The sequence below is a fragment of the Alteribacillus sp. YIM 98480 genome (assembly GCF_009765375.1).
Lineage (GTDB): Bacteria > Bacillota > Bacilli > Bacillales > Marinococcaceae > Alteribacillus.
This window is the reverse complement of the sequence record NZ_VTOK01000019.1, coordinates 387-58,057: the sequence shown is the minus strand read 5'-3', so window position 1 is coordinate 58,057 and position 57,671 is coordinate 387. Positions and strand designations below refer to the sequence as shown.

The 57,671-nt window shown below is 40.4% G+C and carries 50 protein-coding genes (1 of these 50 only partly in view); 37 read left to right on the top strand and 13 right to left on the bottom strand.

Annotated features, from left to right (window positions below; genetic code table 11):
• The 3 genes from FZF09_RS19525 to FZF09_RS19515 form a co-directional block, all read left to right on the top strand.
• On the top strand, positions 1–579 hold the 3' portion of the coding sequence (locus tag FZF09_RS19525) for a hypothetical protein (RefSeq protein WP_158738264.1). 63 nt of this gene lie to the left of the window's left edge; 579 of the gene's 642 nt are visible here — the last part of the coding sequence; its start codon lies beyond the left edge, outside the window; it ends in the stop codon at positions 577–579.
• 375 nt (positions 580–954) lie between these two features.
• Positions 955–1,638 (top strand): response regulator transcription factor, encoded by a 684-nt coding sequence (locus FZF09_RS19520; RefSeq protein ID WP_158738263.1) that lies wholly within the window; start codon positions 955–957, stop codon positions 1,636–1,638.
• Positions 1,631–3,058 (top strand): sensor histidine kinase, encoded by a 1,428-nt coding sequence (locus FZF09_RS19515; RefSeq protein ID WP_158738292.1) that lies wholly within the window; start codon positions 1,631–1,633, stop codon positions 3,056–3,058. Before FZF09_RS19520 ends, FZF09_RS19515 begins: the two co-directional genes overlap by 8 nt.
• Before the next feature lie 18 nt (positions 3,059–3,076).
• Here the strand turns inward: FZF09_RS19515 and cobT are convergent, their stop codons facing one another.
• Positions 3,077–4,120, bottom strand: a complete 1,044-nt coding sequence (cobT, locus tag FZF09_RS19510) for a nicotinate-nucleotide--dimethylbenzimidazole phosphoribosyltransferase (protein ID WP_158738262.1) — start codon at positions 4,118–4,120, stop codon at positions 3,077–3,079.
• A 373-nt stretch (positions 4,121–4,493) separates the two neighbouring features.
• Between cobT and FZF09_RS19505 the strand changes: the two genes are divergently transcribed.
• On the top strand, positions 4,494–5,408 hold the full coding sequence (locus FZF09_RS19505; RefSeq protein WP_158738261.1) for a TIGR01777 family oxidoreductase: 915 nt from the start codon (positions 4,494–4,496) through the stop codon (positions 5,406–5,408).
• A 689-nt stretch (positions 5,409–6,097) separates the two neighbouring features.
• On the top strand, positions 6,098–6,667 hold the full coding sequence (locus tag FZF09_RS19500; RefSeq protein ID WP_158738260.1) for an FAD-dependent oxidoreductase: 570 nt from the start codon (positions 6,098–6,100) through the stop codon (positions 6,665–6,667).
• A gap of 327 nt (positions 6,668–6,994) precedes the next feature.
• Here the strand turns inward: FZF09_RS19500 and FZF09_RS19495 are convergent, their stop codons facing one another.
• Entirely contained in the window at positions 6,995–7,840 is an 846-nt protein-coding gene (locus FZF09_RS19495) for an HAD family hydrolase (protein ID WP_158738259.1), read from the bottom strand.
• Positions 7,841–8,015: 175 nt separating this feature from the next.
• Between FZF09_RS19495 and FZF09_RS19490 the strand changes: the two genes are divergently transcribed.
• The 5 genes from FZF09_RS19490 (at position 8,016) to phnE (FZF09_RS19470) (ending at position 14,441) form a co-directional block, all read left to right on the top strand.
• A complete protein-coding gene (locus FZF09_RS19490) occupies positions 8,016–10,610 on the top strand; it encodes an endonuclease (protein ID WP_233269573.1) in 2,595 nt (864 codons plus the stop codon).
• A gap of 114 nt (positions 10,611–10,724) precedes the next feature.
• A complete protein-coding gene (locus tag FZF09_RS19485) occupies positions 10,725–11,753 on the top strand; it encodes a phosphate/phosphite/phosphonate ABC transporter substrate-binding protein (RefSeq protein ID WP_158738258.1) in 1,029 nt (342 codons plus the stop codon).
• Between the two features lie 335 nt (positions 11,754–12,088).
• Positions 12,089–12,859: a phosphonate ABC transporter ATP-binding protein gene (gene phnC / locus FZF09_RS19480; RefSeq protein ID WP_158738257.1), complete on the top strand. Its 771-nt coding sequence runs from the start codon at positions 12,089–12,091 to the stop codon at positions 12,857–12,859.
• Positions 12,856–13,659, top strand: a complete 804-nt coding sequence (gene phnE, locus FZF09_RS19475) for a phosphonate ABC transporter, permease protein PhnE (RefSeq protein ID WP_233269572.1) — start codon at positions 12,856–12,858, stop codon at positions 13,657–13,659. Before phnC ends, phnE (FZF09_RS19475) begins: the two co-directional genes overlap by 4 nt.
• Entirely contained in the window at positions 13,656–14,441 is a 786-nt protein-coding gene (gene phnE, locus FZF09_RS19470) for a phosphonate ABC transporter, permease protein PhnE (RefSeq protein WP_158738256.1), read from the top strand. The genes phnE (FZF09_RS19475) and phnE (FZF09_RS19470) overlap by 4 nt, the downstream gene beginning before the upstream one ends.
• Before the next feature lie 398 nt (positions 14,442–14,839).
• Here the strand turns inward: phnE (FZF09_RS19470) and asnB are convergent, their stop codons facing one another.
• Positions 14,840–16,726 (bottom strand): asparagine synthase (glutamine-hydrolyzing), encoded by a 1,887-nt coding sequence (gene asnB / locus FZF09_RS19465; protein WP_158738255.1) that lies wholly within the window; start codon positions 16,724–16,726, stop codon positions 14,840–14,842.
• Between the two features lie 198 nt (positions 16,727–16,924).
• Between asnB and FZF09_RS19460 the strand changes: the two genes are divergently transcribed.
• The 17 genes from FZF09_RS19460 (at position 16,925) to FZF09_RS19380 (ending at position 36,708) form a co-directional block, all read left to right on the top strand.
• On the top strand, positions 16,925–17,932 hold the full coding sequence (locus tag FZF09_RS19460) for a LacI family DNA-binding transcriptional regulator (RefSeq protein WP_158738254.1): 1,008 nt from the start codon (positions 16,925–16,927) through the stop codon (positions 17,930–17,932).
• Positions 17,933–18,144: 212 nt separating this feature from the next.
• Complete coding sequence (locus FZF09_RS19455; protein ID WP_158738253.1) at positions 18,145–19,833, top strand: glycoside hydrolase family 13 protein; 1,689 nt, start codon at positions 18,145–18,147, stop codon at positions 19,831–19,833.
• A 194-nt stretch (positions 19,834–20,027) separates the two neighbouring features.
• On the top strand, positions 20,028–21,038 hold the full coding sequence (locus FZF09_RS19450; RefSeq protein ID WP_158738252.1) for a LacI family DNA-binding transcriptional regulator: 1,011 nt from the start codon (positions 20,028–20,030) through the stop codon (positions 21,036–21,038).
• Between the two features lie 166 nt (positions 21,039–21,204).
• Positions 21,205–22,497 (top strand): ABC transporter substrate-binding protein, encoded by a 1,293-nt coding sequence (locus tag FZF09_RS19445; protein WP_158738251.1) that lies wholly within the window; start codon positions 21,205–21,207, stop codon positions 22,495–22,497.
• A gap of 91 nt (positions 22,498–22,588) precedes the next feature.
• A complete protein-coding gene (locus FZF09_RS19440; protein ID WP_158738250.1) occupies positions 22,589–23,473 on the top strand; it encodes a carbohydrate ABC transporter permease in 885 nt (294 codons plus the stop codon).
• Positions 23,474–23,492: 19 nt separating this feature from the next.
• Positions 23,493–24,329: a carbohydrate ABC transporter permease gene (locus FZF09_RS19435; protein ID WP_158738249.1), complete on the top strand. Its 837-nt coding sequence runs from the start codon at positions 23,493–23,495 to the stop codon at positions 24,327–24,329.
• 17 nt (positions 24,330–24,346) lie between these two features.
• Complete coding sequence (locus tag FZF09_RS19430; RefSeq protein WP_158738248.1) at positions 24,347–25,924, top strand: FAD-dependent oxidoreductase; 1,578 nt, start codon at positions 24,347–24,349, stop codon at positions 25,922–25,924.
• Between the two features lie 24 nt (positions 25,925–25,948).
• Positions 25,949–26,575 (top strand): YesL family protein, encoded by a 627-nt coding sequence (locus tag FZF09_RS19425; RefSeq protein WP_158738247.1) that lies wholly within the window; start codon positions 25,949–25,951, stop codon positions 26,573–26,575.
• Positions 26,576–26,627: 52 nt separating this feature from the next.
• The gene (locus tag FZF09_RS19420; RefSeq protein ID WP_158738246.1) at positions 26,628–28,286 is read left to right on the top strand and encodes an alpha-glucosidase; all 1,659 of its coding nucleotides are present in this window, start codon (positions 26,628–26,630) and stop codon (positions 28,284–28,286) included.
• Positions 28,287–28,426: 140 nt separating this feature from the next.
• Positions 28,427–29,608 carry a thiolase family protein gene (locus FZF09_RS19415; RefSeq protein ID WP_158738245.1) on the top strand — a complete coding sequence of 394 codons (1,182 nt, stop codon included), beginning with the start codon at positions 28,427–28,429 and terminating at the stop codon, positions 29,606–29,608.
• A 783-nt stretch (positions 29,609–30,391) separates the two neighbouring features.
• Positions 30,392–30,976: a TetR/AcrR family transcriptional regulator gene (locus tag FZF09_RS19410; protein WP_158738244.1), complete on the top strand. Its 585-nt coding sequence runs from the start codon at positions 30,392–30,394 to the stop codon at positions 30,974–30,976.
• 57 nt (positions 30,977–31,033) lie between these two features.
• Positions 31,034–32,008 carry an NAD(P)H-dependent flavin oxidoreductase gene (locus tag FZF09_RS19405; RefSeq protein WP_233269571.1) on the top strand — a complete coding sequence of 325 codons (975 nt, stop codon included), beginning with the start codon at positions 31,034–31,036 and terminating at the stop codon, positions 32,006–32,008.
• Between the two features lie 16 nt (positions 32,009–32,024).
• Positions 32,025–33,005: an NADPH:quinone oxidoreductase family protein gene (locus FZF09_RS19400; protein ID WP_158738243.1), complete on the top strand. Its 981-nt coding sequence runs from the start codon at positions 32,025–32,027 to the stop codon at positions 33,003–33,005.
• A gap of 21 nt (positions 33,006–33,026) precedes the next feature.
• A complete protein-coding gene (locus FZF09_RS19395) occupies positions 33,027–33,803 on the top strand; it encodes an enoyl-CoA hydratase/isomerase family protein (protein ID WP_158738242.1) in 777 nt (258 codons plus the stop codon).
• 175 nt (positions 33,804–33,978) lie between these two features.
• Positions 33,979–34,749, top strand: a complete 771-nt coding sequence (locus tag FZF09_RS19390; RefSeq protein WP_158738241.1) for an enoyl-CoA hydratase/isomerase family protein — start codon at positions 33,979–33,981, stop codon at positions 34,747–34,749.
• Positions 34,750–34,767: 18 nt separating this feature from the next.
• Positions 34,768–35,613 (top strand): 3-hydroxybutyryl-CoA dehydrogenase, encoded by an 846-nt coding sequence (locus FZF09_RS19385; protein ID WP_158738240.1) that lies wholly within the window; start codon positions 34,768–34,770, stop codon positions 35,611–35,613.
• A 42-nt stretch (positions 35,614–35,655) separates the two neighbouring features.
• Positions 35,656–36,708 carry a phosphotransferase family protein gene (locus FZF09_RS19380; protein WP_233269570.1) on the top strand — a complete coding sequence of 351 codons (1,053 nt, stop codon included), beginning with the start codon at positions 35,656–35,658 and terminating at the stop codon, positions 36,706–36,708.
• 44 nt (positions 36,709–36,752) lie between these two features.
• Here the strand turns inward: FZF09_RS19380 and FZF09_RS19375 are convergent, their stop codons facing one another.
• Positions 36,753–37,754: an LLM class flavin-dependent oxidoreductase gene (locus tag FZF09_RS19375; protein ID WP_158738239.1), complete on the bottom strand. Its 1,002-nt coding sequence runs from the start codon at positions 37,752–37,754 to the stop codon at positions 36,753–36,755.
• 482 nt (positions 37,755–38,236) lie between these two features.
• On the opposite strand from FZF09_RS19375, the gene galE reads away from it, so the two are divergent.
• Both galE and FZF09_RS19365 read left to right on the top strand, forming a co-directional pair.
• Positions 38,237–39,235, top strand: coding sequence for a UDP-glucose 4-epimerase GalE (gene galE, locus FZF09_RS19370; protein ID WP_158738238.1), 999 nt, complete (start codon positions 38,237–38,239; stop codon positions 39,233–39,235).
• 193 nt (positions 39,236–39,428) lie between these two features.
• Positions 39,429–40,382: an agmatinase family protein gene (locus FZF09_RS19365; protein WP_158738237.1), complete on the top strand. Its 954-nt coding sequence runs from the start codon at positions 39,429–39,431 to the stop codon at positions 40,380–40,382.
• Positions 40,383–40,496: 114 nt separating this feature from the next.
• Here the strand turns inward: FZF09_RS19365 and FZF09_RS19360 are convergent, their stop codons facing one another.
• From FZF09_RS19360 to FZF09_RS19350, 3 genes are all read right to left on the bottom strand, one after another.
• On the bottom strand, positions 40,497–42,392 hold the full coding sequence (locus FZF09_RS19360; RefSeq protein WP_158738236.1) for a 5'-nucleotidase C-terminal domain-containing protein: 1,896 nt from the start codon (positions 42,390–42,392) through the stop codon (positions 40,497–40,499).
• A 495-nt stretch (positions 42,393–42,887) separates the two neighbouring features.
• On the bottom strand, positions 42,888–43,415 hold the full coding sequence (locus FZF09_RS19355) for a nitroreductase family protein (protein WP_158738235.1): 528 nt from the start codon (positions 43,413–43,415) through the stop codon (positions 42,888–42,890).
• Between the two features lie 46 nt (positions 43,416–43,461).
• Positions 43,462–44,013 carry a GbsR/MarR family transcriptional regulator gene (locus tag FZF09_RS19350; RefSeq protein ID WP_158738234.1) on the bottom strand — a complete coding sequence of 184 codons (552 nt, stop codon included), beginning with the start codon at positions 44,011–44,013 and terminating at the stop codon, positions 43,462–43,464.
• A gap of 268 nt (positions 44,014–44,281) precedes the next feature.
• On the opposite strand from FZF09_RS19350, the gene FZF09_RS19345 reads away from it, so the two are divergent.
• The 3 genes from FZF09_RS19345 to FZF09_RS19335 all read left to right on the top strand — a co-directional run bounded on the left by FZF09_RS19345 (position 44,282) and on the right by FZF09_RS19335 (position 47,334).
• Positions 44,282–45,484 (top strand): quaternary amine ABC transporter ATP-binding protein, encoded by a 1,203-nt coding sequence (locus tag FZF09_RS19345; RefSeq protein ID WP_304503073.1) that lies wholly within the window; start codon positions 44,282–44,284, stop codon positions 45,482–45,484.
• Positions 45,468–46,301, top strand: a complete 834-nt coding sequence (locus FZF09_RS19340; protein WP_158738233.1) for an ABC transporter permease — start codon at positions 45,468–45,470, stop codon at positions 46,299–46,301. Before FZF09_RS19345 ends, FZF09_RS19340 begins: the two co-directional genes overlap by 17 nt.
• Before the next feature lie 73 nt (positions 46,302–46,374).
• Positions 46,375–47,334, top strand: a complete 960-nt coding sequence (locus FZF09_RS19335) for a glycine betaine ABC transporter substrate-binding protein (protein WP_158738232.1) — start codon at positions 46,375–46,377, stop codon at positions 47,332–47,334.
• 330 nt (positions 47,335–47,664) lie between these two features.
• On the opposite strand, the gene moaD is transcribed toward FZF09_RS19335, so the two are convergent.
• From moaD to moaA, 6 genes are read right to left on the bottom strand one after another with little or no spacing between them, the layout of a single operon-like run.
• Positions 47,665–47,898, bottom strand: coding sequence for a molybdopterin converting factor subunit 1 (moaD, locus tag FZF09_RS19330; protein WP_158738286.1), 234 nt, complete (start codon positions 47,896–47,898; stop codon positions 47,665–47,667).
• Positions 47,891–48,367 (bottom strand): molybdenum cofactor biosynthesis protein MoaE, encoded by a 477-nt coding sequence (locus FZF09_RS19325; RefSeq protein ID WP_158738231.1) that lies wholly within the window; start codon positions 48,365–48,367, stop codon positions 47,891–47,893. The genes moaD and FZF09_RS19325 overlap by 8 nt, the downstream gene beginning before the upstream one ends.
• Complete coding sequence (gene mobB, locus FZF09_RS19320; RefSeq protein WP_233269569.1) at positions 48,360–48,887, bottom strand: molybdopterin-guanine dinucleotide biosynthesis protein B; 528 nt, start codon at positions 48,885–48,887, stop codon at positions 48,360–48,362. The genes FZF09_RS19325 and mobB overlap by 8 nt, the downstream gene beginning before the upstream one ends.
• Positions 48,857–50,146: a molybdopterin molybdotransferase MoeA gene (locus FZF09_RS19315; RefSeq protein ID WP_158738229.1), complete on the bottom strand. Its 1,290-nt coding sequence runs from the start codon at positions 50,144–50,146 to the stop codon at positions 48,857–48,859. Before FZF09_RS19315 ends, mobB begins: the two co-directional genes overlap by 31 nt.
• Before the next feature lie 5 nt (positions 50,147–50,151).
• Entirely contained in the window at positions 50,152–51,180 is a 1,029-nt protein-coding gene (locus tag FZF09_RS19310) for a MoeB/ThiF family adenylyltransferase (protein ID WP_158738228.1), read from the bottom strand.
• Positions 51,181–51,202: 22 nt separating this feature from the next.
• A complete protein-coding gene (gene moaA, locus FZF09_RS19305) occupies positions 51,203–52,219 on the bottom strand; it encodes a GTP 3',8-cyclase MoaA (RefSeq protein ID WP_158738227.1) in 1,017 nt (338 codons plus the stop codon).
• 769 nt (positions 52,220–52,988) lie between these two features.
• On the opposite strand from moaA, the gene FZF09_RS19300 reads away from it, so the two are divergent.
• From FZF09_RS19300 to FZF09_RS22695, 5 genes are all read left to right on the top strand, one after another.
• Complete coding sequence (locus FZF09_RS19300) at positions 52,989–53,549, top strand: UbiX family flavin prenyltransferase (protein ID WP_158738226.1); 561 nt, start codon at positions 52,989–52,991, stop codon at positions 53,547–53,549.
• A 223-nt stretch (positions 53,550–53,772) separates the two neighbouring features.
• Entirely contained in the window at positions 53,773–54,828 is a 1,056-nt protein-coding gene (locus tag FZF09_RS19295; protein WP_233269575.1) for a Bug family tripartite tricarboxylate transporter substrate binding protein, read from the top strand.
• An 80-nt stretch (positions 54,829–54,908) separates the two neighbouring features.
• Positions 54,909–55,379 (top strand): tripartite tricarboxylate transporter TctB family protein, encoded by a 471-nt coding sequence (locus tag FZF09_RS19290; protein ID WP_158738224.1) that lies wholly within the window; start codon positions 54,909–54,911, stop codon positions 55,377–55,379.
• A 35-nt stretch (positions 55,380–55,414) separates the two neighbouring features.
• Entirely contained in the window at positions 55,415–56,920 is a 1,506-nt protein-coding gene (locus FZF09_RS19285; RefSeq protein WP_158738223.1) for a tripartite tricarboxylate transporter permease, read from the top strand.
• A gap of 143 nt (positions 56,921–57,063) precedes the next feature.
• The coding region (locus tag FZF09_RS22695) for a UbiD family decarboxylase (protein WP_199256829.1) at positions 57,064–57,671 on the top strand (608 nt) is incomplete at its 3' end.

Genomic DNA, 57,671 nt, shown 5'->3' with positions numbered 1-57,671 from the left:
ACCACACCAGGTCTAGCAGGTGCCGCCCAGCAATCCACAGACAGCATAGCTGCCAAAAAAGCAGTAAATCAGAACGAAATAAGCTTTTCTCCCAACAAAGCAGCTAGTAATTTTAATCAAAAACGCAGTAAGGAAATGAGGATAAAAACTTTAAATAAAGATGCAGCAGCCACCAAACCATATATTAATCAATTAGGAATAGGTTCAAATAAAAAAGAGAATGAAACGTTGTCTGAAAAAGGGAGAGAAGAAGCTTTAAAGAAAAAAGCAGCAGACTATGGTATCGAGGCAAACGGAAAAGATGTAAATGAGTTAGTGAAAGAAGTGAGCCTTGCAGAACTAAAAAAAGAAGCAGCAGAACTAAACATTGACCCCCATGGTAAAGAAGTACAGCAGATTATGGTAGAAATAAAAGCAAAACAAGTTCAGATGGCAGCAGACGAGATCGGAATTGAAACTGCCGGAAAAAGTTCAGAAGAAATACTGGACGAAATTGTAAATCAACATGAGGAAGAAGCAAAACATTTAGACATCTTCCCTGCCGGAAAGCATGATGTTGACCCCTTAATGTATGAATAAACAATGCAGCGCTGTCCCCCAGCAGCCTGCATATAAAGAACCCCTTGCTGTAAAGCAGCACACAATAAGCGATCAAAAAGCTATCTTTTTCATTGACCCCCTTTTGATAGATATATGGAAATCCCTGATGCATAAATCGGGGGTTTCCTTTTGTACTGTTTGGAAAGTAATATTTTTTATGAAAATTGGAAGTGGACTCATATTTCTCTTATACTTTAAGAAAGTTTAATTTCCTAGTTATCAAAAGTATAAGTAAAGCTAAAACTTGTCATTTAATTTTGTCGGTAAGCTGTGTTTTTCAAAGTACTATCAGAACGTAATAATTCTATCTTCATGTCCCTTTTTGAAAGGGAAAGTGAAGGAGTGAGCGTATAAATGACCAAAATATTAATTATAGAAGATGAAGCAGCGATCAGCAAAGTGCTGCAAGCATATATGCAAAAAGAAGGATATGAAGTGAAAGCAGTTTTTCATGGAGATGAAGCTATGCCAGCTTTTCGTAGTATGCAGCCAGACCTGGCTCTTGTTGATGTCATGCTACCAGGAAAAGATGGATGGAGTATTTTAGATCTAATCCGTGAAGAAAGCGCATGTGCTGTTATCATGCTGACAGCGCTCGGGGATGTGGATTATCGTTTGAAAGGGTTAAATAGCGGGGCGGATGATTACATCGCAAAACCATTCGATGCGAGTGAGGTAGTTGCTAGAGTGAAAGCGGTGCTGCGCAGAACAGGCCAAACGCTGCAAGAAGAGGAAGTTAAACACTATGGCAGTTTAACACTTAACGAAAGAGCCCATAGTGTTAAACTAAATGGTGTGGATGTGCCGTTAACACCGAGGGATTTGTCTTTGTTATTTTTTCTTGCCAGACACCCGAATCAAACATTTGATAGAGAACAATTAATTGAACATGTCTGGGGAATAGATTACGAAGGCAGTGACCGGGCGGTGGACTTATCCATCAAACGTATTAGAAAGTCACTCCAGAACTGGCCGGAGACAGAAGGTGAAATAAAAACGCTGCGAGGATTGGGGTATCAATTTTGTGTATATGAATAACAACAACAAGAAAATTTCATTACTTCGTTATTGGACCACACGATATTTTATTACGTTGATTATTGGTCTCATTGTCGTGGCGATCGTGTCTGTAATATGGATTCGTCATACAAATCTTGAACATCGTTTAAATGTTACGAAATATTTAGCTCAAGAAATTGCTGATCGGTTTGTAGAGGAACAAGCAGGAGAAACAGTTCCTAGAGAAGGCGTACTGGAGTATATTCAAGAACGCCAGAATATCATTGATACGCAGCTAGATCCGATTATATATATTGTCAATGCAAATGGAAGAGTATTGTCTAATCCATTTGAAAGAGAACCTTTTACATCAGAAAGGTTCCCACTAAGAATTCTACAAGCTGAAAGTGAAGTGCAGCGTCTCAAATTAGATAATGGAGCCCATTCTTATATCGTAAAACGACCCATACAAGCAGATGGGGTAACTGCTGGCTGGGTAGTTATTATTCAGTCTGCCAATCAGCTCACACAGATGAATGAAGAGTACCGGCTGCTTGCGATAATGCTTTTCTCCCTGGCACTAATTGGCTGGGCCACTATTTATTTTCTTTCAAGAAAGTTGTCAAAGCCGATACAAGATGTAGCTGTTGCTGCCAAACATGTCCAAGAACAGAATTATAACTTCACACTTCCAGAGAATATGAAAGAGCAAGAAGTACACGAACTCGTTCATTCATTTAAAGAAATGTCAAGCCGGCTCGAGCAGCTAGAAGCTCTTCGTTCTGAACTGCTTGCAGGGGTGACACACGAATTGAAAACACCCATCACGTCTATGACAGGGCTTATTCAAGCAGTTCGGGATGATGTAGTGCATGGGGAGGAAGCGAAAGATTTTCTGAATGTCTCATTAAATGAAGCAAACCGTATGAAAACAATGGTAGCTGATTTACTTGAATTTAACTCCTTTGCGGCACATGCCATACCGATTACAAAAGAAAAATATGAAGTAAATAAATTAATAAAAGAAATTCTTCATCAATGGCAGGTAGCTAATGATGAAGAAGGTCTAAAAATAAACAAAAATCTGCCAAAAGACGATATATACGCAAAGGTGGATTCCATCCGGATTCAGCAAATAATGATAAACCTACTGAACAACGCAAAACAAGCCGTTAAAAGAAATGGGATTCTTTCTATTTCGATAAAAAAAGAAAGGCCCGGTTGGATCGAAATAAATGTAGAAGATAATGGACCGGGCATTAAAGAAGAGGAAAAAGATTTTATTTTTGAACGGTTTTACCGAGGTGAAAATAAAAAATACGACACTCACGGTTTAGGGCTTGGACTGCCATTTAGTAAAATGATTGCCCAAAGCATGGAGGGTGACCTTTTCTTAAAAGAAAGTAGTCCTGGAAGTACGGTATTTACGCTTAAACTTCCAATAGAAGGAAAACGATAAAGTGAAGCGGCTGCTCTTTTAATAGTTGGCTAAGTCTTCAAAGGTAGCCATTTCACGAACCATCGCACAAGCTGAACGCAAAATAGGAAAAGCAAGAGCTGCTCCGCTGCCTTCGCCAAGTCTCATCTGAAGATCAAGCAAAGGTTTCTTGTCCAGTATTTCTATGGCAATAGCATGTCCTGGTTCAGTCGAATAATGGCCGACGAACATATAATCTGCAGCAAGCGGTGAAAGGGCTTGAGCAGTAACGGCAGCGGCAGCACTAATAAAGCCATCAACCAAAATGGGCACCCGATGAGACGCAGCGGCCAGCATGGCACCGGTGATGCCGGCTATTTCCAATCCACCTACTTTTGCTAGCACATCAAGTGGATCATGGTTATTTATGTTTCTGTTTTGCAGTGCAGTTTGAAGAATATGCTGTTTATGAAGCATGCGCTCTTTCGTGAGACCAGTACCAGGACCTGTGACGCTAGCTGGATTTTTATTGGTGAACGCAGATATCATTGCACTGCTTGCCGTCGTATTGCCAATACCCATTTCGCCTAAAATCAGGCATTTAATCCCTTTTTGGGTAATCATTTTTTCGGCTTCTTCAAAACCGGCTTCCATCGCCTGAACGGCTTCATCTCTTGACATCGCGTCTTCTTTGCAAAAGTTGGCCGTTCCTGCTTTTATTTTTCTCGAAATAATTCCGTCTTCGTTTACTTCTTTGGCCATTCCAATATCAATCAGCTGGAAATCGGCATTGATTTGATTAGAAAACACATTGATAGCAGCGCCTTTTTTTAAGAAGTTTTTGGCCATCTGCACCGTTATTTCTTGAGGAAAAGCAGACACACCTTCTGCAGTGATGCCGTGATCAGCCGCGAACACAAGCACGCCCGCTGGTGTGACATCTGGAAAAGGATTGCCAGTCATGGCGGCTAATTTGGCTGCGATGGTTTCAAGACGGCCGAGACTTCCCGGTGGTTTCGTTAAATTATCTATGTATGCTGCTGCTTTATCGCCTGCTTCCTTATCCAGGGAAGGTATACGGGACATCCATTGATCAATTTTCATTTCGCCTGTCTCCTTTACTGATCTGTTTATATTATTGTCATGATACTTTAGGAAAGTTTAACTTTGTTAACGGAATAAATTATAAGCAAAACTATGAGTTACGCCATAGGTGTTGGCGGTAAGTCAAGTTTTTCTAATACTTTAGAAATGATTAACTTTTTTAAAATGAACAAAGTATAAGTAAAACTATGACTTCCTCCATAGGGATTGGAGGTAAGTCAAGTTTTTCTAATATTTCATCAGCATCCAGCGGTTGCTTCCTATAGTAATCATACACCTTTTACCAATAATTTTAAAAGGAAACGTATAAGTCTGAAAATATGGTATGGTTAGAAAGATACTAGTTTTTGCGCTTTTGAAGGAAGGGATATATATGAATAAAAAAATTGTACTTCCGGGCGGTTCTGGTTTTCTCGGTCAATCGTTAGCCTTGTTTCTTTTAAATAAAGGATACGACGTAACAATTCTAACTAGAGGACATTCTCGAGTGGAGAATAGTATCCGTTATGTCCATTGGGATGGCAGAACGATGGGAGAATGGGCAAAAGAGCTGGACGGATGTTATGCCGTCGTAAACTTCACCGGAAAAAGTGTGAACTGCATCTATACCGAAGAAAATAAAAAAGAAATCATTCGTTCTCGTTATTACTCTGTGAGAATCCTGCAAAAAGCGATTCAAACATGCGAGCAGCCGCCTCAAGCATTTGTTCAAGCAGGTTCTCTTGCTATCTTTGGAAATACAAGAGATGTATGCACCGAAAACTCTCCACATGGAGAAGGCTTTTCGGTCAAAGTCTGCCAGCTTTGGGAAAAAGCCTTTTTTGCAGCATCCCTTCCCCATACAAGGCAAGCAATGCTTAGAATAGGTTTTGCTCTTGGGCGTGATGGCGGTGCATTAGAACCGTTAAAAAAATTGGTTAAATACAATCTCGGCGGTAAAGTTGGTCCCGGCAATCAGTATATAAGCTGGCTGCATATTGATGATTTAAATAGTATGTTTCTAAAAGCGATAGAAGATAAATCAATGGGCGGCATTTATAATGCAACCGGACCGCAGCCAGTAACGAATAAAGAATTCATGAAAACGCTACGCAAAGTGTTGAATAAAGGCTGGGCTCCGCCTGCTCCAACGCCGCTCGTTTGGGCAGGAGCTTACGTGGTGATGGGGACAGAGCCAAGCCTTGCTTTAACAGGCCGCAATGCTTTGCCGCAAAAATTAATAGATGAAGGGTTCACTTTTCAATATAATAATCTTAAAACCGCACTGTCTGATTTATTGTCGGGATAAACAGAAAAGAACAGCGTATTACTAAAAAATTGTTATCCTGACATTTTGCTGACATAAAACAAGCGTACAGTATGAATTGTAAAGGATAGATAGCAAACACTCTCATCTATCCCAACTCCCCCTTTTTAATATAAGGAGGCCCATGCCAGCATCTAAAAAGTAAAAAAATGTGGTAAGGACGATTTCTTCAGGCGATCATGATAATTCCTCCTTTAAATAATTGGCTGATTGATGAGAGGTCAGCTTACCCTTTTCGCTATGAAATCATTCCATCCGCAAGCTTTTAAGCCTCCTTATACTTTTTCGAATCCCCGAGCGCAGCAATCGGGGATTTATTTTTTGGATTTTGGTGATATTTAATTGTGTTAAAGGATGAAGTTATAAGGATAATTACGACTTCCGACATAAGGACTTACTAAATCCAAAATTTCCATTTGGGATTAATAGAGTTTAGCTGATAATTAGGTTCGAAGCTCTGAAACCAAATGCGAAGCGCTTGATAACAAAAGAGAATCGCTGAATCGGATGCAAATAGAGTCAAAAAAAGAAGAGCTGAATGAGGAATAAAAATGAATAGAATCTGTGTGTGCTAATAAATTTTGCAAGCGTTTTCTTTGACCTCTTTAATCTAATAGATTTAAACTGTTAGTGGTTAGAAAAAAGCAAATAATAAATAGGAGGAGTTACACATGTATGACGTAATTATTGTCGGAGCAGGACCTGCCGGCGCAAGTGCTGCATTATTTACTGCAAAAGCAGGTAAGAAAACTCTCGTCCTTGATAACGATCAAAGCATGACCAAAGCAGCTTGGGTAGAAAACCACTACGGTGTTCCGGAAATCGAAGGACCTGAGCTTTTGCAAACAGGAAAAGAACAAGCGCAAAAGTTCGGAGCGGAAATGGTAAAAACCCAGGTCAATACCGTAAAAAATGAAAAAGATCAGCGCGTAATAGTCGAGACAGATGACGGCAGCTATGAAGCCAAACACGTTATTATGACAACTGGAGGAAACACCAAGCTTGCAGAAACATCAGGTATAAAAACAGCGGAAGGAAAGGAACCGCGTATTAAAACAATCATAGACACAGATGATGCTGGCAAAACAAGCGTACAAGGCGTATGGGCAGCAGGGACCGTTGCTGGTGTGAGTGTACACACGATTATTACTGCAGGTGACGGAGCAAAAGTAGCGATAAATGTACTTACGGAATTAAATGGTGAACGTTATGTAGACCATGACGTTTTAAAATCAAAGTAGAGTTTTTTCCCAAGCGTTAGATATGAAAACGGAAGCTGTATGAAAGAAAAAGGCTCTAGTGTATTCTGGAAGTAATGCAGCGACCAGAGATCCGTATCGGTATAACAACGTAGCTTTAGCCATACCACTAGAGCCATTTCCCTAAGTAATGAGATTTTTCCGGTTACAGATAAATACTTCCATATTAAGTTTGCGTACCTTCGCCTGTCAAGACTGCTAATTGGCGAGTTTACCTTAATACTTTTAAAATATTTAACTTTGTTAAACGATCAAAGCATAAGCAAAACTAGCTTTCGACATTCGTACTTGGCAGAAAGCCCAGTTTTTCTAAAAGGAAGTGTGCTGTAATTTCTTAATGGTTGGAAATAAGTCTGTCAGTGATTGAACACACTCTGTATGTCCGCGTGTCGTTGTACAGCCTTGTGGGTCGATAAGGACAGCGTTCATTCCAAGATTTTCTGCTGGAACGATATCATTTAAATAGTTATCACCAAGCGAGACCGCTTCATTTGGCAGTATCTCTTCTGTTTCTATTATTTTTTTGAAGTGCTCTTCAGTGTGTACAGGCTTTTTGGCATTAGCAATCACTTCATGAAAAATACCGTTTAAATCTAAAGTATCAAGCAGCCGTTTTACATCATCTGCTTGAGAATTCGTGATAAGAATAAGTTTCATATGATCTCTAAGCTGCTTAAGCGCTTTTCGCCGTTCGGGCTGTTCAGTAAATTGAAAGGCTTCTGTTTGCATAAATTCCTTAGTTTTATGGTAAGCATCATAAGTACTTTGCACACCATAGTGCTTTGCTGCTGCTACAGGGAGCCACCAACCATCTCCAATCGCAATCATTGAATCAAAATCAAAAGTAATCGGCTCTTTATATTCCTCTTCTTTTGTAACGGGTTTTCCTTCCCAATCCCATGTGTTTATAACTCGGTTTGTTTCCGGATCTACTTCTAACACACGGTCGCGGACTGCATCATATACACGGCCGACAGCCACCGGATGCTTTCCTTTCAGCATGTTTTCATAATCTTTTCTAAAAGAATTCCGATCGTTCTTATCTAGCTTTTCTTCTAGTAATGCTGCATAGTACTCAAAATGATGAGTATCTTCATACAATGTTCCATCCAAATCAAATATCGCTGTTTTTATTTCATTCCACTGAATTGGCAATGTGACCTTCCTTCCCCTGTCTTTTATTGTTTCATTAGTATACCAAAGAGAAAAAGAAAAAATAGGAAAATAATACAAGTATTATAAAATATTTACACTATTTTAAAAGTGCGTACATAAAGGATCTTTATACTTAGCGGTGATAATAAATAATTGTAAAAAGGAGGAAATAAAAGTGAAATTACGTCATGTCACGTTTTTATCTGTGGTTGTCCTCGCAGTGTGTTTATGGATCCCGGGAACGGTAGCAGCATTTGGTCCACAAGACCCTGCGCCAGTTATCGAGCCTGAAGAGGCAAATGGAAAACAAGTATTATTTGATAATACGCACGGGCAGACAGCTGGACAAGCTGACTGGGTGATTGATGGGGCATTTTCTGATTTTGCAGAAGGAATTGCTGATAAAGGTTATTACGTAGAGGAGCTTCGGCAAACAACCCCAATACAAGTCGAGGATTTAGAACCGTATGACGTGTTTATCATTCCGGAGGCTAATATCCCTTTTCAAAAAGAAGAGCAAGAAGCACTAATTGAATATACCGAAAACGGAGGCAGTGTTTTCTTTATATCTGATCACTACAACGCAGATCGCAATAAAAATCGCTGGGATTCATCAGAAATTATGAATGGCTACCGCCGCGGTGCTTACGATAATCCAGCAAAAGACATGGATGATAATGAAAAAGAAGCAATAGAAGGAGTAGAAAGTTCAGATTGGTTAGCTGATCATTTTGGTATTCGCTTTCGATATAACGCTCCTGGTACAGTGATGGCCGATGATATTGTTTCACCTGACGAAACGTTTGGTATTACGGAAGGAGTGAATGAAGTTGCGATGCATGCCGGCTCCACGTTAGCGATCACAGATCCAGATAAAGCAAAGGGGATTGTTTATTTACCTGAAAATTTAAATGAAAGTGATAAATGGGGACCGGCTGTAGATGAAGGAATCTACTTTGGAGGCGGAGAAGAAGAAGGTCCTTATGCTGCTATTTCTAAACTGCAAGCCGGTAAGGCTGCTTTTATCGGAGACTCTTCTCCTGTTGAAGACGCTACTCCTAAATATCGCAATGAAGAAACAGGAGATAGTAAAACGACATATGACGGGTTTCAAGAAGCAGACGATTCCGTTTTACTTTTAAATATGGTGGATTGGTTAGCAGAAGAAGAATCCTATAAAAGCTTTTCTGAAAAAGATATACCGTTGGATAACGTCTCGCCGCTTTTAGATAAAGAAATCCCTGAACAATCTACAGAACCAGAAACAGAGCCCTGGTCAGAGCCTGAAGCAGGTTATGAGTGGTACAACCCGGATACATTTGCTCCAGGATCTTATGGATCATATGAGGAAGCAGAAAAGGATCCTTCTTATCAATTTCAGCATCAAGACCCGCTTCCAAACAACGAATCTTTCACTTTGGAATTAATCATAGAAGGGCTGCAAGCTGGAGAAACAGTAACAGGATATAACGCTGGTATGTATCTTGATGGAGGAGAGCAAATAGCCCAAGTACAAAACGAAGATGGAAGCTGGCCCTCTTCTTACGGATACAGCGAGGAGTTTTCGGTAACAGCGGATGAAGAAGGAATGGCTGTAAAAGAATTAACCGTTAAGGTAAAAGAAGGAACGGATGGAGCAGCTAACCTGCGCTTAAGACAAGGTGGAAGCAACCTTTATACGACAACAGTTGCATTGGCTGATGAAACATCCGATAATCCGGGAGAAGAAGAGCCCGAACTTATGACAATTGCTGAAGTTCGTCAGCAAACAGGAGGGACAACTGTCCAAGTAGAGGGCGTGATTACTTCCACACCAGGGATATTTGGAGCTCAAGGCTTTTATGTGCAAGATGATACAGGAGGAGTATATATTTATCAGCATGACAGGGGTTTTGAAAAAGGTGAGCACGTAACAATAACAGGATCGACAGCGTCTTTTCAAAATCAAATCGAGCTGACAGACATTGAATCGATAGAAAAGAATGGAACAACAGAATTACCGCCGTATTATACAGTGGACGAAGTAAATGATCAGCACCAAGGAGAGCGTGTAGAAATATCTTCTGGTACTGTCAAAAATATAGAAAGTTATTATAATGCATTTGAATTTGATATCACTAAAAATGGTAAAACAACGAGAGTGCGGGTGGACAATCGAACAGGAATCTCCTTAGAATCATTTCAATCTCAATTCCAAGAAGGAGATATTGTAACGATTGCCGGAATTGCTTCTATTTATCAGAACACTTATCAGCTTATGCTTTTAAATTTGGAAGATATCAATAAAGAAACACACCCGCCGGTCATTAAGAATATTGATTTTTCTACGTTTGATATAACAAAAGAATACTCCGTACCTCTTACGGTAACGGATAAAGATAATGATATTGCTGAAGTGACAGCCTCTCTTAACGGGGAAACATGGGAAGATCAAGTGAAAATTTCGCCTTTACAGGTTACTCCTGGTGAATATGAAATAAACATCAAAGCAGCGGATGAGGAAGGAAATAGTACAGAACGTACTTTTACAGTAGAGGCAGTGCTTGACTTATCACAATTAGACGATTTGATTGCAGAAGGAAAACACCAAGGGTTTATTAAAAATGATAAAGTGGCGGAACGCTTGCTGAAAAAAGCAGAGAATGTCCAGCAGGCAAAAAATGAACCATCCCGGCAAGGGAAATGGAATGCATTGCAGCATCAGATGAAAGCACAATCTGGTAAAAAAATAGAAGAAGAATACTTGCAATACTGGCAATACCCCCAATAATTTACAAAAAATAAACAAAATTAATTATTTCAACAAGGAAGAAAAATATTCCTTTTACACAAGTTTGCTAGAGTGTAGTGAGAAATACTTACTAAGACTTTAGGGGGTAAAAACATGAAGAAATTTGCGTACATGGGGTATTCACTGCTTCTATCACTAGGATTGATGACAGCTTGCGGTGAAGGCGAGGAATCAGAAGAAGCAGCGGGAGAAGAAATCGAAGCAGAATCAAACGAAGAAGTAGAAGCAGAAGAAGATGAGGCCGAGGCAGAAGTAAGTGAAGAAAACGAAGAAACAGCTAGTGAAGAGGGGGAAGAACTTGACGAACTTACTGTACAATTTGTCCCTTCTCAAAACGCTGACACGCTCGAAGCGAAAGCAAAGCCGTTAGAAGAACTTCTCGGTGATGAATTAGGGATTCCGGTAACAGTAAGCGTATCAACTGATTACAATACGATTGTAGAGGCAATGGACTCTGAACAGATAGATGTAGGATTTTTGCCGCCAACTGCGTATGTATTAGCTGAAGAACAAGGAGCGGCAGAAGTCATTCTTCAGGCGCAGCGATATGGTGTAAACGATGAAGATGGTTCTGCAACGGACGAGCTCGTTGATTTCTATAAATCTATGTTTATTGTAAATGAAGATTCCGATATCGAATCTCTTGAAGATCTTGAAGGAAAAGCAATTGGTTATCAGAATGTAACATCCTCCGCTGGTTTTGTATGGCCGGCAGCTTCTTTAATGGATGTCGGCCTTCATCCTCTTCAAGACGTAGAACCCATTACGTTGAAAGGTCATGATCAGGCCATTATCGCTCTTTTAAATGGAGATGTAGATGCTGCTGTAACTTTCCAGGACGCTCGTAATACGGTAGTTGGAGATTACGAAGAAGTGTTTGATGAAACAAAAGTTATAGAGTTTACAGAAGATATTCCAAATGACACGATCGCCATTCGCCCAGAAATTACCGACGATATGAAAGAAGATGTAACACAAGCGTTTATCAGCATTGGAAAAGATGAAGAAGGCCGTGAGATTATTCGTGATATTTATTCCCATGAAGGATACACCGAATCTGATGACAGCAATTTTGATATCGTAAGAGAATACGAAGAGAAAGTAAGTGCAGAAGTCGAGTAACGTCTACGTGAGAATATGGACAAGAAGAGCTGCCGTGGACAAACGTCTTGGGCAGCTCTTTCCTTGTACTATAGTAAGTTTCATCTTCTAGAAAAACTTGACTTGCCGCCGAGTCCTTATGGCGAAGTCTTAGTTTTTCTTATACTTTGACCCTTTAACAGGAAAGCATAAAATTTTAGCGTGGATGAATCATCGATGTCGTCAAAACGTTGAGGAAATCAGTATAAGTGCAACTAGGCAATCGCCTTCGCCTAAAGACATGGCACTACCCAATTTTACTTTAAAAAGTCTGAAATTCACGTTTACCGAAGGAAAGAAAGAGCAGGTGAAAAAATGTGATAGAGTTTAAGAATGTTTCTAAAGTGTATCCAAACGGAACAAGAGGATTAAAAAACATCAATGTAAAAATAGAAAAAGGTGAATTTGTTGTAGTTGTTGGTTTATCCGGCGCAGGAAAATCGACGCTGCTTCGGTCCATTAATCGCCTGCATGAAGTAAGTGACGGAGAAATTATCGTTGGAGGTAAATCTATTACAAAAGCACAAGGAACCGACTTATACCGTATTCGCCGTGACATTGGGATGATCTTTCAACATTTTAATCTTGTAAAACGTTCTTCTGTGATGCGTAACGTCCTATCCGGACGGGTAGGGTACCATGCGACGTGGAAGATGGTTCTCGGTTTGTTTCCAAAAAAGGATAAAGAACTTGCCATTCAGGCTTTAAAACGAGTGAATATGCCTGAAAAAGCTTACATGAGAGCAGACCAGCTTTCCGGCGGGCAGCAGCAGCGGGTTTCAATTGCCAGGGCATTAGCGCAAGAAGCAAAACTTATTCTTGCTGATGAGCCCGTGGCATCACTTGATCCGTTAACGACAAAACAAGTGATGGATGACTTGCAGCATATAAACCAGGAATTAGGTATAACAATGGTTGTTAATTTGCATTTTATCGACGTGGCAAGAAAATATGCTACGAGAATAATCGGTTTAAAGCAAGGAGAAGTTGTTTTTGATGGACCAGTTGAAAATGCAACAGACGAGATGTTTGCTGAGATTTACGGACGTCCGTTGGAAGAAGATGAAATAATGGGTGTGGCGCGATGAGAACAGCAGAATTAAAAAATCAAACCACAGGAATGCCGGCTCCGCCTAAAAAAACGAAGCAGCACATAACTGTTCTGCTTGTTTTACTGCTAGTAATGGCAAGCGGCTGGCAGATAGGGTTTTCATTGGAAGAATTGATGTCTGGTCTCCCAAATATGTGGGATCTCATTGTCCAATTGATTCCTCCGAATTGGGGTTATTTCTCTCAGATCACTGTTCCGATTTTAGAAACAATCAGAATGGCAGTGGTCGGTACGACGATTGGGGGGCTTTTAGCCGCACCGCTTTCTATGCTGGCGGCTAGAAATGTTATTCATACGTCATGGGTAACCATCCCTTGCCGATTTATTTTAAATTTAATTCGAACACTTCCAGAACTTCTTTTGGCTGCGATATTTGTGGCTATATTTGGTATTGGTCCTATTCCAGGTATTTTTGCGTTAGCTCTCTTTTCACTCGGCATTATTGCCAAATTGTTCTATGAGTCGATTGAATCCATTGATCCTGGACCAATGGAAGCAATGACCGCTGTTGGTGCTAATAAGATAAAGTGGATCGTATTTGGAGTTGTTCCCCAAGTTACTTCGACGTTTGTCTCGTTTTTTTTATATGCCTTTGAAATTAATGTCCGAGCGGCAGCTGTACTGGGGTTAGTCGGTGCAGGAGGAATTGGATTGTATTATGAACAAACGTTAGGCTTTTTTGAATACGATAAAACGGCTTCCTTGATTGTATATACCTTAGCAGTAGTGTTAATTATTGACTATGTTAGTACGGTTGCAAGGGAGAAATTAACATGAAGCGAGACAAATCACTTCTAATTATTCGAAGAGTGCTGGTTGTGATCGCTGTACTGGCTGTTTACATTTGGGCATTTTCTGGTTTGCCGGTTTTGCAGTTTAAAGAAACTTCGATGGAAGTTATTTCTTCTATTTTTTCAGGGCTGCTGCAGCCGGACTGGACTTATGTTTATGATCCAAAAGGAGAGGATTTGCTGCGTGGTTTGCTGGACACGTTGGCGATAGCGTTACTGGGAACGTTTATCGCATCCTTTCTGTGCATCCCTTTTTCGTTTATGGCTGCTCGTAATATCATGAAGAATAAAGCTATTGTTGGAACAAATAAATTTATTTTAAGCTTCATTCGTGTCTTTCCTGATATAGTGCTTGCGCTTTTGTTTATCAAAGCAGTTGGTCCCGGAGCTTTTTCGGGGGTTCTAGCCCTGGGGATTGGAGCAGTTGGGATGCTCGGAAAGCTTATTTCTGAGGATATGGAAGGAGTAGACTTAAGTGCTCGAGAAGCATTGGTTGCAACGGGAGCCAATCCTGTGAAAACCCTTATGTTTGCAGTGATTCCTCAGGTTTTGCCAAACTTTTTTTCTTTCGTTTTGTACCGCTTTGAAATTAACGTCCGGGCTGCTACGATTTTAGGCATTATTGGGGCAGGAGGGATCGGCACTCCGCTCATATTTGCTTTAAGTGTAAGAGACTGGGAACGAGTTGGAATAATTTTACTTGGCATCATCGTAATGGTAACAATGATTGATATAATATCAGGTAAAATAAGAGCTCGTTTAACTTAACGGGTAAGATGAATACTGTTTCTGGAAAATAAATCCCAATGGGAGCCGCAAAGGAGGACACTGTAAAAAAAGCGAATCATTGCATTTACTGCAAATAATTCGCTTTTTTATACAAAGGTAAGAAATTATAAATAGTTGGCGTTTTTGATGTCTAGCTTCAGCGCCCAGCCGCTCGGGGTTTCTTCCCTTTCGACTCTGGGCCGCAGGCGACCCTGCGCGAAAGCTCCAGAACCTGTCGCGGCTGACCAGGGCGCTTGCGCTTTTTTTATATAGGGAATTAACTTTGCAAAACACTATTTGGACTTTCGGTAAGTCAAGTTTTCCTAATATGAGAGAGTGAGCCAGCTGTGCTATTTGTTTCGAATCTCTTAAGGCATTGCCATAACTGCTAATTATCATTAAACACTTGCTAAGACTGGCTGCGCCTGCGTACTTTCCAATGGATATTTGTTTTCCATATAAACGTTATGCCAAATCATAAAAATGAGCACGGTCCAAATTTTACGGCTGTAGTCTGCTTTGTTTAAAGCATGAGCTTCTAATAGCGATAAAATGTATGATTTGTCGATATAACGTTCCGTTTGACTGTTTTTAATAAGATGTACTGCCCAATCAAACAGTTCGTGTTTTAACCAATGACGAATTGGGACAGGGAATCCTAGTTTTTTGCGATCATATACATGGTCTGGGACAATTCCGCGAAAAGAATCCCGCAAAATTGATTTTGTCGTTTTATTGGCTATAGTGAGGTTAAATATCAGTTTGCGAGCCACATCAAATACCTCTTTATCTAGAAACGGAACACGTAGTTCCAAAGAATGAGCCATTGTCATCTTATCTGCTTTTAATAAAATATCACCGCGGAGCCACGTTTGAATATCTATGGCCTGCATTTGCTGGACCGGATGTAAATGCTTAGCTTTTTCAAACAAAGGACGAGTAACTGTTTGATAGTTCCAGTCATCTGACGTATTTCTTAAAAACAATCGTTTTTCATGTTCTTCAAACATTTTGGCATTGCCAATATACCTTTCAGCAAGAGGTGTCGTACCTCTTTCAATAAAATTCTTTCCTTTCATTCGATCCGGAAGCGCTTTAGCAGCTTGATTTAATAAGTCGCGTAAAACAGCCGGACAATAATTAAATAGCTTTAACGAAGAGGGCTCTCGGTAAATATTGTAACCGCCAAATAACTCATCTGCTCCTTCTCCGGACAAAACAACTTTGACGTGTTTTCTTGCTTCTTTCGCTAAAAAATATAGAGGAACACAGGAAGGATCGGCTAGAGGGTCATCCATGTGCCACATGATTTTTGGAATACTTTCTGCAAATTCATTAGCGGAAATAGTGTATCTTTTATTTTTTATTTTTAGTTTTTCAGCTGTTTCTCTTGCCACATCGAGTTCAGAATAACCTGGTATTTCAAATCCAATGGAAAAAGTAGTCAAGTCCGGTTTAAACTCTTTTGCAATCGATGCGATAATGGCAGAGTCAACGCCCCCAGACAAAAAAGAACCAATGGGAACGTCACTTTGTAAGTGGGCGTGGACGGATGAAAATAATGTTTCTTTAATAAGTGTCTGCCATTCTGTTTTTTCACGGTAAACTGGTTGAAAAGAAGGTTCCCAATATTTCAAAATAACAATAGGCTTCCCTGGTATTTTCTTAAAGTAACAGCCTGGGGCAAGGGTGCAAATGTTTGCCGTTAGCGTATGTTCAGGGACATATTGAAAACTCATGTAATGGTGCAGCGCTTCTTTATTTATATTTTCTTTTTCTGCCATTAAGGTTTTCTTTTCAGATGAAAAAGTGATCCTTTCAACTTCCTCTTTATAATACAGCGGTTTTATACCAAAAAAATCTCTGGCTCCATACAGTTCTTTTTCATCTTTATCCCAAATAAGAATAGCAAACATACCGCGAAGGTATGAAAACATGTTAACGTGCCAATGAGTAAACATCGCTGCAATAACCTCCGCCTCTGAGGAGGTAGAAAAACTATACCCCTTATCAACAAGCTGACTTTTTAAGTATAAAAAGTTATATATTTCTCCGTTAAACACAATCCAATATCTTTCACTGTCATAGCTGGCCGGCTGACTTCCACTTTCTAAATCAATAATACTTAATCGCCTGAAACCTAAGGAAACGTGTTCATCAAAATAGAAGCCTTCTTCATCAGGCCCGCGATGATAAAGTAAATTGTTTCTTTCGTAAAATCGTAATTTATCTTGTTCATTTATCGTTTTTGGAAAATCAGTCAATTCCCCGAGAAATCCGCACATTTAACTACCCCCTTGTTTTTCTGTATATATTTTACATTAGTTTGACGCAACAACTAGAGAAAAAGTGACAAAAAATAAATTTATTTTTCTTGACATGTGATAGATGGTACATTAAGGTCAATCATATGAAGAGTAAACGTTTACTCTATATTTTTTCTGTTTGAGTAAACGTTTACTTAGCTGAGAGGAAGATAGAAAATGAATCCAACCATAAAAGACGTGGCCAAGCACGCAAATGTTTCTATTGCAACTGTTTCAAGAATTCTAAATAGCACTTCTGCCGGCTACTCCGAGGGAACAAAGAAGCGGGTGAAAGCAGCAATCGAAGAATTGGGGTATAAGCCAAACGCTGTAGCACGAGGGTTAATTAATAATAAAACACAAACTATTGGGGTTCTTTTTCCTAATGTCTCCGGTATGGTCACCTCAGAGCTGCTTCATGGTATTGAAAATGTTACACACCAATTGGGACATAGCGTGATTGTGTGTAATACAGCATCGCAAGGAAAGAGAACACTCGACTATCTTCAGCTTTTAAATGAAAAAAGAGTGGAAGGCATCTTGTTTGCCAGTGAAATGTTAACCGACGAATATTATGAAGCTATTAAAGATATGAAGGTGCCAACCGTTCTAGTGTCTACCAAATCTCAAAAGCATCTGCTGCCGTATGTAAAAGTGGACGACCAAGATGCTGCCTATACGGCCGCTTCTTATTTAATCGAAAAAGGGCACCGGAAGATTGGAATGATTAGCGGCAATCCAGACGATATGATTGCCGGTCTTCCGAGAATCGAAGGATTTCAAGCAGCTCTTCGTGACCACGGATTGCTTACTGAAAAACCTTCCGTCTTCTCAGCCGAAGGATTTTCCTATAAAGAAGGCATGGAAATGTTTAAAAAGCTAAGACAGGAAGGCGAAGATATTACGGCCGTATTTGCCGCCAGTGATGAAATGGCAGTCGGCGCGATCGCTTCTGCTTATAAAATGAATATCGCTGTCCCGAATGATATTTCTATCATTGGCTATGACAATATTAAGATTTCAGAAATGGCGATTCCGCCGCTCACTACCGTTGCCCAGCCTTTAAGAGAAATGGGAGAAAAAGCAGCAGAATTACTGTTTGAGATGTTAAAAACAGGAGAAGATGGGCAAAGCATTATTATGCCTCATCGTATTGTGGAACGGGAGTCAGTAAAAGAACTGTAGGATACTTTACGAAAAGAGTAAACGTTTACTCTTTTCGCTTTCAATTTCGTCGACAATGTTTAAAGGGAGGGTTCAGCGCTTAGCAGAGGAAATTCAGCTGAGAGGAAGCTGTATTCAACCCTTTCTTTCGGCAATTCAGCAGTTAGAGGGAAGAATTCAGCACTTAGGCGTGAAACTTCAGCACTTACCAAGAAGAAAGGGTGTTAAACTGTATGCAAACAAAACAATGGTGGAAAGAAAGCGTGGTCTATCAAATTTATCCGAGAAGCTTTAATGACAGCAATGGAGATGGAATTGGCGATATCAAAGGTATCACTGAAAAGCTCGATTATTTGAAAAAATTAGGAATAGACGTTGTTTGGCTTTCTCCGGTATATGATTCTCCAAATGATGATAATGGCTACGACATCCGCCATTACCTCCAGATTATGGATGAATTCGGCACGATGGAAGAATTTGATGAACTGTTAGCAGAAATGCATAAACGAGGCTTAAAGCTTGTGATGGATTTGGTAGTTAATCATACTTCCGATGAACATCCCTGGTTTGTCGAGGCCCGTTCCTCCAAAAATAATCCAAAAAGAGACTATTACATCTGGAAAGAAGGGAAAAACGGCGAAGAACCGAATAATTGGGCCTCGAATTTCAGCGGGTCTGCATGGCAGTATGATGAACAAACAGGGGAGTACTATCTTCACCTTTTCAGTAAAAAACAGCCTGACTTAAATTGGGAAAATCCTGACCTGCGTAAACAAGTGTATGATATGATGCGCTGGTGGCTGGATAAAGGTGTCGACGGTTTTCGTATGGACGTTATTAACTTTATTTCTAAAGATCAGCGCTTTCCTGACGGCGAAAAGAAACCAGGACAGAATTATGCATCAGGCTCTCCATACTTTAAGAACGGTCCACGCATTCATGAATTTTTACGAGAAATGAACAATGAAGTGCTTCAGCACTACGATGTTATGACGGTCGGAGAAATGCCGGGTGTTAACGTAGATGAAGCAAAACGTTACACTGCAGAAGAAAGAGAAGAATTAAATATGGTGTTTCACTTTGAACATATGGGACTCGGTGATGGTCCTGGCGGCAAGTGGGATAACCTTCCGTGGAAGTTAACCGATATGAAAAAAATTATGACAAAGTGGCAAAAAGGGCTGGCACAGAAAGGATGGAACAGCCTTTATTGGAACAACCATGACCAGCCCCGGGTGGTTTCTCGCTTCGGTAATGACAAAGACTACAGAGAAAAATCAGCGAAAATGCTTGCGACCTGTCTTCATATGATGAAAGGCACGCCTTATATTTACCAGGGAGAAGAAATAGGGATGACAAATGCAGCGTTCCCTTCTATTAAAGACTATGAGGATATTGAAACGCTGAATTGGTATAACGAACAGCGGGAAGAGTTTAATGCCGATCCTAATACATTAATGCAGTCCATTTATGCTAGAGGCCGTGACAATGCGAGGACACCGGTACAATGGGATGCCTCAGAAAATGCTGGTTTTACCAAAGACAGGCCGTGGCTCAGCGTGAATCCAAACTATAAGCAAATCAATGCAGAACAAGCACTCAATGATCAGAACTCTATTTTCTATTACTACCAAAAGCTTATTCAATTAAGAAAACAAGAAGAAATCGTTGTGTATGGAGATTACGAGCTTTTGTTAGAAGAAGATGAGGAAATCTTTTCTTACACACGCACATTAGGAAACGAAAAGCTGCTCGTTGTTTGCAATTTCACAGATAAAAAAGTACAGCGGGACGATATTGCTTCGTATGTGGGAGAAAACAAAAAGTTATTAATTTCAAACGACGAAGCACGCAGCGGCAATGATCATTTAGCATCGATTTGCCTAGCCCCTTACGAAGCATTTGTTTATAAATTTTTATGAAATGTACATGTGTAAAGTCCGTGCCGGCTGCCAATAAGCAGCCTGCATGGCATTGCTGCTCTGTAAACTTAAGATGTCAGCTATAAATCGACATTTTTTTCATTAAATCTTCAAAATTCTATTGATATTCTTTAGAAGATTTTTTATAATTTATTTGAAAAGGTTTTCAAAGACATGTGAGAAGGTTGAGAGCGATGAAAATTACTATTCGAGATGTAGCCCGTTTGTCAGACGTATCGATTAGTACTGTCTCTAGGGTATTAAACAGCCCGGGAAGTGTAAAAAAGGATAAACGTGAAAAAGTACTCCAGACGATTAAGGAGTTAAATTATCATCCTAACGCCCTGGCAAGAGGACTTATTAATAAAAGAACCCATTCGATTGGCGTATTAATAACGGATGTGTCTAATCCGTTTGTGTCAGAAGTGATAAGAGGGATGGAAGAGGCCGCCCACAAAATGGGGTCAAACCTTATTATTTGTAACACAGATCAAAACAAAGAAAAAATGATAGAATATCTTCGCGTCTTAAAAGAAAAACAAGTGGATGGTTTTGTGTTTACGAGTGAACCTGTCTCAGAAGAATATCATGAAATTTTTCAAGAGCTGGGACTTCCAGTTGTGTTAGCAGCTACTCATAGTTTAGAGTACGATCTTCCTTCAGTGAAGGTAGATGATGAACAAGCTGTATTTGATGCAGTAGATTTCTTAATAAAAAAAGGTCACACACAAATCGGGATGATCAGTGGTCCTACTTGGGATCCTATTTCTGGAACACCTCGATTGTTTGCTTTTAAAAGCGCGATGCGTGAAAAATTCAGCAGAACCGACTTTGAAACAATAGTAGAATACGGATCCTTTACGTTTGATTCGGGATATACAGCTATGAAAAAACTGCATGAAAAAAATCAAACGATTACCACAGTCTTTTGTGCTAGTGATGAAATGGCGTTAGGCGCGATGAGCTATTTATATGAAAAACGAATCAGCGTCCCGGATGACGTTTCGGTGATGGGGTTTGACAATACAAAAATAGCAAAGATGTGTATCCCTAAATTAACGACAGTTGCCCAGCCAATGTATGAAATAGGGTACGAATCAGTAACTGCATTAGAACAAACATTAGAAGATGGACAAGCTAGTCAATTACGGAAATACTTAACTCATGAAATTATAGAAAGAGAGTCTGTAAAAGACATTAATTGAAAGAAAACACAGGGCAGCGTTTTTTGAAAAGCTTTTCAAAAATAAATCCTATAGTGCGGTTATTTTTTGCCATAAACTGAAAACCTTTTCAAAATTATTTATTTCAACAAGGAGGGCCGAGGAACTTTACACATTCTAAGTGAAATCTTAAAAGGGGGAGAGAACCTTGAAGAAATTTAAGTTATTAACATTTGCTTTATTAGTTGGTGCTCTTACAGCTTGTGGTGGAGAAAATGAAGGCGGCGGAGAAAACGAAGGCGGTGGAGATAACAGTGATGAAGTGACATTGCATTTTTGGGGCGGTGTGCCTCCAGAAAACGGCCCGCAAGATGCTGTCGATGAATGGAATGAAAATCATCCAGATGTACAAGTAGAGTACACACGTTATGTCAATGAAGATGAAGGTAACATGAAAGTGAATACGTCTTTGCAAACAGGAGAGGACATGGACATTTTAATGTCTCATTCCCCAAATCATCTTGAAGAACGTGTCCAATCCAATTTTCTATTAGATTTAGCGGACTATACAGAAGAATTTGATATAGAAGACAAGATTGGTCCTGCCGCACAAAGATGGAAAATGGACGATACCTATTATGCAGTACCTACGAATACCAATGCTCTGTTCATTATGCTTAACGAAGATAAATTAGAAGAACACGATTTGTCTGTTCCTGAGTCTTGGACATGGGAAGAAGTACATGAATACGCGAAGGTCTTAAATGAAGATTTTTCTTATTCTTATGCTCTTGATTACGACACGATTCATGGGATCATACAAAATGCTCTAGTTGACGAAGGATTGGTAAACGAACAAGGAAAGTCCAATCTCGATCATGAGAACGTAAAAGAAGGTTTAGAGTTGTATTATCAGATGATGCATGAAGACGAGGTTATGCCAAAGCTATCAGAACAAGTAGCTACGAACATGCAGCCAGAGCAAATGTTTATTAATGGAGAAATTGGAATGTATCAAGCCGGGGCTTGGAGACTGCGTATGACAAATGATTTAGAAGAATATGAAAGGGATTTCAATATCGCATTTGCGCCTTATCCACATTTTGAAGGCCAAAGTACTCCAGCTCACCATGTTGAAGATGCGATGTCTATTGTGGCAGCTTCTGAACACCCAGACGAGGCATGGGAATTTATTGAGTGGTATACAAATGAGGGAATGCTGCATTTGGCTCCTGGTGGAAGAGTTCCTGCGTCTGAGGATGCACCAGCTGAAGAAGCACGAGAAAAAATTGTTGGAGGAGCAGAAGACACGTATAATCTTGAATCATTAAATAACGTCTATGAAATAGAAGATACAGAAATGATAGTTGACCCTCCATATCAAGTATTAGATAGCATTAATCAACAGTTAGAAGCTTATTTTATGGGAGAACAAGATATAGATCAGACCATCGAGCAAATGGTTAATGTTCACAATGAACATATTCAACGAGAAAATTAAAGATCAAGGATGGGGAGCACGAAATTTTATTTTGGGCTCCCTTTACCGCTAATCAATAGAGAAAAAACACACTCGAGGTAAAGGGAGGCGCATGAAATTGAATTGGATGAAAAAGCAAAAATTAATAGGATATTTATTTATTCTGCCCAGTCTTATCGGTGTAACAATCTTTTTTTTATTTCCTTTGCTTTTCTCCTTTGTTTTATCATTTACCAACTGGACAGGACCCAGCGGGCAAGGCACAGAGTTTGTAGGCCTTCAAAATTTTCAGAGGCTTGTAGGAGATTCTGTGTTTCACCAAGCATTTGGAAACAACTTCTTATACCTTTTACATGTGCCGATATCCGTTATTTTCGGTTTTATCGTTGCTGTATTTCTAAACCGCAGTGTTTATCTTAAAAATTTATTAAGAGCTGTGTTTTTCTTGCCATATCTTATCAGTCCGATTGCCATCGGTTTTGTGTGGATGCTGTTGTTTAATCCAACTGAAGGGCCTATTAATGTATTGTTAATGAATCTGGGAATAGACAATCCTCCTGGCTGGCTTGCTTCAAGCGGTAGTTCTATGTACGCCATCATTGTGATGTCTGCATGGCAGATTATGGGTTTTAACATCATTATTTATTTGGCAGCTCTGCAGGATGTTCCTAGAGAATTAGAAGAAGCGGCAAAAATGGATGGGGCCAAACGCTGGCAAATAACGAAAAACGTGATTTTTCCTTTTGTAAGTCCTATTACATTATTTTTGCTTATTATAGGGATAGCCAATGCTTTTAAAAACTTTGGTTTAATTCAAGCTGTAACAGGCGGCGGTCCTGCTAATAGTACAAACATTCTCCCTTTATATGTGTACCAGACAGCTTTCAGATATTATGAGCTTGGCTATGCATCAACGATCGCTATTGTTTTATTTATCGTAATATTTGCTATTACTTTATTACAATGGTTCGGTCAAAAGAAATGGGTACATTATTAAGTTTCAGGGGGAATAAGCTATGAAGCAAAATAAACAAATAAACGTCTACAAAACGATAATGACCGCTGTATTACTGGCTGCTGGTTTTATTATGATCATTCCTTTCTTTTGGATGCTTAGTACGTCTTTTAAATCACCAAATGAAATATTTGAATATCCGATTCAATGGATTCCGTCTGAATTTGATTGGGACCCTCATAAAAGAGTCTGGTTTGGTGACCTAAGCTTTTTTAATTATTATTTCAATTCGATTAAAATTGCTGTGCTTGGAACAGCTGGAGCTACGTTTATAGGAGCTATGGCAGCGTATGGATTTGCAAGAATTCCTTTTAAAGGCAGAGATTTTTTGTTTTTATTATATCTCATGATGATGATGGTGCCGCCGCAAGTTTTGTTTGTACCAAAATTTATTATGTTTGATTGGACGGGCATCTATAATACGCATTGGGCTTTAATATTGCCAACTATATTTACGATTATCGGTGTTTTTTATATGCGTCAGTTTTTTATCACTATTCCTAATGAAATATCAGAATCTGCCTTTATGGATGGAGCAGGTCATTTTAGAATCTTCTTTAAAATATTCTTGCCGTTAGCAAAACCTGCTATTGCTACATTTGCTATTCTTGATTTTTCGTGGAACTGGAATAATTACGAAGATGCGTTAGTTTTTTTAGTAAGTGAAGAATTGTATACCGTTCCGTTAGGGTTAGATAACTTTGTATTAGAGTTTTCCGTTGATTACTCAGGAATGATGGCAGCAGCTACTGCTTCGGTCGTTCCAATAATTATTATTTTCTTATTAGGCCAGCGCTACATTATTGAAGGCGTAGCAAGTTCTGCAGTTAAGGGGTAGAAAAAGGAGGAAGTCAAATGGGACAAATTATGAAGGCAGATATCATTGTTGCTGGAGGAGGAGTTGGCGGTACAGCTGCTGCATTGTCTGCTGCTAAGAGCGGTAAGACAGTTATCATGACGGAAGAAACAAATTGGATTGGCGGCCAGCTGACAAATCAGGCCGTTCCACCAGATGAGCATCCTTGGATTGAACAATTTGGGTGTACACAGACTTATAGAGAGTTTAGAAATCGAGTGAGAAATTATTATCGTGATCATTATCCGATAAAGGCGTCTGCAAGAAACAAAGAACGTTTAAACCCGGGAAACGGCTGGGTGAGCCGTTTATGCCACGAACCTAAAGTGGCCCTGTCTGTTCTTCATGATATGCTGGCTCCTTTTGTATCAAGCGGTAAAGTTACCATTTTGCATAAGCATAAAATAAAAGACGCACAAGTAAATGGCGATCATGTCGAATCCATCTTAGTAGAAAATGAAGAAACAAAAAATACATTCGTTCTAAACGCTCCTTTCTTTTTGGATGCCACGGAATGCGGTGATGTTCTGCCTGCTGCTGACATTGAATATGTTACAGGGGCGGAATCTAAGGAACAGACAGGAGAACCAAGTGCTCTAGATGAAGCTGATCCACTAGATATGCAGTCTGTCAGTGTATGTTTTGCCCTTGATTATCTTGAAGGAGAAGACCATACGATAGAAAGACCACGCGACTATGATTTCTGGAAGGAGTACAAACCGGACTTTTGGCCGGATAAATTACTTAGCTGGACCCACCCTTTCCCAGAAACGCTTGAGCCGTGGACAAGAGATTTATTTAAACAAGAAGGAAGAACGATCATTGATTCTTTATGGCTATTTAGAAGAATTATTGACAAAGACAATTTTGAAGAAGGTACGTTTTCAAGCGATATTACGCTTGTGAACTGGCCGCAGATTGATTATTGGCTTGGTCCGGTATTTGAGGTGTCCGAAGCCGAACGAAACAAGCATATCGAACAAGCGAAACAGCTGTCTCTTTCGTTTTTATATTGGATGCAAACCGAAGCACCGCGGCCTGATGGAAATAAAGGCTACCCAGGCCTAAGGTTGAGAAAAGATATAGTAGGAACCGAAGATGGTTTGGCCATGCCGTATATCCGCGAGTCCAGAAGAATCCAAGCTGAATTTACAGTCGTAGAACAACACGTCAGTCCTGACTATCAATCAGGAGTAACAGGTGAATATTTTACAGACTCCGTAGGGATTGGAAGCTACCGGATTGATCTGCATCCTAGTACAGGAGACAGAAATTATTTAGACGTATCCAGCTTGCCGTTTCAAATCCCGCTGGGCAGTTTAATTCCAAAAAGAGTGAAAAATGTCATTGCTGCCGGGAAAAATCTTGGCGTAACTCACATTACTACCGGTTGTTACAGATTGCACCCAGTAGAGTGGAATATTGGGGAGTCAGCAGGATATTTAGCGGCTTATTGTATAAAACATGGATTGCAGCCTACAGAAGTACGCAACAATGAAAAATTATTGAAGGACTTTCAGAATGTGTTAGTACAAGAAGGCGTTGAAATAGATTGGCCGCAATTAGAAGCACGGTAATACTATTGGCAGGAGGCGTTGCTCATGGCCTACAAAAGTTGGATGGAAGGTTTAAATCGTTTTTTTGAATGGTTTATGAATATAGCTTATCTCAATATTCTATGGATCCTCTTTACTTTATTGGGAGGGGTTGTTTTAGGGGCGGCGCCTTCTACCTCCGCAATGTTTGCTGTCATAAGAAAATTATTTTTGGCAGAGGAAAAGGTGCCTGTAACGAGGTTGTTTTTAACTTATTATCGCAAAGATTTTTTTAAGATTAATGGATTATTTTACTGTTTTGTTGTGATGGGAATTATTTTATTGGCGGATGTTTACTTTTTAATGGGCATGAATAGTGAAATAGCAGCTGTTTTTCTAATTTTAGTAGGATTTTTAAGTGTTATCTATGTCATCGCATTGATCATGTTTTTTCCAGTTTATTCACATTATGATGTACGGTTTTTTTCATATTTTAAACATTCCATTTTTATAGGGATTATGAGACCGCTGCACGTTTTAACAATGGCTATTGGAATTTTTGTATCCTATTATGTCATGTTATTTCTTCCTGCCTTATTTTTCTTTTTTGGTATGAGTTTAGGAGCCCTTATTATTGGCAGCGTTTGCCACCATATCTTTCTTAAAATAGATAACAGTACTATAACGCAATAATACATTATGAACGAGTTGCGCTGGTATATAATCAGCTGGGAGTGACAGAGAAATGTTAAAAACAGAGCAGAAACCAATAACAGATCAATTAAAAAAAGCATGGTGGAAAGAAGCGGTAGTATATCAGATATACTGGCGCAGTTTTAACGACACGACCGGAAACGGCTTTGGCGACCTTGAGGGTGTGATTGAAAAGCTGGACTATTTGAAAGAGCTTGGAGTAGATGTTCTCTGGCTGAATCCATTTTATGACTCTCCAGACGTTGATAATGGCTACGACATCTCGGATTATTACGCGATTATGGATAAAGCGGGAGATTTTAACGTATTCAACAGACTGATGACGGAAGTGCATGCGCGGGGGATGAAGGTGATCATGGACTTAGTGGTAAACCATACATCTGATCAGCATCCTTGGTTTCAAGAATCACGATCGTCTAAGAATAACCCGAAACGGGATTGGTATATTTGGAAAGACGGGGTCAATGGCGGGCCGCCCAATAATTGGCGGTCGTATTTTGCCCCGTCGGCATGGGAATGGGAGGAACAAACGAACCAATATTACTTTCATTCCTTTGCGGTAGAGCAGCCTGATTTAAATTGGGAGAATCGTGAATTAAGAGAAGAGATCTATCGGATGATGAGGTTTTGGCTTGATAAAGGGATTGATGGATTCCGTTTGGATGTGATTAATCTTTTGGCTAAACAAGCTGGATTTCCAGATGCAGAGAATCCGTATACGTTAGATTACTTAGGCAATAATCCTGGTATTCATGATTTTTTACACGAAATGCATGAAGAAGTTTTCAAGCATTATGATATTATGACAGTCGGAGAAATTCCATTTGTGGGGCCCGAAGACGGTGTTTTATATGTAGGAGAAGACAGAGAAGAGCTTCATACGCTCTTTCATTTTGAAGTTGCAGACGATATGCCATCTTGGGATATGCGCCGTTTTAAAGAAATTCAGAAGCGCTGGTATGAGGGGTTAAAAGGATGCGGCTGGAACTCTCAGTTTTTAAATAATCATGACCATACCCGCCAAGTAACCAGGTACGGAAACGACGGAAAATACAGGGTAGAATCAGCGAAACAGCTAGGTATGATGATTCATACCCTTCCAGGCATTCCTTATGTGTACCAAGGAGAAGAGATTGGAATGACAGGTGTCCGTTTTCCTTCCATTGAGGATTATAATGATGTGGCAATGAAAAATAAATATAAAGAAGAAGTAGATAAAGGCCGGGACCCGGAGGAAGTGTTTGAAGAACTGCTTCCTCTAAGCCGTGATAACTCCCGTACACCAATGCATTGGACAGCGGAAAGGAATGCTGGCTTTACTAGCGGCACACCTTGGATCAAGACAAATCCGAACTATAAAGATATTAACGTAGAACGAGCTCTAAACGATTCTAATTCTGTCTTTTATTTTTATAAAACACTGATTGAGCTCCGTAAAAACAATGACGTGATGGTGTATGGAGACTTTGAAGATCTATCGGGTCAAGACGAGCATTTATATATCTACAAGCGGACACTTCACAGTACAACTTGGCTGATTGCTTTAAATCATTCCGAGGAAGAAAAAGAATGCAGCTTGTTAAAAGACTATGAAACATCATTTGATCAGCTTATTCTAAGCAATTATGATAATGACGAAAATAAACGATACAAACTCCGTCCTTATGAAGCGAGATTATATTCTATTTAAGGGGAAGACCAGGCAGATACATCAATCTGCCTGGCTTTTTACAGTTTTCCGCATTTACGAAAAGCGAAAAGATTGCTAATATCAATAAATAGATACACTATTTTGATTTTTCTAACTAAAAAGACAGAAAGAGTGATGAGATGCGTAATGTAGTGATTGTCAGCGGGAAAAGAACGCCTATAGGTCGTTTTAACGGTACTTTAAAGGATAAAACAGCGGTCGACTTAGGAGTGGCTGCTCTTCAAGAAGCATTGAATGAGGCAAACGTAGATCCAGCTCATATAGAAGAAGTGATTGGCGGGCATGTCTATCAAGCAGGGTGCAAAGGGAATACGGCGAGACAAGCTGCCATTTATGCAGGCTGTCCAGTAGAAACGGTAGCGGTTACGATCAATCAGCAGTGCCCATCCTCCCTTCGAGCAGCAGATATGCTAGCTGGAGATATTATGCTCGGAAAAATAGACGCCGGGGCTGTCGTTGGAATGGAAAGCATGACGAATGTTCCTTATCTTCTGCCTAAAGCTCGTGAAGGCTACCGAATGGGAGATGGGAAACTAGTAGATTCTCTATTACATGATGCACTGCTCGATGCTTTTAACGGTTACCATATGGGGGTTACAGCTGAAAATCTGGCTGAGGAACACAGTGTTTCTAGAGAGGAACAAGATGAATTGGCGCTGCTCAGTCAAGATAGGGCAAAACAAGCGGCTGAAAAAGGCATTTTCAAAGACGAAATCGTCCCTGTGGAAGTGAAAAAGAAAAAAGACACATTTACAATGGACACTGATGAGAACCCAAATCCAAACACGTCGGCAGAACAGCTGGGCGGATTAAAGCCAGCTTTTAAAAAAGATGGCAGTGTTACAGCAGGAAATGCATCGAGTTTGAATGACGGGGGCGCGGCTCTTATTTTAATGGCCGAAGAAAAAGCAGAAGAACTTCAATTAAAACCTTTAGCTCGAATTGTAAGCGCTGCCTCAGCGGCAGTAGATCCGAAAATTATGGGAATTGGCGTGGTTCCAGCAGTTAAAAAAGCTTTACAGCAAAGCGGGCTGCAAAAAGAAGATATAAACTATTGGGAAATCAACGAAGCGTTTGCTGCGCAGTTTTTAGCTGTTAATCGGGACCTTCAGCTTGATCTTCATAACGTGAATCGATATGGATCTGGTATTTCATTGGGACATCCTGTAGGTGCAACGGGAGCTCGTCTCTTAGTTACCTTGCTTCATGAACTAAAAAGAAGCGGAGAGCGGTATGGGTGTGCAACGCTCTGTGCAGGCGGCGGTCCAGGGGCTGCTATGATTGTAGAAAACATGCAGTAAGAGTTTTTTATATAGGCAAACCAGTCTGGAGAAGGCTGGTTTTTCTTTAAAAGGTAAGAAATGATAAATAGTTGGCGTTTTTGATGTCTAGCTTCAGCGCTCAGGCGCACACGATAAAGAGGAACTTTTGCTAAAACCGCGAACGTCCTGTCGCAACGCAAAAGTCAACACCTCCTGTGCAAGCCCGTTCAGCGTTGTCACAGGACGTCCTTCCACACGATGTGGTGACTTCTACGTTGCACACTCGTCGCCAAAAACGCTACGTCCTGTGGCATTGGCGACATTAGCACATCCTATGCGTCGACGTGTGCGATCTTAGTAGAAGTTCATTAAAATGAGCTGAACGTCTGATGTCTCCCCTTTCGACTCCGGGCTACAGGCGACCCTGCGCGAAAGCTCCAGAACCTGTCGCGGCTGACCAGGGCGCTTGTGCTTTTCTTATTTATGAGCTGTCCCATAAGTCGAGTCGGCTTAACTTCAGCTGAAATACACGCAGACTCCCTCCGGAAAGGTTGATATACCAGTGGGTTGGAAGTGAGAAAATGCTGGGTCTACTAGACTAGATTCAGCACCGAGCTGCCAGCAGATCAGATATTTTCTTGATAGTTGTCGAAATATTTAAAATTATACTTGTAATTTAAATTTAAACCTTATAGAATGAATTTGAACCTATAGGATAACAAACGTCGAAAAAGAACCTCTTTTACTTATAAATGAAAGCCTTTACATAAGGGGGGGATAACCGTATGCCATATTAATAACTGTTGGAGGAGGGGGGATTAAATGAATTTAAGAGAAAAAAAGGCAGCCAGGAAAAAAGAAGAAATACTTCGTTCTGCTTCTAAAATTATATCAAGACGAGGGTACAACGGCGCCACAATGGAGAATATTGCAGCTGAATTATTAATGACAAAAGGAGCTTTATACTACTATTTTGCCAATAAAGAAGACTTACTCTATCAATGTCATTATCTTATTCTATCAGAGGCTTCCAAACAAGTAGAGGAGATATATAAAGAAAATATTTCGTCCACCGAAAAAATGAAAAAAGCAATTACGTTTCATATCGAAGTAGTCATTAACGAAAAAGAAACGTTCAATATGATTATCAAGCCCGAACTAATATTTTCTGATGAACATATCTCCTTGATTTTGCAGCAAAGGGATGAGTATGCCAGTATTTTTGACAAAATTATTCAGCAAGGTGTAGAAAACGGGGAATTTGCGGTTAAGGAAAAAAAGATGGCACGCATGATTATTCTAGGAGCGATGAATTGGATTCAACAATGGTATTCATCTGAGGGAGATAAAAACATTGAAGATATTGCTAATGTTTATGCAAAATATTTGCTTAAAACCCTCACATAAAAACATCTACAGGTCTTCTGCGTTACAGAAATGCAATGTTAGAGAGGGGACATAAGATTGAATAAAAGCCGTCTGTATTCGGAAATTTCCAATAAAATGTCACTGCCAGTTATTATGGCACCTATGTTTCTAGTATCAAATCCGGAAACGGTTATTAAAGGCTGTACCTCCGGGATAATCGGGTCTTTTCCGGCTTTAAATGCTAGAACGGGTGATATATTAGCCGACTGGATGACAGAAATCAAAGCTGAAATAGAAAAGGCCAAAAATGAAAATCCTGCAGGGAATATTGCGCCTTGGGCTGTGAACTTTATTTCTCATAAAAACCATAATAAGCGTTATGACGAAGATTTAAAACTGATAGAACAATACCAGCCGCCGATTGTAATTACTTCGCTAGGTGATCCGAAGCCAGTTGTTGATATCGTGCATCAGTATGGAGGACTCGTCTTTGCTGACGTCATTAATATCTTTTTTGCCAAAAAAGCAGCGGACAAAGGGGTAGACGGGCTTATCTTAGTTTGTAATGGTGCAGGCGGTCACGCTGGTACTTATCATCCGATGGCGTTTTTAAAAGAAGTAAAACAGTTTTTTAATGGAATTACCGTTTTAGCAGGAAGCATATCAGATGGCCGGGATGTTTTAGCAGCTGAGGTCATGGGTGCAGACTTCGCTTATATCGGAACAAAATTTATAGCTGCCGCAGAAAGCTCAGCACCGGAAGAATATCAGGAAATGCTCGTTCAATCAACAATGGAAGATATCTTGTATACGGATGTGTTTAGCGGCGTAAATGCTAATTATCTTAAGCCGAGTATTACACAAGCAGGAATTGATCCCAAAGATATTGTCGATAAAAAAGTAACGAAGCATAATGTCAGCGAATTTTCCGAAACGAAAGCATGGAAAGACGTGTGGTCAGCAGGGCACGGCGTAGGTTCGGTGACTCAAATACAAACGCTTCAGGAAATGATAGAGGAATTAAAAGAATCTTACCACTCTGCTTTTAACGAATTAACAGTAAAGCAATAGAGAGAAGGAGGGTAAAATGAAAGCCTGGCAAGTACGAAAATTAGGAGAGCCAAAAGAAGCACTTCAAATAGAAAAGATGCCTGCACCCGAGCCTGGATCTGGTGAAGTTCTTATTAAAACAGAAGCAGCTGCCTTGAATTTTTTTGATATTTTACTGTGTAAAGGAGAGTATCAGGAAAAGCCGCCGCTTCCTTTTATTCCTGGCGCAGAGATGGCGGGAGAAATCACCGACACCGGTCCTGATACAATCAGTGCAAAAGGACAGCGTGTGCTAGCTACTCCTCAGCTTCCAAAAGGGGGGTGGAGTGAGCACGTTGTTGTCAAAGAAGAAGATGTTTTCCCTATTCCGGAATCACTTGCAGCAAGTGAAGCAGCTTCAATGTTTATCACGTACCAGACTTCTTATTACGCGCTTCATCGCTGCGGCCGCTTACAAAAAGGGGAGGTACTGTTAGTTCATGCTGGATCAGGAGGTGTGGGCTCGGCTGCGATTCAATTAGGAAAAGCGGCAGGAGCTAAAATCATTGCCACGTCTGGAAGTGATGAGAAAGTTACATTGTGTGAAGAGCTTGGGGCAGATCTAGCGATTAATTACAAAACAGAAGATTTTGTAGAAAAAGTAAAAGCATTTACAGATGGAAGAGGAGCAGATGTTATCTATGATCCTGTCGGAGGCGACGTGTTTGACCGCTCAAGAAAATGTATTGCTTTTGAAGGCAGGATTCTCGTTATTGGATTTGCCGGCGGAAGGATCGCAGAAGCGCCGACCAATCATGCATTGATTAAAAATTACTCTATCGTCGGCGTGCATTTTGGTTTATTCAGAAAAAAATTTCCAGAAAAAGTAATAAAAGCCCATCACGAATTAATGGAACTTCATCAAAAGGGATACATTTCTCCAATGGTGTATGAAGAATTTTCTTTTGAAAACGTAACGGAAGCGCTTGAACGATTAGGGGGACGGCAAACATACGGAAAAGTGGTCATTAAACCTTAAAGAGACAAGGGGGAGTATGGCATGGAAAATCCAATCAAATCAGAGATCAGCAACGGCATAGGTCATCTTATTTTCAATCGGCCAAACAAACGTAATGCTTTATCCACGGAGCTGATCGAACAATCCACGCAGGCACTTAAAGAATTCGAGAATAACCCAGATGTAAAGATAATTATTATATCAGGCGCTGGGCCGGCCTTTTCTGCAGGAGGAGATATTGCCACGATGCAAGCATTAAATGGCCCAGGAGAAATAACAAGCTGGATGAAAAAGGCCTCTCAATTTACTAAAACAATAGTGGAGTCTAATAAATATGTAATTGCGGCGGTGAATGGTTTTGCAGCCGGGGCTGGTTTTAGTTTAGCTTTAGCTTGTGATTTCCTCATATCAGAAAAAAATGCTAAATTTGTGAGCAGTTTTACGAATATTGGATTAATTCCTGATTTAGGTTTGACCAAATTTTTAACAGATCGGGTGCCGCTGCAGCTTGCCAAAGAATGGATTGCAACAGGCCGAGCACTTTCAGCAGAAGAACTGTATGAAAAAGGAGTAATCAACCGTCTAACAGATGCGGACGTTATAAAAGCAGCTGAAACGTTTTCAGAGTTGATTACAAAAGGTTCTCCGCTTAGTCAAGTGTACGAGAAAAAATTATTGAATCATGCCAAAGAGCTTTCTACGGATGCAGCGCTTCAGCAAGAAATAAACGCCCAGACGCTCCTTTTACAATCGGAAGATCACGCAGAAGGGGTCGAGGCTTTTTTAAATAAGCGCAAACCTGCTTTTAATGGGAAGTAGAAGCTTTATTTAGGAGGAGAAGGATGAAAGCATCAAAACAGATGTAAGTGATGGTGTTAGTGTTAGGAGCTTTATTAGTAATAAAACTACCCCATTCGTCATAAGAGCGCGGCGGAAAACCGAGTTTTTTAAAATAACCTGAATGAAATAAAAACAGGGGAGAAGGAGGAATTGTATGTATATTGATCTTCAGTGGAAGGATTCTCTTGCGATCATTACGCTTCAAAATCCCCCGGTTAATGTGCTGACCGACCCGCTGCTGTCCGAATTGGATGACGCTGTAGAAGAAGTGCTTTGCGCCCAAAAAACGCGAGTGGTAATAGTGACAGCAGCTGGAGAGAAAGCTTTTGCAGCAGGTGCAGATATTAGCCAGTTTCCATCTCTTAATAAGCAAACCGGAGTTAATTTAGTAAATAAAGGTAAAAGGGTATTAGATAAGTTTGCCAATGCTCCATTTCCAGTGCTGTGTGCGATGAATGGAATGGCGCTTGGAGGCGGATTGGAACTAGCGCTTGCATGTGATGTGAGAATAGCAGATGAACGAGCAAAAGTGGGATTTCCAGAAACAGGTCTTGGCATTATTCCAGGTTATGGAGGAACGCAGCGTTTTGCTCGTTTAATCGGTACTGGCAAAGCGAAAGAACTGATCTTTTCAGGCGAAACAATCACCGCACAGGAAGCGTTCCGGCTTGGAGCAGTGGAACATTTAGCAGCTGCGGGCACATCGTTAGAAAAAGCGGAAGAGCTGGCAGAAAAAATGACTCAAAAAAGTCCATTAGCACTTGCTAAAGCAAAAAGAGCTGTCAATGAAGGCATCGAACAATCTGTCGAACTCGGGCAGGCCCTTGAAAGTGAGTTATTTGGTGAACTATGCGAATCAAAAGATAAACAAGAAGGCGTTCAAGCATTTATGGAAAAGCGTAAACCAGAATTTGTCGGCAAGTAGAAAGGAGTTTTTGTTCATATGAATACCATTGCAGTAGTAGGAGCAGGAACGATGGGAAATGGCATTGCCCAAGTAGCATCAGAAGCCGGATACAACGTTTTGCTCTGTGATATTAATGAAAAAGGCCTAAACAACGGTCTCAACCGAATAGAAAAAACCCTGCGGAGAAACGTCGAAAAAGAAAAAATAGATCAATCCACTGCAGACGCTATCAGAAACCGGATTACAGCTACCTTACACATAGAAGATGTAAAAGAAGCAGATGTCGTTATTGAGGCCATCATTGAAAAGATCGAACCTAAAAAAGAATTATTTTCAAAATTAGACCAAGTTTGTAAACCATCAGCGATTTTCGCGTCTAATACCTCTGGACTTAGCGTAACGGAAATGGCCGGCGCGGTAAGCCGAAGCAGCCAGGTTATTGGCACACACTTTTTTAACCCGGTTCCGGTAATGCCGCTGGTAGAAGTGGTTCGAGGTGAACAAACATCGGATGAAACGTTTGAAACCGCCCATCGTCTTGTAAAAGAATTTAATAAGACGGCCATTTCTGTAGAAGATGCCCCATTATTTGCTGTAAACCGAATTCTCGTTCCTATGATTAATGAAGCCATATTTGTACTCGGGGAAGGCGTTGCAAGCGCAGAAGACATTGATGAAGGAATGAAACTTGGAGCAAGTCATCCAATCGGACCGTTAGCACTAGCTGATTTGATCGGGCTTGATACAACCCTGTTAGTCATTGAAACGCTGTATACCGAAACGAACGATTCAAAATACAGACCAGCTCCTCTCTTGAAAAAATACGTAAGAGCGGGTCGTTTGGGACGAAAAACAGGAGAAGGATTTTATTCATACAGGTAATACGTAAAATGCACAATATTTTGCAAGGTTAGGTGGGATCATTTGAGCGAACAAAGCATAAACAACAGCCGGCAGGAAACGATTAATTGGGAAAAAGTTGAACATTATCTTCGTTCTGAAATGCCAGATCTTCCAAAAGCCAATATGAAGGTCAAGCAATTTTCGGAAGGTTACTCTAATTTAACGTATTTGCTGCGTATTGGTGATTGGGAAGCCGTGTTAAGGCGGCCGCCGTTTGGTTATGTTCCTCCGAAGGCTCACGATATGAAGAGAGAGCACCGTATTTTAACAAAAGTCCATCCCGTTTTCCCGCTTGCTCCAAAGCCCTACTTCTATTGTGATGATCCAGAAGTGATGGATAAACATTTTTATGTGATGGAAAAAAAGGAAGGCGTTGTGGTGGATGATGAACTGCCTGCTGAATATAAGGATAAAGAAAACGCAGGACAGCTTATTTCAACAAATGTCATTCATACGCTCGCATCGCTTCAATCTATTGACTATAAAGAAGCTGATTTACAAGACCTCGGAAAACCAAAAGGGTATTTAGAGCGGCAGGTCCATGGCTGGATCAAACGGTATGAAAGAGCAGATACGGAGGATAAGCCTCAAGTGAAAGATCTTGAGCAGTGGCTTATCGATCATCTTCCTCCTGAAAGAGAAACAACGATTGTTCACAATGATTTTAAATTGAATAATATGGTGTTAGATGCAGCTGATCCGGGGAAAACTCAAGGCATTCTAGACTGGGAGCTTTCCACCATCGGTGATCCTTTTACGGATTTAGGTTCAACTATTGCTTACTGGGCGGAATCCGATGACCCTGACATAGGCATTTCCAGGGTTACCGATCAATCAGGGTTTTACAGCAGGAGAGAATTTTTAGAGGAATATGCAAATATTAGCGGCCGTGATTTATCGGATATTCATTATTATACGGCCTTTGGTTTTTATAAACTAGCTGGCATTCTCCAGCAGCTCTATCACCGCTGGAAAATAGGAGAAATAGAAGACAGCAGATTCAGCACGTTAAATACAAGTATTGCCAACTTATTGGAAATGGCTGAACAGGCAAGACGCCGCCGCATCGTTTAAGTGGAGCCAATTCCTTCTAAAATAGCGTTGTTGGATCAATTTAACTAAGACTGTAAATCGAATACTTCCGCTAACAATTCATAAGAACGGACTTTTTTATGAAAATCAAAAATATTTGTAATGACCATCATTTCATCGGTTTGATAGAGCTCACCCAAGTGGTGAAGCTCTTTTTTTACGTAGTCAGGTGAGCCGATGACTGCGCGTTTTCGGTTTTCTTGTATTCGTGCTTTTTCCTCAAAGGTAAGAGGGGTGTTTTTGGCTTCTTCTACCGAAACAATTTGGGTGCTCCTGCCTTTTTCAACTGCCAAAAGCCACAAGTCCTGGCTAAGCGCTAATTCTTCAGCTTCTTGCTGCGTTTTTGCGCAGATAACAAATACACAGGCGTTTATTCTAGGATGCGGCATACGCTGCGTAGGCTGAAAACATGATAAGTATTTTTCTGCTGCTTCTTGGCCGTACTCCGGGTTTATAAAATGGCCGTACGTGAAACCAGTACTGTTTTTCGCAGCATGTTTAGCTGCACGTCTAGAAAGCCCAAGGACCCAGGATTGGGGGAGGGTATCAATTGCTGGTGCTGTTTTTATCGTTCCGTAAGGGTGCTCATTTGGTAAATTGTCATCTAAAAAACCTTGCAAATCTGCAAGCTGTCTTGGAAATTCAATTAAGTTTTTCTTTTTTCCATCAGTGAGAGCGAGCCTTATCGTTTCACTGCCTCCTGGAGAACGTCCGACACCAAGGTCTATTCGGCCAGGGAACAGTGCTTCTAGCAGTTTAAAATTCTCCGCTACTTTATAAGGACTGTATTGCGGCAGCAGCACACCGCCTGAACCAATACGAATATGATTGGTGCTTGAAGCTAAGTGAGAAATTAACACTTCGGGGGAGGTGCTGGCGAGCCCGCTTGTACTATGATGTTCTGCCACCCAAAATCTTGAATACCCCAATTTTTCCGCTGTTTGGGCTAGCTGTTTTGTTTGCAGTAACGCCTCACGGGCCGTAGATCCTTTTGAAATGGGGGACTGATCAAGGATGCTTAATTTCAAAAGACAATCTCCTTTCACGTCAATTCATGTCTTAGTCTGTGCTTATTATGGAAGAGATAACAAGAAAAAAGCAAAGTGTTTGCATTTTAATTCGTTTAGAAAACTAAACTTTTCCTAATTGACTTTTTGTACATTTATTTGGTTTACTTCTCTGTTCCGCATCCTGACGTTTTTTCAATATTTTCACTAAGAATACATAAAAATTTTACTTTTTACTAAATCATTAATATGATCGAAGTACGTATTAGAATCAATAAAGTGGAGTTGACTCGACATATGTTTTTCCAAGCACTGCTACAATAAATCCGCACGTATTACCGAAAAGACCAAACGAGATTAAAAATGTAGTTCGAAAACTTACCGGAAAAAGGGGGAGACGTTTTCGCTGGAGGATCTATCTTTTCAAAAAGGAAATTGACTAGGCAGTTTATTAAGTAAATGGAGACGGAGAAAAAGAATGGATCGGGGAGGTAAGTTCTTACATGAGTGTTCTTGTAGTAGGAGGAGCCGGCTATGTTGGTTCACATGCTGTACATCAATTACTAGAGCGGGGAAAACAGCCTGTAGTCGTAGATAATTTACAAACCGGTCATCGTGAAGCCCTGCCAAGAGGCGCGGTGTTTTACAAAGGTGACGTTCGTGATCGTACGTTTATGAGAAATGTTTTTAAACGAAAACGTATTCGGCAGGTAATGATGTTTGCTGCTCATTCTCTTGTCGGTGAGTCGATAGAAAGTCCACTTCAGTATTATGACAATAATGTACATGGCACTCAGGTGCTGCTTGAAACAATGATAGAAGCAAACGTGAAAAAAATTGTATTTTCCTCGACGGCAGCTGTGTATGGAGTATCAGAAGAGGTGCCGATTACAGAGGAAGCGCCAGCTAATCCGGAAACTCCTTATGGAGAAACAAATTGTGCAATAGAAAAAATGATGAAATGGTGTGAAAAAGCCCATGGACTTCGGTATGTGTCGTTTCGTTATTTTAATGCAGCAGGAGCAAGACCGGGTGGGTTGATAGGAGAAGACCACCGCCCGGAAACTCATCTTGTTCCGATTATTTTAGAAGCAGCAATGGGTAAGCGCGAAGCCGTTACTGTATTTGGAGAGGATTATCCGACTGCGGATGGCACGTGTATACGGGATTATATACACGTAGAAGACGTAATTGCTGCCCACCTTAAGGCCCTGACTTATCTAAAAAAGGGTGGGCATAGTGATGTTTTTAACCTTGGAAGCAGTGAGGGCTTTTCTATCAAAGAAATAATTGAAGCTGCTCGTGCAGTTACAGGAAAACAAATTACTGTTACTTCCGGTGAACGCAGAGCAGGGGATCCAGCCAGATTGATTGTTTCTTCTGAAAAAGCAAAAAAAGTGCTTGGCTGGGAGCCAATACGCACCGATATTTACACGATCATTAACGATGCCTGGAATTGGCACAACTTAAATCCTCAAGGATATGGAGACCGGCTGCTATGAATTGGGTAGAAGCACTGGCGTTAGCAGGCAGGAAGCGGGGTATGACTGGTGGGGAAGACAGGTATACAGCCTGCAATCAATAACGCCACCCAGCAAGGCCGCACCTGCTTAAATTGACGCATCCCTAATTATACGGTAAAATTTTCTAGCAAATCAGCTTAAAAATTTCCTGTATGGAAGGGAGACAATGTAAATGGCTGAAGAATTTGTTTATGGAAATACACCATGTTTTTTAAATGGTAAAAAGATATATGATAAAAAAGAACTGAATGAAGTAGATGCCGTAGTGTACGGTGTGCCGTGGGAAGGCGGCGTGACGTGGGGAAATTATACGAGCTGTGAAATGGGGCCGAAATCAATGCGACTTGCGTCAGGCCGCTATTCCGGGTTTTTGCCTGAACTCGATGCTGTCGATGTATTCGAGCATATAAAACTCGGTGACTTAGGCGACATTATGATTAACTGGAACAGCCCTGAAGAAACGATGGATCATATTACCTCGTTCACACGAAAAAATATTTGGAATAACCCGTCTGTGTTTCCAATCGGGTTAGGTGGTGACCATAGCATTACATACCCTATTATTAAGGGACTGGTGGAAGAACAGGGCAAAAAAGTCGGCATCATTCATCTTGACGCGCATTACGACAATGCAAAAACGTTTGGAGACGATAAATATGCAAGAAACACACCGTTTGCCCGTTTGTATGAGCTGGACGGTGTACGTAACGAAAGCTTGATTCATACTGGTATTCACGGCCCTAGAAACAAACCGGAAAGCGGCAAATTTGCCAACGAGGCAGGTGCTGTAACCATTACAGTAAGAGATATCCGTGAATGCAGCGATATCTACAAAATGGCCGATGAGATTTACCAAAAAGCAAGTCAGGATGTAGATGTTGTTTATTTATCCATCTGCAGCGACATTTTGGACTTTGCTTTTAATCCAGGCGGCCCGCCTGATGCGAATGGTCTTACTTCCTATGAATTGCTGACGCTGGTGCACGAATTCGGCAAAAAAGGAATTATCGGTATGGATTTTGTCGAAGTCTATCCGGAAACCGATCTTAACCAGTTTTCTGCTCATCTGGCTTCCACGATCGTGTTGTATGCTCTTGCCGGTGTAGTGAAAAACCAACAGGGTTAAGTTTTTAAATGTTTAGATTCATGTCTCCGTTGGAACTATGTATAGTACTGGACGCGGAGATTCTAAAAGAAGGGTGCCCTTTAGTAACGTAAGGACACCCTTTTTCCGGTTCTATTAGTCAAGGGAAATAATACGTCCATCTACTTCTGGAATAGTCTTTCCAGCTGTAATATACTCACTGATTACATCACTAAGTACTTCGCCGGATTCAAAGATGGTTTCTCCCTCAGTGAAGCTTTCATAGCCGTCACCACCTGCTGCCAAAAAGTCGTTGGTCGCTGCCACATACGTTTCATGTTCATCGAGAGTTTCACCATTTATAGTGAACTCTTGAATTCTAGCTCCTGGTTCTTGTGAAGGGTCAAACGTAAACTGAGCTCCAGATATATGCGGAAAACCTCCGTTCTGTTCTGGATACATTCTAATGCCGTGTTCAATGGCTTCTATAATTTGCTCACCGGTCAATTCAATGGCAACTACTGTATTTGGGAATGGAAAAGCAGTCAGCACATCTTGAAGCGTCACATCACCTGCTTCCATATTATCACGGATTCCTCCGCCATTTGTAATAGCTATATCAGCATCTGTCATCTCCCGCATGGCATCTGTCACGAGGTTGCCAAGGTTGGTTTCCTGGGTACGCACTAATTCTCGTGTTCCATCAAGCGTTGTATCAATCGTACCAATTACTTCACTTAACTGCTCCTCTACTTCCTTTTCATAGGTTGATATAGTTTGCTCGACTTCAGGATCTGGCTCTAATTCTTCATGATCACGTATGAGATGCCCATTTACGGTTAGGAGTTCATTATTATGAAAAACCATATGAGTGATACCGGCTGCTTTACTGTGTTCATAAGCTTGAGAAATAAAAGTATCTCCATGTTTTTCAGGTGACTCTATCCTCGTATGACTGTGTCCACCCAGGATTAAGTCAATTCCGTCCACTTTTTCTGCAATTTCCTGATCGACGGAGTAACCGTTATGGGTTAAAAGAACAACATGATCAGCCTCTTTTTCGGCTTCCTCAACGAGCTCATGGGCAGCATCAACCTCGTCTTCAAATGTTAATCCATCTACATTGTCAGGATGCGTGCTTATAGGCGTATCTGCTGCAGTTAGCCCTACGAGCGCAATTGTTTTATCCAAAACCTTTACTTGATGAGTGGAAGTTAAAAATTCCTCCCCGGATTCTGTGTAAACGACATTGCCGCTTAACACAGGAAAATCAGTCCTATCATCTAATTCCAGCAATCGTTCATATCCGTAATTGAAATCATGGTTTCCGGCAGTTAAGGCGTCATACCCGATTTCATTCATTATGTCTGCTGCCGCTTCGCCTTCATTGAAATTCACGACATTTGTTCCGTGAAAAGCATCACCAAGATCTACTACTAGACTACTTTTACTTTCATTTTCTATCTTGTCTGCAATCGTTGCAATTTTAGCTAAACCCATTTCTCCGTTTTCTTCATCGGCAGCAAGACGTCCATGTACATCGTTGGTATGTACAAAAGTTAGTCTCTCAAAATTGTTTTCATATCGATCAAACAGCTCGTCCATTTGTTCTTCAGTAATAGGATGGTTAGGGCGAAACGGCCCACTTTCATAGTTTTGCAGAAGACCTAGCTGAGCAGCTTTACCACGATGTTTTCCATTTTTAATAGCACTGTCGTACATGTTATTTGCGTTTTCCAATTGAAGAGCGCGCAGCGAAAGGAGCAGGGCCTGGCTGCCAGTAACTGATTTCTCCGTTCCAAATTCTTTTTCTGTCCAGCCGTTTGTAATGCCTAGTTCTAACGCAGCTTCTGCATATGGAGCAAACTCCTCGTCGACATCGTTGAAATGTGTTTCTTCCACTTCCCAACTGTCGACAGGGACATCCATCGTGTCCATTAGTTCTTTGATGAACTCATCACGAGAAATCTCTTCTGCCGCTGATGCCTCGCTTATTGGTAAAATTGATAATAGTGCAGCAGCACACCAGCCGATGGTCCTCTTATTACCCATGCAATCCCTCCTGTAAAATTTTCCAATCAATGTTTATTTTAGGAAAAAAGGATGGGTTTTGAAAGGAATAATTTGGAATCCGGAAATTATCTTGGTGTAAAAAAGAATTAGGAATATTGTCTTAATTAAATTATCTGGTCACATCGAGAAAAGAATGCAATGGGGGAGGTTAGATAAAGAGCCAATCGCAGGCAAAGGTGATAGATTCGATAAGAAAAGATATATCTATTCTTGGTGCTTTTGTGATTGGGTAATAATATCGCTGTTTGCTTTATTTTCCTTAGAGATCGTCAGTGAAGGAAAAAGCCAGGGTGAGCTTCCAAAAGCTAGAGATAATGTCTTTTGTAAGAACAGTCTTTATAGAAATGGCGTGTGGTCGCTCTTTTATCGGCTGTTCAATCGGAACGTCGCATGGAAACTATTTGTACTTCCTCTAATATAGGGAGCTATCCACTCTCTGTCGTAATGGTGGCAGCTCCTTATCATAATAGGAAATCATTGATTAAAAATTCCATAATGGACAAGTTCACTATGTTCTGGCGGCTTTTTTTGTCCTGGATGCTCAGCAGGGTATCCTAATCCTAAAATAGCGACGATACGCCTGTCATCAGGAATGGATAATGCTTTACGGACATATCCCTCTCTTTTTCTTGATTCTTCTTGATCCTGCGCATGATAAATGGCTCCAAACGCCGAACCAAGTCCGTTGTCTACAGCAGCAAGCCAAATGAAGCTGCAAGCAATCGAAGCATCCTGAAGCCAGTATTTACTAATATCGGGCCTGCCCGTTACGACGATCGCACCTTTTACCTCATTCATCCACGGTATAAATGGGCTTGCACCTTCCAAATGTTGAAGCATATCCTTGTTTTGCACCACAATAAATTCACGAGACGGTAAATTATTGCCAGAAGGCGCAAGCACAGCAGCGTCCAATAATTCTTTCATCACTTTATCCGGAATGTTTTTGTCCAGGTAGCTTGTGATTTCACGCCGGTTTCGAATAATATCTTTGTAATCCATTCTAAACCGCCCTTTCTCATCAGAATTGGAACATACTACCATCATATCATTTTTGTTCAACAATTTGAAAAATATCTCCGTTTTCAAAAAGAGCAATCACTTCATCGAGCCAACTGTAATATTTAACAGCTTGTTGAAGTTTGTTAATATCCGTTTCTATTTGTTCTTGTAACGAAACATCATCGGTTTGTTTGTTTATTTCCTTCAACTCGTCAATCGCTTCTAAGGCGGCATTATGGTTATTATCAGTTGCTTCTCGCCAGCGGTTCACAAACACAGAAATAAAAGATTTATACCAATCATCCTCGGTTTGATACAAATCTTTACGCACGCCTTTTTCCCAGACCCTCGACAGCATACATGCATCACTCAAGGCACGAACACCGGTGCTCATACTCGTTTTGCTCATCTCAAGAGCCTTGCTCATGCTGTCTAACGTCATTGGTGCTTCGGAAAATAACACGGTTCCGTATAATCTCCCATTCGTTTCTGAAATGCCGTACAGACCCATATTTTGTGCCATGACCGAGATAAAATGGTGTCTTGTATTTTGAAGCTTTTCCCACTCATATGAGTTCTTTTTATTGGATTCATCCATTAATCAAAACCTCCTTTCCTGCTTTTAGTCCAGTTGAAAAAAGTCTAACAGAAATAAGAGAAGATAGTAAAAGTGAAAGAAAAACAGGAAATATGTCGAAATAGGAAGACATTAATAGATATAAGCAAATAAATTTCATACAGTTTAAACTTTACGATTCAAACAAACTGTATTAACGATAAATAAGATTTGCTACTTTTTCCCTATTCCCGTATAGTGAGGAAAGTAATTTATTTGAACGCAAATCGATTAAATGAGGTGTATAGGGGTGGCCAAGTTAAAAGTTGACGGCCTTACGAAAGTTTTTGGTAAAAAGCCAAAAAAGGCACTAGAGCTGCTTGAGCAAAATAAAAGCAAAGACGACATTTTAAGAGAAACAGGAAATACGGTGGGGGTTAACCGTGCTTCTTTTTCCGTTGAAGATGGAGAAATTTTTGTTATTATGGGGCTTTCAGGAAGCGGGAAATCAACCCTCGTTCGTTTATTAAACCGTTTGATTAATCCTACTTCCGGGAATGTCTGGGTAGACGGAGAAGACTTGTCTACTATGGATGACAAAACATTGCGAGAAGCCCGCCGCAAGAAAATGAGTATGGTTTTCCAAAAATTTGGGTTGTTTCCTTTCCGAACTGTACTCAGCAACGTAGAATACGGACTTGAAGTTCAAGGAGAAGATAGAGAAGAAAGAAGACAAAAAGCATTTAACGCGCTTGAACTGGTTGGTCTAAAAGGCTATGAAAATATGTATCCTGACGAGTTGTCTGGAGGAATGCAGCAGCGTGTTGGATTGGCTAGAGCGCTTGCAAATGATCCGGACATCTTATTAATGGATGAAGCATTTTCCGCACTTGATCCGCTTATTCGTAAAGATATGCAGGATGAACTGCTCGATTTGCAAACGAAAATGAAAAAAACGATCGTGTTTATTACCCATGACTTGGATGAAGCTCTCCGCATAGGAGATCGTATTACCATCATGAAAGATGGGGCCATCGTTCAGATCGGTACCCCTGAAGAAATTCTCACGAATCCAGAAAATGAATACGTAGAAAAATTCGTAGAAGATGTAGACCGTTCAAAAGTTTTCACGGTAGAAAACGTGATGTCGCGTGCGGAATCTGTGAACATGGATAAAGAAGGACCGCGAGTTGCATTGCAGCGGATGAGAGATGCAAAAATTTCCAGCATTTATGTTACCAATAGGGACAGAAAGTTAAAAGGCATTATCCATGCAGATGATGTATCCCGCTTGGTGAAGGAAGGAAAAGACAACATAAAAGAAATTATTCAGACCGATGTTCCGACTGCAGCAAAAGATACGGTACTAAGAGACATTATGAACTTGCTTACCTATACAAATGTACCGGTAGCTGTTGTTGAAGAAGGAAAATTAAAAGGCGTTGTCGTTCGTGGCACGGTCATAGCGGCATTGTCCGGAAGTGAGGTGGAACAAGATGGACTTCCTTCCTAGACTACCGTTAGCCGACTGGATAGATGCGTTTGTTGATTGGTTAAAAAACGCTGATTTCTTGTTTGATACATTAACGGGATTAATTGATGCCATCATTGAAAGCTTAGCAGCGACAATTGGTTTTTTACCTTCATGGATTTTAATTGTTTTAATTAGTGCCCTTACGTTTTGGTTTGCAGGGAGAAAAACAGGGCTTACATTCTTTGTGTTTCTTGGACTTTTTCTCATTGATAATATGGGGTATTGGGAAGACATGGTATTGACGCTTGCGATTGTGATATCTGCTTCCTTAATTTCTGTAGTTGTGGGTGTTCCATTTGGGATTTGGATGGCGAAAAACGATATCGTAGAAAACATTATTAAACCAGTACTTGATTTTATGCAGACGATGCCCGCATTTGTATACTTAATTCCGGCGGTTGCTTTCTTTGGTATAGGGGAAGTACCGGGTGTAGTCGCTTCTGTTATTTTTGCTATGCCGCCGACGATCCGGTTGACGAATTTGGGGATTCGTCAAGTATCTACCGAAGCGATAGAAGCAGCAGATGCATTTGGTTCTACTGCTAGTCAAAAGCTGTTTAAAGTACAGCTTCCAATGGCGAAGGTGACCATCATGGCTGGGATTAACCAGACAATTATGCTCGCTTTATCGATGGTTGTCATTGCTTCGATGATCGGAGCAGGCGGTCTTGGAACAGCCGTTTATTATGCGGTTGGCCGTAATGATGCAGGCGGAGGCTTTGAAGCCGGTTTTGCCATCGTTATTCTCGCTATTATTCTTGATCGCTTAACGCAAAGCTTAAGCAAGGACAAATAAGGCGTTTATCTCTTGTTTTATAAAAAGAACAAGAGTAAACATATATAATATTTTTATAAGGAGTGGGTCAATCATGATGAAGACTTGGAAAAGAGCAGGTATAGCTGCAGGGCTTTCCTTGTCTCTTGTACTTGCAGCATGCGGGGCAGAGGAAGACGAAGAAGATACCACAGAAGGAGAGGCACCAGAAGAAACAGAAGAAAACGGTGCAGATGAAGGAAGTAACGAAGAAGAAGCAGCAGGCAATATCGGAGAAGAAGTAGATTACACCATTACTGGAATTGATGCTGGTGCAGGTGTTATGGCAGCAGCAGAGCAAGCTATTGAAGATTATGAATTAGAAGACTGGAGCGTACAGCCAAGTTCTTCGGCTGCTATGACCAGTGCGTTAGATGATGCAATTGCCAATGAAGAGCCTATTATCGTAACAGGCTGGAACCCGCATTGGAAGTTTGCCGTTCATGACTTGAAATATCTCGAAGATCCTGAAGGGTCTTTTGGTGAAGCAGAAGACATTCATACCCTTGTAAGAAGCGATTTGGAAGCGGATATGCCGGAAGCTTATCAGGTTCTCGATAACTTCTATTGGGAAGGCGAGGATATGGAAGAAGTCATGCTCGAAGTTAATGAAGGAACCGAACCAGAAGAGGCTGCCCGTGCTTGGGTAGATGAAAATGAAGACATGGTTTCCGAATGGACAGAAGGTGTCGAAGAAGTAGATGGTGAACAAATCACTTTCGCATTTGTAGCTTGGGATTCTGAAATTGCTTCTACCAATGTCGTGGCAACTGTATTGTCTGATCTTGGGTATGAAGTCGAGACAAATTCAATGGAAGCACCGATTATGTTTGGTGCAGTTGCCGAAGATGAAGCAGATGCAATGGTAGCAGCATGGCTCCCAGCAACACACGAACAATATTACAACGACTATGAGGGAGAATTCGAAGATCTTGGTGCAAACCTAGAAGGTGCAAAAATCGGTCTAGTTGTACCAGAATACGTGGAAGCTGATTCCATCGAAGATCTTCAATAAAATTTTTCTGAACCACTCCAGCTTTGGGGTGGTTCTTTTTTTATAAGCAGCATTGGCGAGTAAAACGACGTTTTTGGCTAGTATTTGGTTCAAAACGGCGAGTAAATCGGCAAATTCGGATAGTGTTGGAAATTGACTGGAAATTACCCCCCTATGATGCTTTCTATCAATCACCATCGCCGCTGTTTCCTGCAATCCTAGAACTCGACTTGTCTCCGAGTCCTATGGCGCTTATACTTTGAACCTTTAACAAAGTTAAACTTTCTAAAGTGCAAAAAAGAAGGCATGGAGAAAGGATCTCCATACCTTCTTCAATGGGCGTACTAGATCTCATCCGCCGCTCACTGGCGGGATCAATGCAACAGTATCTCCTTCTTTAAGCACTTCCGATCCATCAGCATAATCTTCATTCACTGCAGCCATGGTTTGATCAAGAGATTGCAAACCGTGCTCTTTTTCCAGCCACTGCTTTAACTGATCGACGGTTAAGCCAGCTTTTTCAATATTCAAACTGTCTTTACCGATTTCTTCTTGCAACCGGGCAAAAAATAATATTTTAATCATCATTTGCTCCTTTCGGGGGTTTTCCTTTTGGATACGGGGTTTTTTCTAACTGATCACCTATCCAGGCTGATCCATCATCCCAATACTCTTTTTTCCAAATAGGGACAATCTGTTTTATGCGCTCAATAATATATTCATTTGCTTCATATGCTGTTTTTCGGTGAGGAGATGACACCGCAATGACGACAGCTGCATCGGAAATATCTAACGTTCCTGTGCGATGGGTAATCGCACTCCTTGCATCCGGCCATTTTTCTTGCACTTCTTTATCAATTTGCGCCAGCATTTTTTCGGCCATATCTTTATACGCCTGGTACTCTAAGCGAAGAGTTCGTTTGCCATCAGTAAATTCACGAACCGTTCCGATAAATGTAGTAATAGCTCCGCACTCACGACGTGTCACTTTCTGAATAACATTTTCTGTTGATATTGGGTGGTCCGTTACTTCAAAACGTTTCTCTTTATTCATCTTGTTTTCTCACCTTTTGAAAAATATAATCAATATATTCGACATCGTCTTGCAAAAAGAAATGTGGCACCGGCAGGCGTTTTTGCTCACCCGTGTTTTTATAATGAGAAATAGCACAAATCACATTTGTGCACTGGTCTAGAAGGTGTTCATCTTCTTGATTACGCAATAGTACTACTTTTGGATAAGCGGCATTTTTGTAGCCTTCTACAAAAATAATATCAGGGTGAAAATGATAATATAATTCAATAATTTCCTCTAGGCCCCACTGATGGGTTGAAGCTTGCAGATGCAGCATCCCGCTTCCTTCTACAGAGGAAAGGAAGGCCCCAGCCTGCTGGTGGCGGGAGCTGTCTTTATCGTTCTTCTCCGTTGCTGGCTCTCCGCCGTGGCCATGATGTTTTACGGAAGCTGCTTGAAGGCCCCTGCAACTGCTTTTTTTTATTAACTTTTCCATTAACGTTGTTTTTCCGCTGTTCTCGTAACCAATTATTTGTAAGACGGGACAATATTGGCCCATGGCCATTCACTTCCTTGCTCATCGTCGATCAGTAAAATGTCCACTATCATTCCTTTTTCATACCCGCGTGTACCTCCAGGAAGAACAATTAAAGCAGACGCTTCAGCAAGAGAAGTGACAGAACCTGATTTATCAAGTCCAGCTGGAACCGCTTGATACTGACCGTCCTCATCGAACAGTTTGGCACGAACAAAGCGTGTGAACGGGTTAGGCTTCGGAAAGCTCGCGCCCAATACCGCTTTAGATTTTCTTAAATGGGGTTTATTAGTAAATAAAGAATGGCGGACAATCGGACGAACAAAAAGCTCAAAGCCGACATAGCAGGCAGATGGATTTCCAGATAAACCGTAAATAAGCTTGTCTTCCATAGCAGCAATGGTGGTAACGCTGCCCGGACGCATACCTACTTTATTAAATAACACCGAGGCATTTAATTCTTTTAAAATAGCAGGCATGTAGTCATAATCACCGACAGATACACCGCCTGTCGTTATTAATAAATCTACTTCCGTCAAGGCGTCTTGAACTGCACGCAGACAATCATCAAAATCATCACTGAATTTGCCAAAATATTTCGGTTCTGCACCTGCTTTTTCAATTTGAGCCATTATCATATAGGCATTACTGTTACGTATTTTCCCTGGCTGCAGAGGCTCCTTGACTTCTAAAAGTTCACTTCCTGTAGCAATGATACCAATAACAGGTTTTTTGGCAGCCGGGACTTTATCATATCCAAATGTAGCAAGTAATGCACTGATGCCCGGTGTAATACAGGTACCTTTATCGATGAGAGATGCTCCTGCTTTCGTATCTTCACCTTGAAAGGATATATTGTCTCCGGCTTTAAAAGACCGTTTGATCTCAATATAGTTGTTATTATTATCTTTTTTCTCTTTAACAAGTTCTAGCATAACGACAGCATTGCAGCTGTCAGGAATTTGGGCTCCGGTCATTATCCGCACGGCTTGTCCTCGTTTGACTTCATTTTTAAATACAGAGCCGGCGCCGATTTTACCGATCACTTCGAGAACTGCTGGGTTTTCCTGGGATGCCTCGGCTGTATCTTCGGCAATAACAGCAAATCCGTCATAAGGAGAGCGGTCAAATGATGGCACGTCATGATCGGCTTTTAAATCTTCAGCCAAAAAACGGCCATGTGCTTTTTCTAGCGGAACCCATTCTTTTTCTTGTCTTTTTTTATAATTCATCACTCGTTCTACAGCTTCAGCAACCGGGAGGGGGGTTCGTTTTTCTACCATGCTCTCTACTCCTTTTCTTTTGCAATAAAGCGGTGATATAAATGTTTGGCTTTGTCAATTTCTTTCGTCCCATGGATAAGTACGCGTCCATCTTGAAAAATGGCGAGTCTGCAGTCACTTAATGTGCATATTAAAATATAACTGTTTTTTCGAACGTTTCCATGTTGTTTGAGTTCACTGGCAAGCGTGTTAAAATCGTATTCTTTTTTCTCCGATGGCCGGATTTGGACGGTATTTCGTCCGCACAATACCTCAAGCTTGGTATCTTGTTCGTGGACTAGGTATGGATAGGTTCTCTCTTTGCCGCAGGAAGGGCAGTCTGTTTTCTTTATCTTGTCGGTGCGGATTGATTGCTGCTGGGTGTTCCATACATCAAACAACAGCAATGTCCCGCGTAATGACTCTTCTTGATTCGTAAGTATTTTTAATGCTTCGGTCGTTTGATGAGCGGATGTCATCTGAACGGCAGGAGCAATGATGCCGGACGTTTCACAGCTCATACTGCTGCTAGGGATGGTGGAAAGAATGCATTGCAGGCAAGGGGTCTTTTCGGGAAGAAATGTATATGACATTCCAAAACTTCCTGCAAAAGCACCAAAAATCCACGGAACACGGTATTTCTGCGAAAGGTCATTTATAATGAAACGAATATCAAAGTTATCGCTTCCATCAATAACTACATCGGCGTCTTGAACTAATTTTTTCAGATTATCGGCTTTGGCGTCGAGTACATATGCTTTTACCGTTGTGTCTTTATTAATACTTTGCAGCCGTTCTTTGGCTGCGATAGCTTTTGGGTGATTATGTTCAGCATCGGCTTCGGTGTATAATTGCTGCCTGTGAAGATTACTCCATTCGACAAAATCTCTGTCTATTATCGTAAGGGTGCCGACACCAGCCCGAACGAGCGTCTCTGCACTCGCGCTTCCAAGGGCGCCGGCTCCAAGAACGAGCACATGTTTTTCCTGGAGCCGTTTTTGACCTTCTTTTCCGATTCCGGAGAAAAGTTCTTGTCTTGAGTAACGAGTATCCATCGGTCCTTTCCTCCTTATTTGTCTATCCGCCTATATAAGACATCTCAATTTTCTTTCGTTTTTTCACGGTTTCTTCTGTTCTTTCCTCAGAATATCTGTCGCTGCGGCTGGACCAGATCGAAGTCAGGTAGTGTTCCAATTCTTCTGTAGAGGCACCGTTTCTAAGGAAAGCTCGTAAATCATGGCCTGATTCGGCAAACAGACAAGTGTAGAGTTTCCCGTCTGCTGAAATACGTGCCCGCGTACAGCTCGAACAAAACGCATCAGAGACAGAAGAGATAAACCCAACTTCCACATCACTGTCTTTATAACGGTACCTTGACGCCACTTCTCCAAAATAAGCTTTTTCTACTGGAATTAATGGGGCAATATCAGTCAGCTTTTCATAAATTTCTTTTTTGGTTACCACATCAGAAAAGTTCCAGCCGTTCGTTTGACCGACATCCATATATTCAATAAAACGGAGAGTGATGCCTCTAGCTTTGCAATATTCTGCCAGAGGACGGATTTGTCCGTCATTGACTCCTTTTTTTACGACCATGTTTACTTTTACCTTAAGGCCGGCTGACAAAGCAGCATCGATACCATTTAAAACTGCTTTCGGTTTTACATTCCTGCCGTTCATGGTCTGAAAAATCTTTTCCTCAATTGCATCAAGACTGACATTTACTCTATGCAAACCGGCTTCCTTTAAGGTTTTTGCCTGTTTAACCAAGTATACACCGTTTGTCGTTAAACCAATATCATGGATTCCTTCCAATGCGGATAATTGTTTTATTAAAAGAGAGAGGTTTTTTCGCATTAACGGTTCACCACCGGTAATACGAATTTTTTCTGCTCCTAGTTTTGTAAATTGTTCCGCCAGACGAAGGATTTCTTCAAAGGAAAGCAGCTCACTTTCTGGCATGAACGGATAATCATCGCCAAATATTTCTTTAGGCATACAGTAGGAACAGCGAAAATTGCAGCGATCTATAACAGAAATACGCAAATCGCGTAATGGACGGTTTAACGTGTCTGTGATAACATTTCTTTTCATTATTTCCCTCCTAAGAGGATTAATTAGTAATACAGAGGATTAATTAGTAATACAAGACTAGGATGACAAGACGGAGGTGAATGTATTACCTATATATCTGATCATTTATAGGTTCTATAGGTGCCATTTTATCATAAAAACTTGTCCTGTTAAGGAAAGGAGAACATTTTATCGGTGATCAGCATGCGAGAAACGGCAGTTTTCAGCATTTCAAATTGATCACACCCCCGACAATGTAAACCCTTTCTTTTCTTTCTGCTCTATTCCTATCTTATTTACAAATTTCCCCATAATGAAATATTTTCCCCTAAATTTCTAGTCATTGTAAATGAAAGCTTTCTAATTAGCAAGCATTATTTTTATTATTAGGAAAACTTGGCTTGCCGCCAAATCCAAATGGCGGAAGCTCTAGTTTTCCTTATACTTTGAACCATTAACAAAGTTAGAATTCTCCTAAAGTAGTAGGAAAACTTGGCTTGCTGCCAAATCCAATGACAATATACTTTGATCCTTTAGCAAAATTAAAATATCCGAAAAGTATAAAAAAAATATAAAAAAACTTGAATTTTCAGATAGGTTATTTTAATATTAATTCATGATACTTTGTTTCACAAGAAACCAATGTTTCCTTTATGTCACTTTTATTATATACTATAAAAGTTAAGAAAAGAAAGTGTCATTGAGAATTTAATGGCATTAATTTTTACCAGTTATTTGATTTGATTTGAAAGCGGTAACAAAAATCTTATTAAAACGGAGGAAAACAATTATGAAAATAATAGTAGGGATTTCGGGAGCTACTGGGCCAATTTATGGCATTCGATTATTAGAAGCATTAGATCAGGCTGGAGTAGAAACCCATTTAATACTTAGCGAGTGGGCAGAAAAAACCATTGCTATTGAAACGACTTATACTGTTGATTATGTTAAGGGGCTAGCATCCTATATTTATAATACTTCAAATCAAGCTGCAGTTATTTCTAGTGGTTCATTCATTACGGATGGTATGATTATTGCTCCTTGCAGTATGAAAACGCTGGCATCTATTAGCTTTGGCCTTGCTGATAATTTAATCAGCCGTAGTGCTGATGTAGTGTTAAAAGAAAATAGAAAATTAGTAATTCTCCCACGTGAGGCACCTTTGAATCAGATACACATTGAAAATATGCTGCGCTTGTCGAAAATGGGAGTTGTTATTAATCCACCAATGCCTGCCTTTTATAATCATCCTCAATCGGTAGATGACATTATTAATCATACAGTTGCACGCACTCTAGATCAATTCGGTATAGATAATCAATTAACGAAAAGATGGCTTCAAAAAACGTAATGCAGAAAACGAGGCTGTCTCAAAAGGGTGATTTAGGGTGTGAAAATCATTTAGCCACTGACTGATTGGAAAGCTTTTTCTATTAGTCACTTCTTTATGTTCATTCCATTTGTAATATTAAAGTCATTCTATTAAGGGGGTGTTTAAATGTAAGGAAGATACATTATTTATGCATTATTTAAAATTTTAAAACAAAAGAAAGGGTGGTATTTTGAAAGTGAAAATGAATGCAGGCGTGTTGTTTAGGGTATGTATCGTATTAACCTTATTTGTACTTATTGCTGCGTGTTCAGAAGCAACAGAAGACACTGCTAGCAGTGAAACTTCAGAAAGTGAAGGAGAAAGTGAAGCAAACAGCAGTGAACAGGAAGAGGGTGAGGAAGAAGAGGAGAGTGGAACTTTCCCTGAAAAAGAAATCACTATAGTAGTAAGTAATTCTGCTGGGGGAAGTAACGATATGGCTGCGCGGTCCATAACAGAACCGCTGCAAGAAATATTAGATGTTCCTGTAGTGGTGGAAAACGTTGAAGGAGCAGGTGGAAACATAGCAAGGGCACAAATTTTCGGTGAAGACCCTGATGGTTATACCTTACTTAAAACTCCTATCCCTTCCATGGCAATTGGTGAAATAGTAGAAGAGGGGGATTTTAACACCTTAGATTTTGAGCCGGTATTTAATATGTTTGGAAACACATCCAATGTGGTGATTGTTCCTGAGGACTCCCCATATGAAACAATTGATGATCTCATTGAAGCGTCAGAATCCGAGAGCTTAAAAGCATCAGGATCAGGTACAGCCACAAACGCTGCTTTAGGGAGTATTTTCCTAGATGAAATGGGTGTTAAACACGAATATGTTCCGTTTGATGGAGGTAGTGAATCTGTTCAGCAGGTAGCTGGCGGACATGTTGATTTTGGGGTAGCGAGTGAAATTGCTGCACAATCTCCGGTGGAAGAAGGTTTAGTTCGCGTCATTGGAACAACAGCTAATGAAAGACTTGATAGTTTTCCAGATGCTGAGACTTTAGTTGAAAACGGTTACGAAGACTTAGGATTCGAAATTCTTTATGGTTTTTGGGCTCCGCCAGGTACTCCAGAAGACGTCATAGAGACACTTTCTGAAGCGATGAAGGAAGCAAGCGAGGATCCTTCTTTCAGTGAAGCAGCAGAACGGGCTGGGTTTAAAGAAAAGATCTTAATGCCAGATGAATTTGCAGAAGAACGAGATGCTCAATATCAAGTTATTGAAGGGTTTCAAGAAAGATTTTCAACTGAATAATCATTTTTCTTAGTTTTATACGGTTCTGGGCGGCTCCTGGCAGCTGCCCAGAACGCAATAATTGCAGGAGGAGGGCTAATATGGAACAGCAACAGAGCTATGTGCCTGTCTTTTTCAACCTTTTTATTTTTCTTGCTTCCATACTGTTTTTAACTCTATCTTTTACTAGTTTATCAGATGAATCAGCTCTTGCTCCGATTCTGGTGTGTTCTATTATGGCAGTCTTGTCAGCGATTGCAGTATTGGTTGATTTTAGAAAAGCAAGAAATGAAGCCGTTGCAGGTGATGAAGAGGAAGAACAAACCGAAGAAGAAAGGAAGCCTAAAAAACCGGTTTGGATGATAATACTATTTACTCTTGGTTATTACTTATTGATTGTAAACCTAGGGTTTTTCGTTTCTACTGTGGTGTTTTTGGTTTTCATTCCAATCTTTTATAAATATAATAAGTTGAAATTTGTTGTTTTGTCTATGATTTCATTTTTTATTATATATTGGGTTGGTTTTTACATGTTAATGAATGTTCGCTTTCCTCAAGGGCTTCTCTTTTGATTGGTAACTTTATAAGAAAAGGAAGGTGATAACTTATGTGGCTTGAAGCGTTTAGTATGTTTTTAAGTATAGAATATATTCTAATTGTTATAGGAGGAACATTACTTGGCATTACTCTAGGATCATTACCTGGACTGGGCCCAGCTTTTACTTTAGCTCTTTTTTTACCAATGACATTTGGTATGGATCCCCCTTCTGCGCTTGTATTTTTAGGCGTCTTGTATTCTTCAAGTGTATTTGGAGGCTGTATCACGGCTATTCTTATTAATGCTCCTGGAACTCCTGGATCGGTAGCAACTACATTTGATGGATACCCTTTAGCACAGCAAGGTAAAGGCGGGCTGGCACTTGGAGCTGCAGCTACTGCTTCACTTGTTGGGGGAATTTTTGGTTTTATTGCTTTAGCAACTATTTCTCCTTTAATAGCAAGTATTGCTCTTAAATTTAATCCTGCAACATATTTTATGCTTGCTCTATTTGGTCTTTCAATGGTTGCATTTGCAGCACACGGAAATACCTTAAAGGGGTTAATGTTAGCTGGATTTGGTCTGCTTATATCATTTATAGGACGTGATCCGGTTAGCGGTGGATTGAGATTTACTTTCGATAATATTTATTTAGAAGATGGGATCTCCTTCGTACCGTCTGCAATTGGTTTGTTTGCCCTTTCTCAAGCCTTCGTTCTGATTGGTCAGGGCGGTACGATTTCCAAAATAGGAGGTAGTATTGGTAAAGTCAGTGAAGGCGTAATAGCAACATTTAAAAGACCTATCAATTTAACCCGTTCTAGTATAACTGGGGTCGTTTTAGGAGCTATTCCTGGAGTGGGGATTTCCATTGCCAATTTTGTTGCTTATATGTTTGAACAGCGGTCATCCAAAAAGCCAAAATCATATGGAAAAGGAAACGTTGGAGGAGTTGTTGCTCCGGAAAGTGCAAATAATGCCACTACGGTTTCGGAATTAATACCGGCAATAACGCTTGGATTACCAGGTGGGGCTACCTCTGCTATATTTTTAGCAGCTATTACGTTACACGGTTTAGAACCAGGAGCATCATTTTTTTCAAGTAGTTCTTCTGTTTCTTACATTGTTTTTGTAGGTATGCTCTTAGCTCAGTTTGCTTTTTTCATTGTTGCATTAATTGGTATGAAACACTTTGTAAGGGTAACTAGTATGCCAAATGAACTTTTAGGAGCAGGGGTTATTACGTTAGCGCTAGTCGGAGCATATGCTTATAACTATAAAGTAACGGATATGTTGATTGCTATAGCCTTTGGTGTACTTGGATATATACTAGTTAAATATAAGTACCCGCTTGCTCCACTTATTTTAGGGTTGGTATTAGGGAGTATGGTTGAGAGCAATTATCGTAGAGCACTGTTAATGTCTGATGGCTCTTATGGTATCTTTTTTACTCCTATTCCATTAACTATTTTAATAGTAACAATATTAATATTGGCTTCTCCAATGATTATAGGTTTCATAAAGAAATTGTTTAACAAATCGGATGGGGGATTAACAAATACACATAGTAAATAACAAAGGAATTGCAATGACTATGTTTCTTGCCTTTGTTTATTAACATTCAGTAGCTTATCTGTTGGGAAATGACGATAGGGTATTTGTTGCACTGTTTACCATATTAAATTTTTAAATTATTTTCTATTAGTAAAGGAGAATGTATGATGGATACAACAAAAACAAATCCTAGTTTTCAAACTCATTTGAAAAAACTTGAAGAGAGAGGGCTCGTTCACCATATCTATAAAGAAATAAACAAAGATACAGAATTACATCCACTGGTAAGATGGCAATTTCGCGGTAATATTCCAGAAGCTGAAAGAAAAGCTTTTGTTTTTCATAATGTTGTAGACAGTAACGGCCGTAAATATGATATTCCGGTTGTGGTTGGCGGTCTCTCTGTAAACCGCGAAGTATACAGTTTAGGGATGGGAGTTCCTGTTGAAAAAATAGGAGAAAAGTGGGCAGAAGCTAAATCTAATCCTATTGCCCCTGTTAACGTAGATAGTGCTCCGTGTCAAGAGGTCGTTTACCAAGGGGATGAACTGGATGAAGATGGAAAAGGATTGGAACACCTTCCGGTTCCTATTTCCACACCAGGTTTTGATAATGCTCCTTATACTACTAATTCTATGTACGTATCGAAAGATCCTGAAAACGGAATTCAGAATCTGGGTACATATCGCGCCCAAATTAAAAGTTCTAGACGTCTTGGCATGAACCCATCGATTGAAATGGGACAGGGAATTTACCAACACTGGCTTAAATA

What these genes read in the sequence shown, in the direction of transcription:
- FZF09_RS19520 (WP_158738263.1), top strand. Translation starts at nt 955, where the DNA reads ATGACCAAAATATTAATTATAGAAGATGAAGCAGCGATCAGCAAAGTG.
- FZF09_RS19515 (WP_158738292.1), top strand. Translation starts at nt 1,631, where the DNA reads ATGAATAACAACAACAAGAAAATTTCATTACTTCGTTATTGGACCACA.
- cobT (WP_158738262.1), bottom strand. Translation starts at nt 4,120, where the DNA reads ATGAAAATTGATCAATGGATGTCCCGTATACCTTCCCTGGATAAGGAA.
- FZF09_RS19505 (WP_158738261.1), top strand. Translation starts at nt 4,494, where the DNA reads ATGAATAAAAAAATTGTACTTCCGGGCGGTTCTGGTTTTCTCGGTCAA.
- FZF09_RS19500 (WP_158738260.1), top strand. Translation starts at nt 6,098, where the DNA reads ATGTATGACGTAATTATTGTCGGAGCAGGACCTGCCGGCGCAAGTGCT.
- FZF09_RS19485 (WP_158738258.1), top strand. Translation starts at nt 10,725, where the DNA reads ATGAAGAAATTTGCGTACATGGGGTATTCACTGCTTCTATCACTAGGA.
- phnE (WP_233269572.1), top strand. Translation starts at nt 12,856, where the DNA reads ATGAGAACAGCAGAATTAAAAAATCAAACCACAGGAATGCCGGCTCCG.
- phnE (WP_158738256.1), top strand. Translation starts at nt 13,656, where the DNA reads ATGAAGCGAGACAAATCACTTCTAATTATTCGAAGAGTGCTGGTTGTG.
- asnB (WP_158738255.1), bottom strand. Translation starts at nt 16,726, where the DNA reads ATGTGCGGATTTCTCGGGGAATTGACTGATTTTCCAAAAACGATAAAT.
- FZF09_RS19460 (WP_158738254.1), top strand. Translation starts at nt 16,925, where the DNA reads ATGAATCCAACCATAAAAGACGTGGCCAAGCACGCAAATGTTTCTATT.
- FZF09_RS19455 (WP_158738253.1), top strand. Translation starts at nt 18,145, where the DNA reads ATGCAAACAAAACAATGGTGGAAAGAAAGCGTGGTCTATCAAATTTAT.
- FZF09_RS19450 (WP_158738252.1), top strand. Translation starts at nt 20,028, where the DNA reads ATGAAAATTACTATTCGAGATGTAGCCCGTTTGTCAGACGTATCGATT.
- FZF09_RS19440 (WP_158738250.1), top strand. Translation starts at nt 22,589, where the DNA reads ATGAAATTGAATTGGATGAAAAAGCAAAAATTAATAGGATATTTATTT.
- FZF09_RS19435 (WP_158738249.1), top strand. Translation starts at nt 23,493, where the DNA reads ATGAAGCAAAATAAACAAATAAACGTCTACAAAACGATAATGACCGCT.
- FZF09_RS19430 (WP_158738248.1), top strand. Translation starts at nt 24,347, where the DNA reads ATGGGACAAATTATGAAGGCAGATATCATTGTTGCTGGAGGAGGAGTT.
- FZF09_RS19425 (WP_158738247.1), top strand. Translation starts at nt 25,949, where the DNA reads ATGGCCTACAAAAGTTGGATGGAAGGTTTAAATCGTTTTTTTGAATGG.
- FZF09_RS19420 (WP_158738246.1), top strand. Translation starts at nt 26,628, where the DNA reads ATGTTAAAAACAGAGCAGAAACCAATAACAGATCAATTAAAAAAAGCA.
- FZF09_RS19415 (WP_158738245.1), top strand. Translation starts at nt 28,427, where the DNA reads ATGCGTAATGTAGTGATTGTCAGCGGGAAAAGAACGCCTATAGGTCGT.
- FZF09_RS19410 (WP_158738244.1), top strand. Translation starts at nt 30,392, where the DNA reads ATGAATTTAAGAGAAAAAAAGGCAGCCAGGAAAAAAGAAGAAATACTT.
- FZF09_RS19400 (WP_158738243.1), top strand. Translation starts at nt 32,025, where the DNA reads ATGAAAGCCTGGCAAGTACGAAAATTAGGAGAGCCAAAAGAAGCACTT.
- FZF09_RS19395 (WP_158738242.1), top strand. Translation starts at nt 33,027, where the DNA reads ATGGAAAATCCAATCAAATCAGAGATCAGCAACGGCATAGGTCATCTT.
- FZF09_RS19390 (WP_158738241.1), top strand. Translation starts at nt 33,979, where the DNA reads ATGTATATTGATCTTCAGTGGAAGGATTCTCTTGCGATCATTACGCTT.
- FZF09_RS19385 (WP_158738240.1), top strand. Translation starts at nt 34,768, where the DNA reads ATGAATACCATTGCAGTAGTAGGAGCAGGAACGATGGGAAATGGCATT.
- galE (WP_158738238.1), top strand. Translation starts at nt 38,237, where the DNA reads ATGAGTGTTCTTGTAGTAGGAGGAGCCGGCTATGTTGGTTCACATGCT.
- FZF09_RS19365 (WP_158738237.1), top strand. Translation starts at nt 39,429, where the DNA reads ATGGCTGAAGAATTTGTTTATGGAAATACACCATGTTTTTTAAATGGT.
- FZF09_RS19360 (WP_158738236.1), bottom strand. Translation starts at nt 42,392, where the DNA reads ATGGGTAATAAGAGGACCATCGGCTGGTGTGCTGCTGCACTATTATCA.
- FZF09_RS19355 (WP_158738235.1), bottom strand. Translation starts at nt 43,415, where the DNA reads ATGGATTACAAAGATATTATTCGAAACCGGCGTGAAATCACAAGCTAC.
- FZF09_RS19350 (WP_158738234.1), bottom strand. Translation starts at nt 44,013, where the DNA reads ATGGATGAATCCAATAAAAAGAACTCATATGAGTGGGAAAAGCTTCAA.
- FZF09_RS19340 (WP_158738233.1), top strand. Translation starts at nt 45,468, where the DNA reads ATGGACTTCCTTCCTAGACTACCGTTAGCCGACTGGATAGATGCGTTT.
- FZF09_RS19335 (WP_158738232.1), top strand. Translation starts at nt 46,375, where the DNA reads ATGATGAAGACTTGGAAAAGAGCAGGTATAGCTGCAGGGCTTTCCTTG.
- moaD (WP_158738286.1), bottom strand. Translation starts at nt 47,898, where the DNA reads ATGATTAAAATATTATTTTTTGCCCGGTTGCAAGAAGAAATCGGTAAA.
- FZF09_RS19325 (WP_158738231.1), bottom strand. Translation starts at nt 48,367, where the DNA reads ATGAATAAAGAGAAACGTTTTGAAGTAACGGACCACCCAATATCAACA.
- mobB (WP_233269569.1), bottom strand. Translation starts at nt 48,887, where the DNA reads ATGGGCCAATATTGTCCCGTCTTACAAATAATTGGTTACGAGAACAGC.
- FZF09_RS19315 (WP_158738229.1), bottom strand. Translation starts at nt 50,146, where the DNA reads ATGGTAGAAAAACGAACCCCCCTCCCGGTTGCTGAAGCTGTAGAACGA.
- FZF09_RS19310 (WP_158738228.1), bottom strand. Translation starts at nt 51,180, where the DNA reads ATGGATACTCGTTACTCAAGACAAGAACTTTTCTCCGGAATCGGAAAA.
- moaA (WP_158738227.1), bottom strand. Translation starts at nt 52,219, where the DNA reads ATGAAAAGAAATGTTATCACAGACACGTTAAACCGTCCATTACGCGAT.
- FZF09_RS19300 (WP_158738226.1), top strand. Translation starts at nt 52,989, where the DNA reads ATGAAAATAATAGTAGGGATTTCGGGAGCTACTGGGCCAATTTATGGC.
- FZF09_RS19295 (WP_233269575.1), top strand. Translation starts at nt 53,773, where the DNA reads ATGAATGCAGGCGTGTTGTTTAGGGTATGTATCGTATTAACCTTATTT.
- FZF09_RS19290 (WP_158738224.1), top strand. Translation starts at nt 54,909, where the DNA reads ATGGAACAGCAACAGAGCTATGTGCCTGTCTTTTTCAACCTTTTTATT.
- FZF09_RS19285 (WP_158738223.1), top strand. Translation starts at nt 55,415, where the DNA reads ATGTGGCTTGAAGCGTTTAGTATGTTTTTAAGTATAGAATATATTCTA.